Genomic DNA, 54,818 nt, shown 5'->3' on the forward strand with positions numbered 1-54,818 from the left:
CGGCCGACGGGCAACGGCCGTCCTGACCGGCGACCTGAGACGGACGCTGTTTCTGCTGGCCTTGCCGGTGTTGGCCGAGCAGTTCCTCAATTCGTTCGTCGGCTTCGTCGATCTGTTCTTGTCCGGGCATCTCAGCCCCGATCCGACGTCGGAACTCAACCAGCACGCGACGTCGGCGATCGGAATCGCTGCTTACATGGGCTGGCTGGCCACGATGCTGTTCGGTTTTGTCGGCGTAGGCACGACGGCATTGGTGTCGCGTCACTGGGGAGCAAACGAGCACGCCGAGGCGAACCGCATCGCTAACCGATCGATGGCGCTTTCATTGGTGATGGGGGTGGCGGTCTGCCTGCTGTTCTTCCTGTCCGCTCCCTGGCTGGCGTGGTTTCTGGAAATGGAGGGCGCGCGATACAAGATCGCCGTCCGCTATCTGCGAATCGACGCCTTCGGGCACATTTTCAGCAGCTTGAGCCTGATCGGAGCGGCCGCCTTGCGCGGGACCGGCAACACCCGCTCGCCGATGCTCATCCTCGGCATGGTGAGCGTGCTGAACCTAATCATTTCGCCGTTGCTGGTTTTCGGACTCGGTCCCTTGCCGCCATTGGGCATCGACGGCATCGTCTTCGGCACTGTCATTGCGCGGTGTTCCGGCGGGCTGTTGATGGTGATCGCGCTGGCCCGTGGAATCAGCGGCTTGAAGCTGTTGCGGACGGAGTTGACTCTCCGTGGCGAACCGGTACGGCGGATTCTGCGCATCGGCTCTGTCAAAGGGGACAATATCCTGTCCGCAGATAAATACATAATGGTAGTGCTTCTTGTCCCGCTTCCTTTCCACCAGCGCGTCCGCGACCAGTTGGGCAATCGCTGCCCGGCGTTTGGCGTCCATGTCAGATCCTCCTATTGCATTTATCCAGTGTGCAGGGAGCGCCCCTGCGTGCGTGACACCCAGCAGTCAGCAATCCTTGCCGCCGCCATTCCCTGATCTTCTCCGTAAACTGTACGGGCGTAAAGTAGCCCACGAAATTGTGGTCCACATTCTCCATGCCAACACTCCACCCTGACACCGTCTCATCCTGCCAATGAATCAGGTAGGCAGCGCGGGTTTGCAATCTCGTTGTCATCAGCCTCCCCTCCTTCCCAGCAGCCTGGCCATCTCCCCAACGGCCCGCTGAACCTGTTCGCACTCCTGATCGTCCAAGCGCTCCACTGGCGTAATCATGTCTTCATCCATCAGCGAGTCATACCAGCCGGGCAGCCGGGGGTACTGCTTCAGCATCACCTCGTCACAAGCCCCAGCGTCCAACCCACACCGATCCATGAACATAAGCAGCCGCAGTTGCGCGCGGGTGTAGAATCGTTGCTTGTGAACGCCGGGGATCATTTGTCCTCGAATTCAAGTTCCTTTTTGAGATTCTTCGGGTAGTTGAACGTCGTACAGATACAGCCGTCCCTTGACCGGGAATCCCATTTCGAAAATCGTGAGATGCGGAGGGATGCCGCCGACCTTGCGACGCACCGATATGTTGTCCGCTTCGTCGTTCAGGCGTTTGAGTTTTTCTTCGCACTTGAGCTTCATCGCCTCGTCGCGCAAGGCGACGATGTCGTGAATCGCGCGATCGTCGATCTCGAGATTCTTGTAGAGCACAGAAAATCTTCTGCCCAGGGTTTCCGATTCCCGGGAGCGAACCGACTCCTGGCTCGCAACGCCCTTTGACGCGCGCTTTACCGACTTTTCGAGCTCCTGGATCACAGTCTGTCGGGAGGCCAGGTCTTCGCTGGCCTCTTCGAGCAGTTCTTCGAGCGCAGTGATTTCCTGGCCCAGTTCGCTGTTCCGGGAGGCGGTTTCTCGAAGCTCGAGTTCGCGCGTCTCGAGAGCGACGAGCTTTTCTTCGAGGCCCTTTCTCTCATGCCGCAACTGCTTGACTTCAACGAGGTGTTCGGGCTCGCTGGGCTCGATGGCTTGAAATTGTCCGCGCGCTTGATCGAGTTCGGATTGGATCTTGCGGGTTCGATACTCAGATGCTTCACGTTGCTGAATGGACTGCTCGAGGAGATGTCGCTGGCGTCGGGCGAGCACACGATTGCGGATCCAGAGAGCCTGCATGGTCAGCACGGCGTAGAAGATCAAGATCGAGTTGGCGAGCAGGGAATTGTGCGGAATTGAAACGGAGAGGTGCGCAGTTGCGGGCAACAAGCGTTCGGCTTCGGCGAGGATGCTCGCGAGTTCGTATCGCTCGGGCGGGGGGATCGCGGCGCGGCCCGCGACATAGATCAGCGAAGAACCGTCCCGGCCGATCACGGTGGTCGCTACCCGGACGCCCACTAACGACGTCCAAATTGAATTTTGGTTGTACATGTTGATCGTGGAGCTGATCCGCTGCGCGATCGGAACTTCAAGGTCGGTAATGGTGAGCGCCATCGCGGTCAATTCGCCGAAGTAACCGCGGAGGTAGGTCTCGAGCGAGCGGATGGTAAAGATGTAGAGGAGGATGAGCACCGCGATCGCGCCGTAGGTAAAGCGAAACGAGTAGAGCCGCGCGGTCAGCGATTGGCTGTCCCAGGAGCCAGCCGCGTCTCCGACCGGCGGGCCAATATGAGCGGTTCGATCGGGCTCTCTTTGCCCTTCTGCGTCGGAGCTGGGTGTCATGGCTTCACGACAAGGTATCGCGCTGGTGGTTGAAAGCGACTCGAAATTTGGCTCGATCACGGCACGTCGAATGACACCAAAAAATGCGCTGGCAGCCCGCACCTGCGACCGCGAACGGCCGGTAGGGCTGCTATGGTGCGCGCCATGCGAGTAGTGGATCTCGATCGAGACATGAGTGACGTGATTCCCACCGGATTGTCGCGCGATAGTGAGTTCCTGTTTGAACGCATGACATCGGAAACCATCGATGCCGCGCTTCCGGGGCCTGGTCGCCGGGTGCTCGACGTGGCCAGTGGTGTCGGACAAGACACCATCGCGATGGCAGTTCGCGGAGCCGGGGTGGTGGGTGCCGAACCCAGTCGACGGATGATCGGCATGGCGCGAATGTTTGCCGAAGACAAGAAGATCGAGATGCCCGCCTGGGTGCAGTGTTGGTCCGATCAACTTCCCTTCGCGACGGGCGCCTTCGACGCGTGCATCTGCAAGGGAGCCATAGACCACTTCGATCGCTCCGAAGAGGCGATTGCCGAAATGGCGCGAGTCACCGCAACCGACGGGCGGGTCGTCCTGGCCATCGCCAATTTCGAATCCCTTTCCTGTCGCGTCGGTCGCGCGGTCGACGATTTCCGCCAGGATTGGCTCGGCATGTCGGTCATCCGGGAACGGCGCGGATACGACGCGCCAAGCGATCACTTTACGCGCTATGAAATCGATCTGATTCGCGAGCAGGCTGGGCGTCACCTGCTGATCGACGAGTTCCGCGGCATTTCAGTCGCCTGGGGGCTCCCGGGATGGGCCGGGTTGCTCAACAAGCTTCCGGAGCGCGTGGCCACTCACTGCGTTCGCGCACTCGACCGGTTGGCGCGATTTGCTCCGGTGCTCGCCGATGTAATCGTCGTCGTCGGTCGCCCCCGTCGCTCGGCCAACACCTCGGCGTAGACCTCAGCGGTTCGCCCGGCGATTCGCTGCCACGAAAATGTCTCATCGACCCGAGCGCGGCCGCTATCTGCCAGGGTGCGGCGTCTTTGGGGATCGGCCATCAGTTCGGCAATTGCGTTGCCCAACGCCTCGGCGTCGTCGATCGGCACCGTGATGCCACCCTTTGTCTGCAGCATCACTTCGCTCAGCGCTCCGGCCGCGCAGGCGATGACCGGGGTGCCACACGCCATGGCCTCGACGGCTGGCAGGCCAAAGCCCTCATAGCGAGACGGCACCGCGACCAGAGCAGCCGCACGGTAGTGTCCAATCAATTCGTCGATCGGGAGACGGCCGGTGACGCGAAGCCGATCGGCGACCCCCGCCTTGCGCGCCCATTTGAACACTTCGTTGCCCGGGTGGTCGTTGTCGACCAGGGTCAAGGTGATGTGCTCGGGGATCCTTGCCAGCGCCTCGATCAGGGTTCGGATCCCCTTGTTGGGGTCGGATGCCCGGCCCACGCAAAGGACATTGCTCTCGCTCTTGGCGACGGCTGGATCCGGAGAGTAGAGACTGGTGTCGAGGCCGTTCCAGACGTTGGTGATCTTGTGCGGTTCGACGCCGAAGTCGCTTGCGATCTGTCGAGCGCTGCACTCGGATGAGGTCAACACGCGATCGATGCGACGCGCCACGAACGATTGCATGCCGATGGGATAGAACTGCATGCTGCCGACGGCTTCGATGAAGTTCGTGTCGCGAACAAACGAAGCCCTGCGGTCGACCGTCAATGGATGATGCACGGTCGTAACGATGGGAATCCCCATGGCGCGCAGCCCCAGCAGTCCATAACCCAGGCATTGGACGTCGTGGATCAGATCCCAACGCTGGCCCGCCCGCAACCGCGCACTGATGCTTGCAAAGGCTCTAAGGCTAAAGGCAAAGGGTTCCGGTAGAAATCCCATGCGACTGGCCGCCAATTCATAGAGATTCAGCGGCTTGAAGGCGCCGAGAGGATTCTTTGCGGGCAGCATCCCGGCGTAGTCGCGGCTAAACCACTTGGCCCAATGCTCCTGGTTTGCAATCTGATGAACGCGCTCGGCAAAGGGCATCGGGTCGGGGTAGGGCGGGCCGACGAAAACGTCGATCTCGAAACCCAGACGCGCGAGTTCCCGGCTCAGAAACCAGAGGTAAACCCCCTGACCGCCGCAGTTCATGTTGCCGCGGTAGGCCACGAAGCACAGGCGCGTCCTTTCGGGCAACATGCTCAATGACCTCTCAGTGACCGCTAACGCCGGGCGCGCGCGGGTTTTTCGGCGTAGAGGATCAGGCTCTTCGGGCACACGTAGTTGAGCCCCTTTTCCAGCCGATCCATCAGCTTGGATCCCGTCGCTCGAATCAGAAAGTTGCGATAGGCGCGCACCAACACGCTTTCGTCCGCGTCCGGCAGGTGCATGATGGAGCGCAGTATCCAGTAGGGAGTGTGGAAGCCGTGGGCAAAGCCGACCCCCAAGGTGTTGAGTCCGGCCCTGGCCAATGCCCTGGCGAGTTCTTTGGGTTTGAAGATACGGATGTGTCCGCCGGGACTTTCGAAATACTCGTCGCCCAGTCTCAGATACAAATGCTCACTGGTCTCGGTGGGGATCGTGATGGCGAGCAGGCCGCCGGGCTTGGTCACCCGGGCGAGTTCCACGGCGGCGCTTTGATAGCTGTGGACGTGCTCCATCACTTCGGAACAGATCACCCGGTCGTAGGTCCCGTCGGCAAACGGAAGCTGAAATATGTTGCCCTGGGCCATCTCACCGAGGCTCGACACCGCTGCGGCCTCTTTGCGCAGACGCTTCGAAGCGTCGCGCATGGAAGCGTGGTCGAGATCGAACCCCACGACGCGAGCGCCCCGATCGAGCATGCCGAAGCAATGCCGACCTTCGCCGCAGCCGGCGTCGAGGACGAGATCGCCGGGACTGACCTTAAGCCGCTCGAGATCGACGGTGAGTAGCACGAATGGTGTCCTTGAAAACTTCGACCAGACTCGCGGCCGCGTCGTCCCAGCGGAAGACGTGTTCAACCCGTCGCCGTGCGGCTCGGCCCATTTCTTCGGCCCTACCGGGTTCGAGCAGGATCTCTCGGGCTGCCCGGGCCATGGCCTGGGCATCTCGCGAAGGCACCAGTCGTCCGCAGCGGCCATCGGTGCCCACGACCTCGGGTAGCGCGCCGGCGGCATTGGCGATCACCGGCAGGCCACACGCCATGGCCTCGCTGGCCGGAAAGCCAAAGCCTTCGAAGAACGAAGGCACGATCGCTGCGCGACCGCTCGAGTAGGCGCGCACGAGATCGTTCCGGGTGAGCATTTCGTCGATGATGGTGACGCGGTTTTCGAGTCGATACTTGCGAATCAGACGCGGCACCAAACCGTTTTCGGGAATGCGGCCGTCGACGATCTTGAGATTGATGTGCTCGGGCAAAAGCGAAAGGGCTTCGATCATGGTGCCGATGCCCTTCTTGCGATCTTCGGTGCGGCCGACGAAAAGCAAGTCGGCGTCCTTCTCGACATCCGCACAGGGGTGAAAGATCTCGCAGTCCGTCCCGTTGTACACCACCGGGATCTTCTTTTCGGGGATCTTGAAGTAGCGCTCGATCTCTTTACGCGATGCTTCACTCACGGTCACGATGGACGCGAGTCGCGGCGCCACCTGCTGCTGCATGAAGAGCGGAAAGTAGAGCGTGCGTTTAATCTTCTTGACCAGGCGCGGATCAATCGTGAAATCCGCCTCGCGGTCGATGTGCAGGGGATGGTGGATCACCGAAACAACCGGGACCCCCATCGCCTGAATCGCCAGCAATCCCCAACTCAGGGACTGGTTGTCGAAGACGATGTCGAAGTTGTACTTCTCCTGGAAGGTCTTCCAGCGCATCATCAAGCGAAAGCCAAAGGTCTGCATCTCGGGAAACACGCCAAAGCGCGAAGCGCCGAGCTCCCATAAGCTGAGGGGGCGGAGCAGAGAGAAAGGACGCTCGGGATCGAAGTAGTCCGGATGTTCCCGACCGAATACATTGTCGTTGTGGATCTTGTGCAACGGGATGTCGTCTTCGAGTTCGGGGTAGGGCGGCCCGGCAAATACGTGCACGTCGTGCCCCGCCCGCTTCCACTCCTTGGCGAGATAGGCGGCATAAATCCCCTGGCCGCCACAAAACATGTTTCCGCGATATGTAAGTAGAGCGATCCGCACTGAGCCCCTCCGGCATTCACAAACTCGCCCGCTCGGGGCGAACCCCTGCAGCTAGCTGTTCGACGCCGCACCGTCCGTTTCGTCCACGGTGTTGTTGCTGCCCTCGTCTGCGGCCTCAACCTCGGGAACGGGTTCCGCCTCGACCTGAATCGTCGCGATGGTAAACCCGACCCAGGCCGTCAACCCGAGTGCAAACAGGGTGAGGACCGCCACCGGAATCGCCAGAGCGAGATAGCTCCCGTTCAAGACGCCAATGACAAAGAGCAGCGCGACCACCCCAGCCCCAATACAGATGCCCCAACCCTGACTGCGAGAGGTGTCATTCATTCCCGATTTCTCCAATACATTCAACGATGTCCGCGCAGTCCACGCGAATCTGTGGACAGTCGGCGAGCGCGAGAGAGCGAAGAGCCGGAGGGTTTCCCATGGACGCCCGGCCCGCGAATCGCTCACCTGGGGTCAATCTGCTCTCAGGTCGCCCAAGACCGGAGGAGTATTCGGGTGAAGACCGGTTCTGTCAACTGGGTGGGGAAGTGTCTCGACATGATGTCTAGGCACACCCCGCGCGATAAAGCGAAAGCGTCCCAAACATCGTTGCTTCCCGGTGCGTCTCCTCGGAATTTGAAAACCCCGCCTCGTCGATACAAGGAACGAGCCCCTGGGCGACGTTCTCCGCCGTGGTCTCGAACCCATCCAGCAACTGAACCGCGAAGAAAGCCGAGCGCATGAACAGATTCTGGGCCTTACCCCAGTCAGCAATATGGAGTTCGCCCTTCGGACGCAACCATTCCTTGGCCGCCTGCAGCGTTCGGCGTTTATCTCCGGGGCGAAGGTGATGAAGGACCAGGGACGAGAGCACCCGATCGAAGGACTCCGGTGGAAAGTCCGCCTCCCAGGCGAGCGTCTGTTGGAAGTCGATCTCGCAGCCGGCTTGGTCGGCCTTTGCTCGCGCAAGGGCAAGGATGTCCGGGTCGGCGTCTAGCGCCGTGACGTGAGCGGTGGGAAATCGTTGCTTGAGCATGATGGCCAGGGTGCCGGTGCCACAACCGATGTCGAGTATCCGCTGCCCGGGCTCGATGTTCGCCTGGTCGATGAGAAGTGTACGAAAGCGGTCTTCCTTCAAGGTCTTGTCCAGCACCCAGTCGAAGTATCGAGTGAGCGACCGGAAGCGAAGGGCGGGTATGAAGTCTTGCTTTTTTTCAGGCGGCGTCATGGCGAGTTGACTCCTCGACGACAAAGAGACGACATAGAATAGGCCGTCAATACAAATGTGCGATCGGACCCGGCCCGCTATCGTTGTCTCAATGTTGGTCATCGGACTGATGTCGGGAACGTCCGCGGATGGAATCGACGCCGCGTTGGTAGCGTGGCCGGACTCGGGAGAGACCAGTCCCTTCCGCTTGTTGGCCCATGTCGAGGCTCCGTTTTCGGCGCTCCTGCAAAAGCGTATCCACGCTCTCGCGGCCGCGTCGCTGGCGGGGGGGCCAGTGCTGTCAGAATGCGCGGCGCTCGATGTCGAACTCGGGGAGTTGTTCGCAGCGGCCGCCATCGAGGCTGCGAAAGCAGCAAGCGTATCCCTCGACGCAATCGACGCGGTGGCGTCCCACGGTCAGACGGTGGCCCATCATCCGGAGCAGCGAACGACGCTGCAGATCGGTGATCCCTCGGTCATCGCGGAACGCACGGGCTGTACCACGATTGCAGATTTTCGTTCCGGGGACATCGCCCTGGGAGGGGAAGGGGCACCGTTGGCGCCTTTCTTTCATCTCGCGGCTTTCAGTTCATCGAAGGAGAATCGCGTCGTGCTCAATCTCGGTGGGATTGCGAACATCACCTGGCTTCCGAGCAGTCAGGATCCAGACGCAGTCCTGGCCTTTGATACCGGCCCGGCCAACTCTTTGATCGATGGCGTGATCTCTCTCCAGACGCAAGGGCAAGAGCGGATGGATCGCGATGGAGAGAGAGCGCGTCGCGGAACCGTGGATGCAGCCCTGCTCGAGGCACTGCTCGACGACGACTACCTGCAACAAGCTCCGCCCAAGTCGACTGGACGCGAACGCTATGGCTCGGCAGCCGCAGAGGCCCTGGTCAGTGATTCACACGACGCCGGGCGCAATTCCGATGATCTGGTCGCAACCCTGGTTGCTTTTACCGCTCAATCGATCGGGGCGGCATGTCGTGAACTTCTGCCCCGGGAGGATCCCACCGCAAAGTCAATTGATCGCTTGATCGTCGGCGGCGGGGGCGCTGCAAACCCCGCGCTCCTCGATGCCTTGGCTGCGGCGCTGCCCGGAGTCGCGATCGATCGCTTCGACGCCCACGGTGTGCCGGGTCAGGCGGCGGAGGCCATGGCTTTTTCGTTGATGGGAAGGAATGCGCTGCTCGGACTTCCCAACCATTTGCCGCGCTGCACGGGAGCGCGCCGGGCTGGGGTACTCGGCGTGGTTACGCCGGGGAAGGGTCGGGCTAAAGCTTGACCCGCCAACCGTCGTCGGCGATTTCGAAGTTCAGGTCATTGCGTGCCTTCGACATTTCGCTGCCGAGATGGGTGAGGATCATGCGTTCGCACTGGAACAGAGCTTTGTTCTTTTCGAGCAGATCCAGACTCAGGTGCATTTCGAAGCCCGCTGTGCAGTAGGTGCATTCGCAGACGAACAGATCTGCACCGTTTGCATATTCGGGCAATGCATCGAACCATCCTGTGTCTCCCGAATAGACGATGTTTTTCTCTGCAATCGAAATCTGTAGACCGTGGGGACACACGTCCTTGTTGTGAAAAGTCTCGAATGAAGTCACGGTTGCAGGTCCGACCTCGGTTGCGCGACCGGCTGGAAGTTCTTTGTATTGGATCGCGAACGACCAGTTTCGCCCAGGTATGGGATGTCCCATGGCCGCGGCCAACTCGATCACCCGCTTCTCGATCCCCGGCGGTCCTGCAATCACCAACGGGTTCTTGCGCTGATCTTCGTAGAGAGCAGCCAACAGGAAGAGCGGAATGCCGCCAAAGTGGTCGGCGTGAAAGTGACTGATCACGATCGCGTCAATCTCGTCTCGGCGGATTTCTTCCGCGATCAATCCGGTATTGGTCGTGACCCCGCAATCGACCATCAAGGTGCCGTTCGGATCGCGCAGCAGAAACGCCGACTGGCGTCTTCCGCCAGCCCCAAAGGCGTCGCTGGTTCCGATGAAATGAATTTCGCTCACGAGTGCTCTCCGCACGAAATGAATTGCCCCTGGGCGAAGACGCCATCGTTGGCCACGGTTCCGGTCGGCACCTCTTCGCCATCCCAGACGACGCAGCGCGTGAGCTGGACGTCGTCGCCGATCTTGGCTCGTGCTCCGATCACCAACTCGTCGTCAAGCATGACGCCTCGTTCTCTTGCCCGGGCGTCGTAGTCGAAAAACGAAAGTGCTGGCGGGTGCAGATTGACCCGGAGGTATTCCTCGGGGGTTCCGACCGGTTCCCAGGTGCAGCGGTCTTGCGCGAGGAGTTCGCCCGTCACTCCGCCAGTTCCTTCCTCGAGCAGCGGCACCAACCAGTCGCGCAGATCCTCGAAGCAGTCCCGCTCCGGGAGGCTTTCGAGAGCCGCTCGCGAAAACACCCTGGCGCCGGTGAATACGCCTGAGGCGTGTTCCTGCCCCAGATCGAGACTGTTGGCGATGCGCCGCACAGCGCCCCCCTCCGAGATGCCTATCGAACCGAATCGATCGACCCTTGAATCTTCACACAAGACGAGGGTAGCGAGGTCTCCACGCTTCTGATGACGGGAAACCAACCCAGAGAGGTCGATGTCGAGAAGCATGTCGCCCGTCAGCACGAGAGACGGGTCTGAGCCCATCAGGAAATCGCGGGCCCGACGGATTCCGCCCCCAGTTCCCAGGGGTACGGTCTCCTCGCTGAACGTAACTTCGAGGCCGCTCGGCTTGAACGCGTGTACAGCCTCGCGAATGCTCTCTGGACGATGGTGGAGATTGACCACAACCTCGCTCACGCCATGGCTCTTCAATAGCTCCAACAAGAATGCGATCACCGGCGTTCCGCGCACGGGCAGGGCCGGCTTGGCGCATAGATCGCTGAGCCGACGCATGCGCGTGCCCAATCCGGCAGCCAGAATCATGGCCCGGGTCATGAGGGATTCTCGCTGTGCCCGTTTGTCGGTTCCCGCAGCTCGTCTACTAGATCCGCAAAGCGCTGCAGCACAGGGTCCCAACTCGCCGCACGAGACGACGCCTCTCGCAGGCTTTCGCGAGCCGCCGGCAGAAAACCGAGATAGCGCGAATCGTCCTCTGCGGTGAAGGCGCGGATGTAGTGGGCTGCATCCTTTGCGACTCGCGTGAGGGTAAGCAAGGTAAAGCGTTGATTGAAAACATCGGGGTCGGGGGCGTCGGGCAGCGCCGGTCGCGTTGCTTCGAGCTGGGTCATGACGTCCTCGATTGGAAGCTGCACGTGACTGTCGCGCAGCAGACACACGAGATCGTATTCCGGCGGCGCCATGAAGGCGCCCTGAAAATCGATCAAGACCAGACGTTCCCCCTTTGGGGCTTCGGGGCGAAGGTGGATATTGGCAGCCTTGAAGTCTCGGTGGGAAAATCGCATCGGCGCTGGCTCGCAAACGTCCGCAATGTGCGAAAAGGTTGCGTAAACAACTTCGAGTTCGGCTTGACTGGGGTCTCGCCCCAGCCAATACGGCAGCGCCCAGATCGCGACACGACCGGCTTTGCTGTTGAACAGGGGTCGGTCGAGTCGTCGCTCGAACGCGGGCAGTGATGGTTGCGGGGGTTCGAGCCGCTGCAGACGCGGGATCAGCGAACAGGCTTCGCCGTAGAGTTCCAGGCGAAGGGCTCGCGAGGCCGTGCCCACCTCAGCTTCGAGACTGGTAGAACCCACGTCTTCAAGCAGTTCGACGGCCAACTCTGCACTGCCGCCGTAATGTTTGGGAACCGGAATGTCCGCGGTTTCGAGGTATTCGAGCAGAGGGGCTAGCGGGGGTTCGCTGGGGACACCTTCCGCGCGTTTGAAGGGGTCTTCTTTCGCTTCGGCCCGTGCGATCACACTGGCGGGTTGCCCGGCGGTGGTTGTCTCCGCGAGTCGCAGGCGAAAGAAGCGTCGGTTGCCCAGACCCGGCGCGATCGATTCGATCTGTACGATTGCGGTAGAGAGATTGCGCTTTACCAGCCCGTCCAGGGCGTTGTGCTGCTCCTCGCTGCTCAGCTGAAGAAGAGATGACATGCCACTACCGCACCGGCAAAGCCCGCGAAATCCCCGGCCAGACAGGCGAGCAAAGTGTGACGCCCCTGGCGGATCCGCGCCGCGCCAAAGTATACCGCCAGCACGTAGAAGGTGGTTTCGGTGGATCCCTGTAACGTGCTGGTCAGGTAGCCGATGAACGAATCGGGGCCGTGGACCATCAGAGTCTCACTCATGATGCCGAATGCACCTGATCCCGAAAACGGACGCAACAAGGCCATTGGTAGTACTTCGGCTGGGACCCCGAACGGGCTGGTGAACGGGTTGACCAGGCCGATCACAAAATCGAGCGCGCCCGATGCGCGGAACATCGCGACCGCGGTCAAAATCGCCACCAGGTAAGGCACGATACGCGCCGATACGGTGAGCCCTTCCTTCGCGCCTTCGACCATGGATTCGTACACCCGTACGCCCCTTGCAAAACCGAACAACAGCAGGCCGCCGATCAGCAGCGGGAAACTCCAGGCGTTGGCGACCGTAAAGAATACGTCCGCCAAGGACTTGTCTGCGAGTTGTCGATTGACGTCGATTCCCAGCCCCACGGCGGTGAGGATCAACATCCCCAGGACGATCACCGTCCGCAGCGGGCCCATCGGGCCGAACTCCTGCGTCGGGGGGATCTCGACATCGTCTGCATCGAAGCCGCCAAAATCTGCGTTGCCCGGGGATGAAGCGGAATCAGCGTCCGCCGGTCGGTGCCGGAACATCGGGAGCTTGACCAGGAGAAAGTAGAAGGCTACTGCGGCGAGGGTCGAACAAATCGTGGCGAACAGGGTCGGGAGCCAGATCGCAAACGGGTTCATGGATCCCGCGGCAGCCCGCACAAAGATGGTGCCGGTCGGCGGGAACAAGTTGATCGATGAAGTGTTGATGCACAGGAACAGCACCATCGCGTTGCTCGCGGCCCCCGGGTAGCGGTTGATCTTTGCCAACTCGCTCATGGCCTTGATGCCGAAGGGCGTCGCGGCGTTGCCGAGCCCCATCAAATTGCAGGCCATGTTCATCACCATGGCCGCCATGGCGGGGTGGTCAGGGGCGATGTCGGGGAACAGTCTGCGCAGCAGCGGTGCCAAAACCCTTGCAATGATGTCGCGCAGCCCGCCGTCGAATGCCACGCGCATGATGCCGAGCATGAAAACCATGCCGCCGACGAGCCCCAGCACCAGGGTAAACGCATCTTTTGCGCCGTTGCTGATGGCGAGCGAGACTTCGCTCATTTGACCCGTAAAGGCCCCATAAACGATCGATGTCAGAATCAGCCCGAGCCAGACCCAATTGAGCACCGGAACCCCCCAGTCCAGCGCCGCACGGCAGGTGTTGCAAAATTGCCGAGCGACATTCTCCCAGATATCCTTGGAGAGTCGAACCGAGTTGTTCGATCCCCCCAATCAAAGTCGAAGACTACACGTTGTCCGACGCAGCATTCTGGGAGTCTCCGTCACCTGCGGCGCCGGAGATAGCCCGCGAGAATTGTAACCGGTTTTCGGTGAGGTCAAATGCAGAGTCAGAAAATCACGTTTCGAATCTTGTGCGGTGGCGCACTCGCCCTGGTCTTGACCTCGGCATTGGCACTGGCTGCGGTGTTCGTCGTGCCAGCGGCCGGAGGTGTTGCTTTCGCCGGCAGGCCGCAAGCCGCCGTGGGCGATGCCTGGGTCCGAGCACTGGACCGGGTGCTTTCGAGCAAGGGCCTGCAGGGGGCAGAAGTGTCGGCGCTGGTGGTGCGCCAGCGCGACGGAGCCGTGCTCTACGCGCGAACCCCCGACCGGCTGATGATTCCCGCCTCCAACGCCAAAGTCCTCACAGCGCTTGCGGCTCTCGACGCATTTGGGCCGAGCCATCGCTTTGAGACCACAATCTCGAGCGACGTGTCGCCCGGGCCCAAAGGGGAAGTGGGGAAACTCTATCTGCGCGGCGGCGGCGATCCCACCATCACCAGCGAGGACTGGTGGCGGTTCGCCAGCGAATTGCGAGACGCGGGATTACAGCGGGTAAGTGGCGATTTGCTGCTCGACGACGCGCTCTTCGACCGGCTGCGCTGGCACCCCAGCGTCGAAGGGATCTCTTCGCGGGCGTATCACGCCCCGGTTGGCGCCTTGAACGCAAACTATGGGAGCTTTGCAGTGACCGTCCGGCCGGGGGCAAAGATTGGGGATCCGGTCAGCGTGACGGTGAATCCGCCAGTTTCTTATCTCGAGATCTCGAATCACGGCAAGACCCTCGGAAAGCGCGAACGCCCCAGCCTCGTGGTCGATCGGTCGGAGGGCAAGAACAGCGAAATTGTGACGATTCGCGGGGGCGTGCGGGTCGGCGACCCGTCGAAGACCTACTACCGAAGCGTGCTGCATCCCGACCGCTACGCCGGAGCGGTGCTAAAGCTACAACTCGCGGCAGTGGGTGTGGAAGTAGCGGGCAGGGTTCGCGCCGGGGTCGCACCCAAATCAGCCTTTGCGCTGCACCGTTTCAAGGGACGGTCGGTTGGAGAGATCGTTCGGCTCCTCATGAAGTTCAGCAACAATGGAATTGCGGAGTCGATGGTCAAGAATCTCGGCGCCCTGGCAAATGGGGGAGTCGGGACCTGGGAGGCCGGTGTTCCCGAAATGCGTAGACGTTTGATTGCTCGCGGTGTTCCAGCGGCTGGGTTCAAGTTAGTCGACGGTTCGGGGTTGTCCTATCACGATCGCGTATCACCCCGGGCGCTGGTGGCAGCCCTGCGCGTGGGCCTCGATTCGTTTCGCTTTGGCCCCGAATTCGTGACGTCGCTTCCCATCGCCGCCCGGGACGGAACCCTCGAGAAAAGGGCAGAAGGCGCACAAGACTGGGTTCGCGCAAAGACCGGACTCTTGAACGGCGTGACCGGGCTGTCGGGATATGCCGCAATCAAATCCCCAAACCCGCAAGGGCGCCGAGAGCGGGTGGTCTTTTCGGTTCTCGCGAACGGCTGCAAGCACGGGGATTCGGCCGCGATGGACGCGATCGACAATTTTGTGTCGCTGCTGACCGCAGGTCGTGCGAACTAGATTGGGGGAGGGGCCGTTAGCCGCGAGCCGGCGGTGCCTGACGTCGAATCGACGCGAGGTTGAAGGCCTTCATGACGCGCTTGCTGTAGATCGACGGGACGCCGCTGCCTTTGCGAATGCGGCGGTCGATCCGGGTCGGACCCCAGTTGTACGCGGCGAGCGCAGTCGAAACGTCGCCATAGCGATCGGCGAGTTGTTTGATGTACGCGATGCCGAGCTGAACGTTCAGGACGGGATCGAAGAGTGAGTCCGGACCGCGCCAATCCAGCTTGAGATTGACCGCCAACTCTTCTGCCGTGGCCGGGAGCAACTGCATCAGCCCCATGGCGCCCATGTGCGACACGGCGAGGTAATACCCCCCGCTTTCAACCTGGATTACCGCCGAAACCAGCGCCGGATCGAGGCCGTAGCGCCGGGATTCGCGAACGATTGTTCGGGCCACGTTTTCTTCGTCAAGTCGAGACATTCCGGTGTGACGGCTGCGCAAGAAGCTGAGCACCGCACGCTCATCGAGGTCTGTCGGCTGGTCTGATGTCGCCGGTGACTGCGCGACCGGGGCTGCACCCACCGATGGGAGATCTGTCCCCTCGAAGATCTCCGGGCCGGTGGGGCCACCGAACGCGTAAGAGAGTCCCCACAACAAAAGACTGGCCAGAATGAGTCGCTGCACCATCAGCTCAGTCCCAATGGTGAAATGCCCAGAGCCGAGATGGCCTGGAGATTGTTGGCGACGGCGTAGCCGGTGATCAGTGTGATGAAGCCCAAAAATGCTTCCTTGGCGCGCTTTGGGAAGCGCTGCGTATATAGAACGAAGCCCACCGCAAAGACCGTAAAGACACCGTCAATGAGCAATCCGCCCACCAAACCGGTTCCACGGAAGAGTAATTCCACTGCGGGGTTCGCCTCGATGACCTGCCAGCCGGCGATTGGAGCGCGCAGGCACAGGTAGGTCGTCCAATGGTCTGCAACGGTCAGCAGCAATGTTGAAATAGCCAGAGCATGGAGCATGAAACGCTTGAACCTCAAGGTCGGGACATCGCTTGAAATCTGTCCAGTTGATTCCTGGATAGAGCAAGAAGCGTGCCTTCGAGCACTCAGGCGCGGATTCGTCTGTGGTGTCAGATATATGGGGGGCATGGCTGCTTGCAAGTGAAAGGGGGAAAGGGGCGGCCTTTCAGAGGGAGAGAGTAGCCGGTTTCTCAAAACAAGGCAGCGCGTCGACGGTGAATAAAATTGCGGGTCGGCAGCTCACAGGCAGCTGATGGGAAACGACCAGGCAGGCCGAGGCGGCGGTGGGGCGGGGAGGGCCGCAGCGGGCTCGGAGACTCCAGACAGATTGAAGTCTACGAGTCCACTGCGATTCTCCTGATCTCCGGGTGTTACTTCTTTTTCATGCGACCTTTGCCGAGCAGCAGCCAGTCGAGGCTCACCTGCTCTTTTACGGCCAGCGTAATCAGAAAATCGGTGTGAGGAGTCGTTCCGTTCTCGTAGCGATTTACGTTCTGCTGAAATACGCCCAGATCCCGGGCGAACTGTCGTTGTGAGCGATCGCCACGTACTAGCGAAATTCGTTCGGGAAGTTTGCGCTTGAGGCGCGTCACTACGTTGGAGGCCATCGTTACCCCTTTGTTGTTCCTGTTTCTTTTGTTGTTTGTTGTTTGTTGCTTGTTAGATGCTGCTGTTTGTTGCGTAGATGATTGCCGATGCTGAAGTGAAATTGGGTGTCGATCTTGGCCATCAGTATTCGTTTTGACATCGGACTGACACTAATTTGTACTTCTGAACCGCAAGGCTGCATGAGCTGCGCAAACGACACGCACTTCGGGCACGCGCTTTGTGTGGGGCTGGAGTCAGAAGACCGGCGTTGAAACATTAATGTTCAAAGTATGAATACGCAAAACTTCGCCGATACTCGGTGGTGCGACTCTTCTCTTCTCTCGTCTCTCTTCTCTCGTCTGGTCTCTTCGGCGCGATGGTGCGGACCACGATCATGTTTAATTTGTCGGTTCGCTTCGCAGTGTATACACCGGTCACGGACGATTCAACCCCAAAAATGTGTCGCGACACATGCACGTGTCTTATTTTTGCACGTCGTGATCGGATAGGCTGCGCAATTCAGCAACGAGGTTTGGGTTTTGCCCCGGCGGGAATCGCACAGGCCCATTTTCGAGATATCGTTGACTGGGCGAATGGGTATAATTTGGCTTGCAACTAAGGTGAAACCCCCGGTTTTCGATTTTGTGTCGAATTACTTTGTAATTCCAGTTGAGCGCACGGATCCTGATCGATCGCAAAGAAAATATTGTCGCCGGGTTATTTTTTTGGCGCAGGAGGGAATTTTCGTGCGGGTAGTGGCGGGATATCTCGGAAGCCGGGCCCTGGAGTCGCCTTCGAGCGGCGTTCGCCCGACCTCGGACCGAGTCCGCGAGTCGATATTTTCGCGCCTGGGCGATGTGGGTGATTGTCGGGTGCTCGACCTCTTCGCGGGGACCGGTGCCCTGGGAATCGAGGCGATTTCCCGAGGGGCCAGCGCCGTGGTGTTCGTCGAGCGTGCCCGGGCCGCCCAGCGCATTCTGGCCAAGAATCTAGAGAACCTGGAGCTCGGTGCGGTCAGCCAGGTGATCCGAGGCGAGGTGAAGTCAAGCCTCAAGCAAATGGCTGGGCGAGGGGAGCAGTTTGATCTGATCTTCATGGATCCTCCCTACGACTCCACGGAGTTCGGCGACGTGCTCGCGCTGATTGGTCGCGGGGGCTTGCTCGAGAGTCATGGGACGCTGGTGGTCGAGAGCGCAAAACGCCATCCTTTGCCGGCGGTCTCCGATTTCGACCTGGAAATCGTCGACGAACGGGCGACCGGAGATACGAGAATCACGCGGCTGCGCGCCGCTCGGGGAGTAGAGATGGCGAAGCGGCGGGACGGCGACGCGAGTGCAGCCTCAGAGAGTTCCAAGGAAAGCAATGCCCAGAACAACACCGCCGAGCGTCTTGCGACGGTCGCGTTGTTTCCGGCCAGTTTCGATCCACCGACCAACGGTCATATTGATTTGATCGAACGCGCTCGAGAGGTGTTCGACGAAGTCGTGGTCGCAGTTGCGATCAACCTGGGCAAGACGGGCACATTCAGCTTCGAAGAGCGGCTGGAGATGCTCAACACGGTGACGGCGAACATGGACCGAGTACGCGTTGAGGGGTTTTCGGGGCTCGTTGTCGACCACGCCAAAGCCATGGGGGCTACGGTCATCATTCGTGGTCTGCGGGCGATGTCAGATTTTGAATACGAGTTCGAGATGGCATTGATGAACCGTCACATCGAGCCCGATCTCGAGACCATATTCATGATGAGTCGCCAGGAGTACCTCTACGTCAGCTCATCTCGACTCAAGGAACTGGTCCGATTCGGGGCCAGCGTCGACGACTTTGTTCCCCCGTCCATCGCCAAGCGGTTGCAGGAAAAACTGGGCAACTGAGGGGTCTTTGGGCTCGTTGGACCCTTGATCTTCGTTGTGTAAACTCGCGATATTGAAGCGTTTCACTCCGGCCGCGTCCCCGGGTAGACACGCCTTCGCACAGGGAGTCGAGCGATGGATCCGCGACGCATTGTCATCGCTGTGACAGGGGGGATCGCGGCCTACAAGATACCTGAGTTGGTGCGGGCTCTGACCAATGCCGGCCATTCGTGCCGTTGCGTGCTCACCCCGGAAGCCACTCGCTTCGTTTCACCTCTGGTCCTCGAAACACTGAGCCAACATCCTGCAGGTCACGATCTCTTCAACTCCGGCGAGAGCGGAGTCATCGACCACATCGCTCTCGCGGACTGGGCCGAACTCGTGATCGTTGCACCGGCCACGGCCAACGTAATCGCGAAACTGGCGCATGGGATTACCGATGATCTGGTGACCGCGGTGCTGCTCGCCACACAAGTGCCCGTGCTCATCGCCCCTGCAATGAATGTCAACATGTGGGATCACCCCGCAACGCAGTCCAATCTTGCGCAACTGCGGGAACGCGGCGTCGCGACCATTGGGCCCGACACCGGGGAACTGGCGTGTGGTTGGCAGGGGGAAGGACGCATGTCCGATCCCCAGGTGATCGCCGAAGCCGCCCAGAGATTGCTCACGGCACCGAGTCTTGCAGGGCAGGTCGTGTTGGTGACCGCCGGCGGCACGGTAGAACCCATCGATGCCGTGCGCAGCGTGACGAACCGATCTTCGGGCAAGATGGGCTTCGCAATCGTCCGCGAGGCTTTGCGCCGGGGAGCCGAGGTGGTTCTCGTTGCGGGCCAGACCTCGCTCGATACCCCGGCCGGCGCCAGAAGGATCGACGTCGGCAGTGCGCTCGAGATGCACGAAGCGGTGATGCGCGAATTGGCGAGTGCCACGGTGGTGATCAAGGCAGCCGCGGTTGCCGATTTTCGACCGGCGTCGCCGCACAAACGCAAAATCAAAAAAGAAGACCTGGACCCGGATGCTGGAATCCAGATCAACTTGATCCCCAATCCCGACATCCTGGCCGACGTGTGTGCGAAGGTCGCGGAAACCAACGGTAGCCAGGTGGTGATTGGCTTCGCGGCCGAGAGTCACGACGTGATCCCCGCGGCCCAACGCAAATTGGCTCGCAAGGGCTGTGATTTCATCGTCGCCAATGACGTCTCTCGCCGAGATGCCGGGTTCGATGTCGACGAGAACGCAGTGTCATTCGTCTGGCCCGGGGGAGAGATCGAAGAATTGGCGTTGCTCCCGAAAGGGCAGGTCGCCGCAGAGTTGCTCGATCGGGTCGAGAAATTGCTGGGAGAGCGCGTTTGAGATTATCGGTCCGGGGGTTTTCCATACTTTGTTTGTCCATTGGCGCTGCACTGCTGTTGGGTCAGGCGGTGGCGGCGACCGGCGGTAGACACATCAACGTTGCGAGTATCAGGGGCTCGATCAACCCTGCCTCAGCGGACTACCTGATCGAGGCAATCGCGCGCAGTGAGGGCGACGGGGCAGCAATTCTGCTGATCGAACTCGATACCCCCGGCGGACTCGTTTCATCTACCCGGGACATCCTGCAGGCGATGCTGAACGCGCGGGTACCCATCGTGGTGTACGTCACACCCCGGGGCGCGTGGGCGATTTCCGCGGGGACTTTCATCACGGTCGCGGCGAACGTTGCCGCGATGTCGCCGGGAACCAGCATTGGTGCGGCGCATCCCGTGTCCGCCGGAGGGGGTACTGAACGCAAGCCCCAGGGCGAATCCGACAAGGGTGCGGGGGCGGCCGGGTCCGTAGACGTGGGGATGGAAAAGGCAGAGAACGCCCTGGCGGCGATGATGGAATCGATCGCTCAGGAACGGAACCGCAATGTCGAGTGGGTCGTCAAGGCCGTGCGAGAGTCGGTGGCAGTGAGCGAAACCAAGGCCCTCGAACTCGGAGTGATCGACATCATTGCGGAAAACCGCCGCGAGTTGCTCGAAAATATCGATGGGCGTGTCGTGCGCGTCGACGGCAAAGATCAGACACTCGAGTTGGCCGGGTTGCCCGCAGTCAATCTCGAAATGAGCCTGGTTCAGAAGATTTTTAATTTCCTCGGCGATCCAAACGTTGCGATGCTTCTCTTCATGGCGGGAGGTCTCGGACTCTACGCCGAGTTCAACAGCCCCGGTTTGATCGTACCGGGGGTGATGGGCATTGTATGCATGATCCTCGCGGCCATTGCCTTTCAGATCCTGCCCTTCGACTGGATCGGGCTGATCCTGGTGCTGGCCGGGTTTGCGTTATTTGCCGCGGAACTTTACGTCAGTGCATTCGGAGCCCTATTTGCGCTTGGGGTGATGTGCCTGCTGCTAGGGGGGAGCATGATTTTTGATCAGCCCGATCTCAGCGATCTCACCGTGTCATTTTGGAGTGTTTTGGTCCCGGCCGTCGCGGCGATGGCATTGTTTGGGGGCTTGATTGTCTTTTCCGTGGGCAAGGTGATGCTGGTCAATCAAATCGTCGGTGTCGACGAGCTCGTGGGATTGGTTGGCAAGGCGGTGAGCCCCCTCAAGCCGGATGGCAAAGTTTTCGTCCGGGGAGAGTATTGGAACGCTCAAGCGGATGCAGACGTCGAAGAAGGTGAAGCAGTCGAGGTGACCGAGATTCACGGACTGCGTATGACTGTGCGTCGCGCCGGGCAATAATAGAGCGAACCCGTCGCGCCCAAAATACGCCTGCCGTGGCGACGACGAGTCGCCTATGCTGCACCGGACGTTGAATACGTAGAGGGGGGAAATTTCATGGAACTTTTCTTCATGATTCTGCTCGGAAGCCTGGCTGCGGTGGGGCTTCTCGGCGTACGGATCATTACTGAATACGATCGCGGCGTCGTGTTTCGATTCGGGCGCTACGCGGGTATCAAAACTGCGGGGCTGAAATGGATCATTCCCGGTGTAGATAGGATGGTCAGAATCAGTCTTCGCGAAATCGTGATGGACGTTCCCTCGCAAGAAGTGATCACCCGGGACAACGTGTCCATCAAGGTCAATGCCGTGCTCTACTTCCGAGTACTGCATCCAGAAAAGGCAATAATCCAGGTCGAAAACTACCTCTACGGTACTTCGCAATTGGCCCAGACCACCCTGCGCAGCGTCTGCGGCCAGGCCGAACTCGACGAGCTGTTGGCCGACCGCGAGCGAATCAACCGCACGCTGCAGGAGATCATCGATTTGCAGACCGAGCCCTGGGGCATCAAGGTGCGTGCGGTCGAGGTCAAGCAAATTGATCTTCCGACTGACATGCAGCGCGTGATGGCGAAGCAAGCTGAGGCGGAGCGCGAAAAGCGCGCAAAGATCGTACTCGCTGAGGGCGAGTTCCAGGCGGCCCAGCGGTTGGCGGATGCGTCGCGTGTGTTGGCATCGGAGCCGACGGGTTTGCAGCTTCGCTATCTACAAACCCTGGCGGAAATCGCAGGAGGGGAGAATAGTTCGACCACGATTTTCCCGGTGCCGATGGATCTCTTGCGTCCATTCTACGATCAGATGGTGAAGCAAGAGAACGCGGCAAAGACCCCCGCCGAGACTCCGGAAGAAACTTCGTAACGTGTCCGGCGGCGGGGACGACCAGCTCAATACCGATCAGAAGATCCGCCGCTCGGCGGCGCGCAGCCTCTTCAATGGGTTCGTCGTACTATTGGCGCTCGGCGTCATCGGGACTTGGGGTTCAACCGGGTACTACTACACGCAACCGGGCGAAGCAGCGGTGGTACTTTTCCTCGGTCGCTATCACGAGACGGTATACGACGAAGGGATTCACTGGAGATACCCCGTTCCATTGGGCGACCACAAAACGCTCAATGTCACCGAGGTGCGGCGACTCGAGTTCGGCCTTGAACGAGACGATTCTGTTTCCGCAAATTCGGATATCGTTGATCTTCACCAGAACGAGGTCCAGACTTCCGACAGTAACATCGTCATCCCTAGCTACGTCGTCCAGTACCGGGTGAAGGATCCATTTACTTACCTATATAGTTTGAAGGAGCCGGTCCAGACCCTGCACGACGCCGCTCAGGCTGCAATGCGCGAAGTCATCGGGCAACACGGCATCGATGAAGTGCTGTCGAGCAATCGCTCGGGCATTGAGGCCGCTGCCAGAAGCGTCCTGGAGGAGATCCTTTCTCGCTACTCGCGTGGCGAAGGACGCGAGGCCGCCTTCGAGATTCGTTCATTTCAGCTCCAAAGCTCGCAGCCTCCAGCACAAGTCCAGGATGCCTTCGACGACGTCGTTGCGGCGAAACAGGACAAAGATCGATCTCGATCCGTCGCGGAAGGTGATGCCCGGGAAACCCGCGAGCGCGCGAGCGCCGAAGCCGTCGAGTTGAGCGAAAGTGCAATTGCCTACCGGGAGGCCAAGGTGCTCGAGGCCACCGGTGCGGCCGTGCGCTTCGAGTTGCTGTTGGCGGAGTATCAAAACGCCAAAGGGGTCACTCGACAACGGCTCTACTACGAAGCCATGGAGGATTTCATGGGCGGGGTCAACAAGATCGTAGTGGACCCCGATACTGTTCAAATGCTCCCCATGCTGTCGCTGCCCAATCCTTTTAGGCCCGCCGTAAGTGCTCCGGCTGTTGAGGGAGCACGCTAGTGGGGCGCTTCATTCTTTCAGTGCTGATCGTAGTGGCGAGCGGCGTCGGGTTGATCTGGGCCGGAGAGTATGGCTACGGGCCGATCGTGATCACCAAGGAAAATGAGTACAAGGTCATAGTCGGAATTATGGGACCCAGAGCGGAAATCACCAAGCCTGGTTGGGATCCCACCGTCTGGAAGATCCCATTCTTAGATAGGGTTCACACCTTCGACCGGCGTTTGCACTATTTGAATGCTCCGCCGGTTCGGGTCGTCATCGCCAATAACGAAAAGCTGATCATCGACTACTACGCCGTCTGGCGAATCACACATCCTCTGACCTTTTTGCGCAACTATCCAACCGGAGTGGCCGCCGCCGAGGTCCGCATCCAGGAAGCCATCAAGTCGCTGGTGGGGGCGAAGATTGGTGAGTTGAATCTTGCGCAATTGCTCGCGCGTACAGAGGTCTTGAGCACGCTCCACCAGGAGAGTACTGCGCGGCTCGAGGGCACCGGCGTCGAGGTCGTGGACGTACGTCTCAATCGCACCGAACTTCCGCCCAACGCTCTCGATGCGGCGTACGCGCAGATGCGCGAGCAACGCAACGCACTCGCCCGCGAGCATCGAGCCCAGGGTGAGCGCATGGCGCGAGAGATTCGCGCGACTGCAGATCGTCTGGCCATCACGACGTTGGCATATGCGCGCTCAGAGTCAGAGCGGATTCGTGGCGAGGGTGATGCGCGTGCGGCGAGTATCTTTGCGCGCGCGTACAAAAAAGATCCCGAGTTCTACGGTTTCGTTCGGAGCCTCGAGGCCTATCGGAAGACCCTGAGGGAGGGCACAACGATGGTGCTGTCCCCGGACCACGTCTTTCTTCGCAACCTCGAACCGGAACTGGATATCGAGGCCGGGACCCCGCCGCCGGTTTCCACCGGCCCTCCAGAATCACGTTAAGAAAATTCAGTTCGAATTCAACGCTCGATGAATCGCAGATGGAGTGCGCCTGCGAAAGTGAACAACAGCAGCAGGGATCCAGAGGCCATGGCCGCGGAAATGACTCCCTCCCCAGCTAGTGTTGCGCCGATACTCCGCAGCGCAAAGAAGGAGGAGACGATCGCGATCCCCAGCAGCGCCGGAATTCCGAAACTGCGTCGGGTCGCGACCTGAAGGCCCAGAGGTGCGGCGAGCAAGGCGAACAGCACCACCTCAATGGGTTCTACGAATCGCGAATAGAGCACCGTCGTCACGCGGTTGACGGTTTCCCCGGCTGCTTTGCGCAGGGCGATATGGTCGCGTAGCTTGGCCACATTCAGGCTGCGAAAATCTGTGTTGATCAGGGCAATATCGCGGGGATCAGCGACGTCGAGGGTAATGTGATCGAGCCGTTCGATTCGTACCAGCGAGTCTTTTCGATCGGGTTTGAAGTGACGAATGACGGCGTCGTGGAAGCGCCAGCGATGATCGTCTTCGACGTCGACACGCGGAGCATCGACGCTGCGAATCAAGCGGCCCTCTGCATTCAGGTCGAAGAGTCGTACTCCCCGCAGGGTGCGCTGCAGAGGATCGGCCTCAGAAATGTTGTATATGGTTTGGCCGCGGTGATACCAGAACGATCCTGCGCGGTAACTGATCGTGGAGTCGCCCCCGGATTCGCGCTGGTTCCAGTCACGTGTCGAGTTGACGATCCAGGTCTCGCCCAAGGCGAAGCTCGCAACACCGAGGAACACAGCGGTAATCAGGATCGGGGCCACGATGCGGTCCGGCGAAATGCCTCCGGCCTTTGCGGCGGAGACTTCGAACCAATGAGTCGACAGGCCGAGGGTGAAAAAAGTCGCCGCAAACGAAGTGATGGGGATCAGCTCGCGCAGGTAATAGGAAGGGATGCGCAGCATCAAATACTGCAGGGGTGCGACGGGCCCTTGATCGTTCGAGAGCATGTCGTCGAGATTGAGTAGCATCTCGATCGCGACGATAGTCAGGGTTGAGACGATCAGGATCACGGCGAAAAAGCCGAGAAAACGCGTCGCGAAATAGCGCGATAAGATTCGCACGTCCGGGAGTGTAGCATTGGAGACCGTCGCAGGAACGAACAAGCTGACCCGCGCGCTGGTTCGTCCTGTACTCACGATCGGGAATTTCGACGGGATTCACGTCGGGCATCGCGCGATCATGAAAACCGTGATCGAGCGCGCCCGGGCGCTCGGCGGAGAATCGGTCGTACTCACCTTCGATCCTCATCCGCGCAAAGTGTTGCAACCCGATCGCGCGCCGAGTTTGCTCACGACTCGCGAACAGAAGCTCGAGGCGCTCGAAGCCATCGGTATCGATGTCACCATTTTGCAACCGTTTGATCTCGAATTCGCCAAGATCTCGCCCGAAGACTTCGTGCGCAAAATCGTTTTCGAACGCATTCGACCCGTGGAAGTCTTTGTGGGGTATGACTTTCGCTTTGGGCGGGATCGGCAAGGGTCGATGGCGGCGCTCGCCGAGATCGGGGCCGGTCTCGGTATATCGGTCACGGTGATTCCCGAAGTCAGAATTGACGATCTCGATGTCAACTCTACGCGCATTCGAGAACTGCTTGCGGCCGGAGAGGTCGAAGAGGCTGAAGTGCTGCTCGGGCGCCCGTTCAGCGTTCGGAGCCTGGTTCTCGAAGGCGATCATCGGGGGCAAACCCTCGGGTTTCCCACGGCGAATCTCGCACCCGAAAACGAGATTCTGCCCGCTGTCGGAGTGTATGCGGGCGATTTTCGAGTGCTGGCAGGGCATGCTTCGGGTCGGCGAGAGGAGAGCCATCCCGCAGTCATCAACGTGGGTCGGCGGCCGACGTTCTTCGAATCGGGGCTACTGCTGGCCGAAGCACACCTGCTCGACTTCGACGGCGATCTCTACGGCCTGCCCGTGGAATTGAGTTTCCGCCATCGGTTGCGATCAGAACAGAAGTTTCCGGGACCAGAAGAGCTGAAGGTGCAGATTGCCGCTGACATCGTGTTGGCACGTCAAAAGCTCGATTTGTGATGAACCTGCGATGAACTCGAAAGAAGCGCGATTCTCATGACGATGAGGGGTCGGTGGAGTCATTAGAACCGGAACATGAGGCGGTGAGCCCAGATGCGCAATCGGGCCGCGGTTCTCCACGGGCCTGGTACGTCAACTGGAGATTTTGGCTCGGTATTGCGATCGCCGGGTTGAGCATCGGGTACGTCGCGCGCGGAATCCCGCTGAAAGACGTCTTTCAGGCGATGGGCCGCGCGAACCTTCTTCTATTGTTCGCGGTTTCGGTGCCCAGCTACCTGGTTGCCACCTGGGTTCGGGCCCTGCGCTGGCGGCATCTGGTGAACCCCGTTGCCGAGATTCCAAGGGATTCGCTGTTTCGGGCTCAGGCCCTCGGTTTCATGGTCAACAACCTGCTCCCGCTCAGGGTGGGAGAATTCGTGCGCTCGTGGTTTCTGGCGCGCCAAAACAACGTAAGTGCGACCTCAATTCTGGGCACGGTTGTCATTGAGCGCGTAATCGATGTTGTCAGCGTCTTGTTGATCGCCGCAGGGTCGCTGGCCTGGGCCGGACGCGGCGGAGAGAGCCTGCTGGCCCAGGGGGCGATGTTGTTGTTGCCGGTGGCTTGCCTGCCGGTGATGGGGTTGCTGGCCATTCGTCGATTTCCCGACCAGGTTCTTTCTATCGCCCGCTTTTTTGCCCGCCCGCTCCCCGCACGTCTCGGATCAACCTTGGAGCGACTGCTGGGAAGCTTTACCGAGGGACTGCAGTCCCTGACCCTGGGGACTCACCTCGCCTGGATCTTGTTCCATACAGTGGTGATCTGGTTGGTACTTTCGACGATTCCGATCGTGGCGGGGCTCTACGCGTTCGAATTGAACCTGGCCACCCCGGCCGAGACCCTGATGTTGTCCTGGATTCTACTCGCGGCGGTGGGCGTCGCGGTCGCGATCCCCTCCGCTCCCGGCTTCTTCGGGACCTACCAGCTCGCTTTCAGCAGCGTTCTGGAGCGCTTCGACGTGACCCGCGCCGAGGCTTTGGCGGCTGGCCTGCTGATCTGGTTCGTGTTCTGGATCACGCTAGTTGCTCTCGGGATGCTTGTGCTCCGGTCCCAACGGACCTCGCTCGGTGAACTGGCCCTCCACGCCAGTAAAGATCCCGCAACCGAAAGCCGATAATCCGTCGAGATTGCGTCGCTTTTGCGCTCGTCTGAAGCGAGGCCGAGAGCTTCGCGATTGAGTCGATCGCTTGGCGATTGGCTTCGTCGACAATTCATGCCGGCGGGACGCAAGTGGGGGAAACAGGTTGAACGAGCGGATCGGAGAGCTCCTCGTCAAGGAGAATCTGCTTTCAGCAGATCAGCTCAACAAGGCGAGGACGGGTGCGGCCGCCAAAGGCAAACGCCTCGGTGCCGAGATCACCGAGCTTGGCTTCCTCGAGGAATCAGAGCTCACAGATTTTGTCGCCAAGCAATATGGTGTGCCATCGATCAACCTCGATGAATTCCAGGTTGATCCCGAAGTTGTCCAACTCATCCCCGAGGACGTCGCCGTCAAGCACTGCGTCGTTCCGGTAAACCGTGCTGGGTCGACTTTGATTCTCGCCACGGCCGATCCCTCGAACATTTTCGCGCTCGACGACATCAAGTTCCTGACGGGTTACAACATTCAGCCGGTGGTGGCCTCGGAAGAGGCGATCAAGCGGGCGATCGAAAAGCACTACGAACAGGCCGACGTCCTCGATGAGGTGATGGCGGGCTTCGACGACTCCGACATCGACATTGTTCAGGGCGAAGAGGATATTGACGCGGGTGAGCTGGGTCGCGAAGCCGAAGATGCCCCAGTCGTCAAACTCGTAAACTTGATCCTGACTGATGCTGTCAAGCGGGTCGCGTCGGATATTCACATTGAGCCGTACGAGAAATCGTTTCGCGTTCGATATCGCATTGATGGCGTGCTCTACGAAGTCATGAAGCCGCCGCTCAAACTCAAGAACGCGCTGACGAGTCGCATCAAGATCATGTCCGAACTCGACATTGCCGAGCGACGGCTGCCCCAGGACGGGCGCATCAAACTAAAGATGGGCCGTGGCCGCGAGATGGATTTTCGTGTCTCCGTCTTGCCGACCCTGTTTGGCGAAAAGATCGTACTCCGCTTGCTCGACAAATCGAATCTGCAACTCGATATGACCAAACTCGGCTTCGAAGTCGAGCAGCTGGCCGATTTCAAGGAAGCAATCAAACAGCCCTTTGGCATGGTGTTGGTGACGGGTCCCACAGGCTCCGGCAAGACGACCACACTCTACTCTGCTTTGTCCGAACTCAACCAGGTTGGCGAGAACCTTTCGACTGCGGAAGACCCCGTTGAATTCAACCTCACCGGCATCAATCAGGTACAGATGCACGAGGATATCGGTCTCAACTTCGCCGCCGCACTTCGGTCGTTTTTGCGTCAGGACCCCGACATCATCATGGTGGGTGAGATTCGTGACTTCGAAACCGCGGAGATTGCGGTGAAGGCGGCGCTCACTGGCCACATGGTGCTTTCGACCTTGCATACCAATGACGCTCCCTCCACGGTCAATCGCCTGTTGAACATGGGCATCGAGCCCTTTCTGGTGGCTTCGTCGGTCAACTGCATCGTGGCCCAGCGGCTGGCCAGGTGCGTCTGTAGCAATTGCCGGGAGCCAGATCCCGATGTCAAAGTCGAAGATCTGATGAGGGCGGGGATGAGCGAGGACGAGGCCAAGGAGATTTCTCCGGCCAAGGGTGCCGGTTGTGCCAGCTGTTCGGACACGGGTTTCAAGGGACGAATCGCGGTCTACGAAGTCATGGTGATGACCGAAGAACTCAAAGAATTTGTACTCAACGGTGCTTCGGCGACCGAGATCAAGCGCGAGGCCATCCGGGGTGGAATGGTGACTTTGCGTCGCAGCGCATTGAACATGCTGCATAAAGATTCCATCACCCTGAGTGAAGTCTTTCGCGTTTCGACTTCGGATAATGCCTAGTTGGTTGATTGTGGTAGGTCGCAGTAGACCGTAGATAGAGGGAGTTCCAGCTTTATGGCGAACATGCATCAGCTCTTGAAGGCGATGATCGAAAAGGGTGCGAGCGATTTGCATCTCACGACCGGAACACCGCCTCAGTTGCGCATCGATGGCAAGCTCCATGCTCTCAAGATGCCGCCGCTCGCTCCCCAGGATACCAAGCAGCTCTGCTATTCGGTCTTGACCGACGCGCAGAAGCATCGATTCGAAGAGTCAAACGAGCTGGATCTCTCCTTCAGCGTCCAGCGCCTTTCTCGCTTTCGCGGCAACATTTTCGTTCAGCGCGGCAACGTCGCAGGTGCGTTTCGCGCCATCCCATTCAAAATTCTCACCTTTGAACAGTTGAACCTGCCGCCGATCGTCGCGGAATTGGCCAATCGACCTCGGGGACTGATTCTCGTCACCGGGGCCACGGGTTCGGGAAAGTCCACCACACTTGCCAGCATCATCAACAAGATCAACGAAGAGCGACACGAGCATATCATTACGATCGAAGATCCGATCGAATATCTGCACCCGCACAAGGGTTGCATTGTGAATCAGCGCGAGATTGGGGCCGATACCGAAGGTTTCAAACAGGCGCTCAAATACATTCTGCGGCAGGACCCGGACGTGGTTTTGATTGGCGAGCTGCGCGACCTCGAAACCATCGAGGCGGCGCTCACGGTTGCAGAAACCGGTCATCTTTGCTTTGCCACCCTCCACACGAACTCGGCTGTGCAGACGATCAACCGCATCGTCGACGTATTCCCGCCGTATCAGCAATCGCAGATCCGCCAGCAGCTCTCCTTCGTGCTCGAAGGGGTGATCTGTCAGACGTTGCTACCGAGAGCCAATGGTCCCGGCCGAGCGTTGGCGATCGAGGTGATGGTGCCCAATCCGGCCATTCGTCATCTGATTCGCGACGACAAGATTCATCAGATGTACTCCGCGATGCAAGTGGGGCAGGGCAAATACGGGATGCTGACCATGAATCAATCGCTGGCTTCCCTGGTACAACGTCGCTTGATCACGTTGGACACCGCGGTGGGGCGAAGTTCCGACGAGCAGGAACTCAAGCAGTTGGTCTCTCAGGGAGGCAACCCCGGTTCTTGAGAGAGATTTTCGCGTTCGGACTGCAGGATGTTCGCAATACGCACACATGATCGTTTCGTACGCGTCGGAGGAAAGTGAAAGATGCCGGTTTTTACCTGGTCAGGCCGAACACAGCAGGGCGCCAACAAGAAGGGCGTGCTGGAGGCGAGTGACAAAAACGGAGTCATGGCGCAGCTACGCGCTCAGGGCATCCTTCCGGTCAGCGTCAAAGAGAAGGCGAAGGATCTCGAGGAGATCTTTACCTTTCTGCAGCCCAAGGTTGTTACGAAGGACCTGGTGATTTTCACCCGGCAGTTCGCGGTGATGATCGACGCCGGACTTCCTCTCGTGCAGTGTCTTCAGATTCTGGGCGACAACCATGAGAATCCGACCTTCAAGCGAGTGATTGCGGCAGTGAAAATCGACGTCGAGTCGGGCCAAACCTTCGCGGAGGCCCTGGGTCATCATCCGCTAGTCTTCGACGCCCTGTTTGTCAACTTGATTGCGGCCGGCGAGGTCGGCGGCATTCTCGATACGATCATGAACCGCCTCGCAACCCAGCTCGAGAAGGCGGATAAATTGGCCCGTCAGCTGCGGGGAGCCATGGTGTATCCGGCGACGGTGAGTACGATCGCAACGGCCGTGATCGTCCTGCTGCTCGTCAAGGTCATTCCCGTGTTCGAAAAGATGTTCTCCGATTTCGGCGGGGAGCTACCCGCTCCGACAGCCATGGTGATCGCGTTTAGCGATTTTCTGCAGGCGTACATCATGTACTTTATGGCGGCCTTGTTCGTATTCGTGAGTCTATTCAAACAGGCATATCGGCGGAGCCCGGCGTTCAAGTATCAAGTCCATCGATTCAATCTGATGCTGCCGATCTTCGGTTCTATCATCAAGAAGGTGGCCGTTGCACGCTTTACCCGCACCCTGGGCACGATGATTTCGAGTGGTGTGCCGATCCTCGACGCCCTCGACATTACGGCACGAACCGCAGGCAACATGCTCATTGAAGAAGAGCTGCAAACCTGTCGCGCGTCCATTACCGAGGGAAAGACCTTGGCGGAGCCGCTTTCGGAGTCGACGATCTTTCCGTCCATGATGGTGCAGATGATGGCTGTTGGCGAAGAGACCGGTTCCATGGAGATCATGTTGACCAAGATCGCCGACTTTTATGACGACGAAGTCGACGTGGCGGTAGGTGCGCTCACATCGATGCTCGAACCCGTCATGATGGTCTTCATGGGCGGTTCAATCGGGACGATCCTCATCGCCATGTACCTCCCGATCTTCAAGATCGCAGATTCGATCAACTAGTCGCACACGTGGAAATCGCGGTGAAGCAGAGTGGCTCGGGTCTGGATCAACAGACCGAGCGGCGGCTAGTCTGGCTGATGGCGGGGCGGCTCTTTCTCGCCCTGACCAGTCTGGTGATTGCGGCCGGTCTCGATGGTATCGGCAGAGAACTCTCCAACGAAGCTCGCAACGGCATCTACTGGACCGTGACGTTCGCGTTCTTTGCGGCCGTCATTTCGGGCACTTCGTTCGAGCGAATTCGCAATCCGATTCGCTTTGCCACAACACAGATTGCCATGGATGTCGCGATCGTCAGTTTGCTCGTCCACTTCGACGGCGGGCGGGAGTCGGTTTTTACTTTTCTCTATGTGCTGGTGATCTTGTACGCTGCTTTGCTGTTCAAGAGCCTCGTCGCGATTGGCGCTGCAGGCCTGAGCGTCGTCGCCTACGGAGTGGCGCTGATTACTGCGAATGAAGGCTGGGGCCTCGGTTCGGAAGCGGCGAACAGTCAGATTCAACTGCTGCGACTCTTTGCCGTATGGGTTGTGCAGGGGGGTGCGCTTTTCGCCGTTGGTGCACTCGCGAGCCTGCTCAGCCGAGAACTGCAGCGCACGGGTGCCGCCCTCGACCAAAGCATCGGGGATCTGCGAATGCTCCGCGATATTCACCGATCGACGGTGGAGAGCATCATGAGCGGGCTGCTGACCACCGATTCTGAGGGGAAAATCAGCTCGTTCAATCCCGAAGCCGAGCGCATCACGGGATTGCGGGTCGACGAAGTTCTCGGTCGAGACCTCGAAGCGGTAATTCCGGGCGCCGCCTCGGTACTGAAGAGCTTCGGGGGAGAGTCGCCGGGGGCCCAGGCGCGCACCCGGCTGAGCTACCAGAACCGCTATGGCGAGAAGCTCCACCTCGGCCTGGCCGACAGCATCTTGCGAGGGGAAGACGGCACTGCCCAGGGGCATGTGGTGATCTTTCAGGACGTCACCGATGTCGTTGCGATGGAAGCCGATCTGACGCGATCGGAACGGCTTGCCGCAGTGGGGGAACTTTCCGCAAATATTGCCCATGAAATACGAAATCCGCTGGCATCGATTTCCGGGTCGATCCAGATCTTGATGAGTGAGAGCAACGTCGATGGCGAGTCTGCGCGGCTGATGGGCATTGTCGTGCGGGAGACCGACCGACTGGACCATCTGATTACCGACTTTCTGAGCTATGCGCGGCCCGCTCCCACCGTGAGACGGCCGGTCGAAGTCGATCGACTCTTTTCCGACCTGATCGACATGATCGAATTGACGCTCCCCGACAACATCAAGCTCAAAATAGACATCAAGCCCGGACACTGGCTCGATGCCGACGCCAATCAGTTGAGCCAGATGCTCTGGAACCTGTGTCTCAACGCACTCCAGGCGATGCCCGAAGGCGGGCAGCTCGGAATATCCGTGGGTACGTGGTACGAGGACTCGACTCAAGCGGCTCCAGCTTCTTTCCGAAAGGAATCCACGGAGGTTTCTGCTGCCGATTCAGGGGAATCGAACCAGCAGGCCGGGGCTATGGACGCGAGGGTCGGCTGGCTCGAGATCAAGATTTCGGACACCGGTTGTGGCATTTCAGACGAGATCTTGGCCGATATCTTCGAGCCCTTTTTTACCACCAAGCAGCAGGGCACCGGGTTGGGACTGTCCACCGTACATCGAATCGTAGAGAACCACGGAGGTGAGTTGCAGTTGGAGAGTCGACTGGGCGAGGGGACGGTATTCCAAATCCGATTCCCGGGAGTCGAGGTAGCTTCATGACCGCGAACGCCCGTATTCTCATCGCTGACGACGAACGCAGTATGCAGGAGTTCCTCGAGATCTTCTTTCGTCGCGAGGGATACGACGTAACTACTGCGAGTGACGTGGCCAGTGCAACCTTGTGCCTGGAGAGCGACGACTACGACGTGCTGATCAGCGACATGCAGATGCCCGACGGTTCGGGTCTGGATCTGTTGAAAGTCGTTCGTGCCTGCGGCCAGGACACGGTGACGATCATGATCACCGCTTTTGCGACAACCGACAGCGCCATTACCGCGATGAAAGAGGGCGCCTACGACTACATCACCAAGCCCTTCAAACTCGACGAAGTGCGACTGATCGTTGAAAAGGCGCTGGAGAAGAAGCTGCTCTCGACTGAGAATCAGCGATTGCGGAGCGAACTACGCGAAAGAAATAGCAAGCGCACCATCATTGGTACCAGCCCAGTGATGCAGAAGATCTTCGATTTTATCGAACAGGTCGCCAATACTCGGATCAATGTGCTGGTCAGCGGCGCCAGTGGGACCGGCAAGGAACTGGTGGCTCGGGCCATTCACGACCAAAGCGATCGATGTGACGGGCCTTTCGTTGCGATCAATTGTGGTGCGATCCCGGAGAATCTGCTCGAGAGCGAATTGTTTGGACACGTCAAGGGAGCGTTCACCGGGGCGGTGAGCAATAAAGAAGGCCTCTTCGAGACGGCGAATTCCGGCTCGTTGTTTCTCGACGAAATTGGCGAACTCTCGCCTCAACTGCAGGTCAAACTGCTTCGGGTAATTCAGGAAAAGTCGATTCGGCGGGTTGGGGGCACGAGTGATCGCAATATCAACGTGCGCGTGATCTCCGCAACGAATCGGCGACTCGATGAAGAGGTGAGCGCTGGGCGCTTTCGTGAAGATCTCTACTACCGCCTCAATGTAATGGAAATTCCGCTGCCGGGGCTGGTCGAGCGCCCAGAAGACATCCCGTTGCTCGTAGATCACTTCATTAAAAAGTTCTCCGAAGAACTCGGCCGAGAGATTCTTTCGATTGACTCGGATGCACTCGACAAACTCAAGCACTACGAGTACCCCGGCAATGTGCGAGAACTCGAGAACATCATCGAACGCGCGGTGGCGCTGAGCCGCAGCAGTACGATTACCTTGGCGTCGCTACCCGAAACCCTGCTTCGCCCAGCCGAAATCAGTTATTCCTGTCAGATTCCCACCGAGGGCGTCAACCTCGAGGACCTCGTCGACAACTACGAGCGAGCCCTGCTCACCGAAGCCATGCGCAACGCGAACGGGATCAAGAAACGTGCGGCAAAGCTTCTTGGTATCTCGTTTCGCTCGTTCCGCTATCGCTTCGAAAAGTTGGGCCTGGACCAGAACGACCGCGAGCGATCGTAGCTATCGTGTGGCCCGGTCGCCGAGTGCTGTCCGATTTCCTGGCGAGCTTGAGCCTGGTGCTGATCCTCGTTACCGGCTTGTTCGTAGTCTCCACTGGGGATATCGCCTTGGCGTGGATCACGTCGGTGATGTCCGGAAACGCTCTGGTCGCACTTCTGCTCACAGCCGGTGCGGCCTTTGCAGCGGTGGGCGGATTCTTGTTGCGCCGGCGTATCGTCGCCCCCCTGCGGAAGCTTGCGGTTGCCGCCCGCGAGATTGGAAATGGCACGCGGGGAACGCGAGTGCGAGTCGAAGGCGACGGAGAAGTCGCTGAGGTCGCGTTGGCAATCAACGAAATGACCGACGCCCTCGAGCAGCGCAGCGTCGAACTGGAAAAGGTCGTCTTCGAACTTCGAGACACCAATCGCAGCCTGCGACGCGCTCGCGACGGATTGGACCGCGCGGAACGTCTCGCGTCCGTGGGCAGCCTGGCCGCCGGTGTGGCGCACGAAGTGGGCAACCCCATGGGTGCCTTGTTGGCTTTCCTGGATCTAGCCAAGCGCGACTCAGAGCTGAGTGTCAAGACCCGCGAACATCTGAATCGGGCGAGCGAACAAGGCTCTCGGGTGCGCGAGATTCTCCGCCAGTTGCTGGATTTTTCCAGACCTCCACGCTCGGTTCCGATGCCCGTAGATCTCGCTGCGGTCGCACGTCAGACCCTGGGATTGGTTCGCGCCCAGAGTCGCTACGAAGAAGTCGAAATCGAGATGGATGATGGGGACTGCTTTGTAAAGGCAGTGGGCGACGAAAGCGTTGTGGCCCAGATCCTGTTGAACCTGATGCTCAATGCCTGCGACGCCGCCCTCGACTCGGCCCCCCCAGCCCGGGTAGTCGTCACGCTGCGCCTGGCGCCCTTCGTCGTTCGCCTAGGGGATGTCGGGGACCAGGGCGCAGCCCGAAAATCCATGGACGGTATTGAATGCGAGGTGGCTGACAGTGGTCCCGGTGTTCTCGAGGAGGATCGCGAGCGAGTCTTCGATCCGTTCTTTACTACGAAGGATCCAGGGGTGGGGACGGGTCTGGGGCTAGCCAATGCACAGAAACTTGCTGAGGAACTCGGTGGAGTGGTCGAACTCAAGCGTACCGGGCCGCTTGCGGGTGCTGCGTTCGCCTTGAGATTGCCGATCGAGTTCGCGTTGGATACCGGTGTTCGGGGTGTGGACTGAGCGGGGTGCTTGTCCGCTCGATCAGTCCCGGATCCCATAATCTTTCAACTTATACAATAAAGCGCGGTGGCTAATTTCCAGCAGCTTCGCGGCGTGAGTTCGATTGCCGTCGGTTTCGCGAAGTGCGCGTCGAATCAATTCGATCTCGAACATTCGGCGCGCTCGCCGCAGGGCATAGGACTTCGAATCTGGCTGCGTTCCCCCTGATTCGGCTTCGACGACGTTGGTTGGAAGGTGCGGGAGTCCAATGCGGTCTCCGTCAGCGAGGATTACTGAGCGCTCGATTACGTTTTGCAGTTCGCGGACGTTTCCGGGCCAACCGTAGTTGATCAGGCGCTCGAGGGCGTCGTCCGCGATGCTTCGTACTGGTTTGCCGAGGCGTTCTCGGTAGTGTGCGAGATAGTGATCGCAGAGCAGCGAAATATCTTCCTTGCGGTCGCGCAGAGCCGGGATTTCAAGTTGCATGACGTTGAGCCGGTAGTAGAGATCTTCGCGGAACGATCCCTGTTCGATGGCTGCGTTGAGATCTCGAGAAGTTGCGGCAATGACTCGCACATCGATCGAGAATGATTTGCTGTCTCCTACGGGTCGGACTTCTTCTTCTTGCAGGACGCGTAGAAGTTTTGCCTGTAGCGACTGCGGGAGCTTGGCGATTTCGTCGAGGAAGAGCGTGCCCCCTTCAGCTTCGGAGAATAGTCCGCGTCGTGCACGATTCGCTCCGGCGAAGGCCCCCTTGGTGTGGCCAAAGAGTGCGCTTTCGAGCAAATGCTCCGGAATGTCGCCGCAGCCGACGGTCACGAAGGGTGCGTCGCGACGGGAGGACTGACTGTGGATGGCCCGGGCGATGACCTCTTTTCCGGTTCCGCTTTCGCCCACCAGCAAGGCGGCGGTCTTGAAGGCCGCGGTGCGTTCAACCACCTCGAGCAATTCGATCATGACCGAGGACGCGGCGATGATGGGGCGTTCTCCCAAAGCGCGGTTGACGTCTCGTTTGAGTTGTTCTTTGTCGCGGCGCAGCCGCTCGCGTTCCCGGGCGTTGCGCAGGGTGAGGAGGACTTCTGAGGGCTGGATGGGTTTTGCGACGTAGTCGTAGGCGCCGAGTTGCATCGCCTGGGTCGCAAGATCTGCGGTTCCGCTGGTGGACATCATGACGATCGGTACGCCGGGCAGTTTGCGGGCGAGCTGGGGCAGCAAGTCGAAGCCGTCGAGCCCCGGCACGCGTACATCGCATAGAACGACGTCGATCGGGAACTCGTCGACCCGCGCGAGGGCGGCCTCTGCATGTGTTGCCGTCGCGATCAGATACCCCTCCGAAGCCAGAGTCAGCTCCAAGCTCTCGTGCAGGGCATCGTCGTTGTCGACGATCAAGATCCGATCAGGCATTGGACTCCGTTCCGCCCCGGTGAAATCTGCTCAGGAACTAGCGCGCGATGCGCTCGACGGTTCGGCCGCACAGGGGGACTGCTCCCCATTTATCGGGATGCCGAACGGGAGCCATGAGGGGAAAGCGCCGCATTCAAATTGCATGGCAATTCATCGATGTGATCTGTGACACAGATTTGCAGGCTGATGGTCAAATTCCGCTCACGAACTGCCACGGGCTTAGCCTCCACCCGCGACTCTATGCGCTTGAGCTTGCAGGACTCAAGTCGTTGAAACATGGGGCCGATACCACCGACTGTCTCGATGCGCCGGACGCAAACACGTCCTGGATGCGGTTTTGTGGAGGATCAGTGGTGCCCAGAAATAATGTACAGCGTTATCGCGAGAGCTTGATGATGAGCAAAGCCGAACTGGCTCGTAAGGCCGGACTTTCCTCATTGACGATCGATCGCATCGAAGCAGGTCGTCCCTGTCGACTGGATACGAAACGCAAAATCCTCCTCGCGCTGGGTCTTCGTGTATCGGACAAGGATCAGGTCTTTGGAATGCTGGCGATCGCCCGTGAAGAGCGAAGCGTCGAGTCGGCACCAGAGACAACTGTAACTGTAGATGACGGCCGCCCACTTCAGTAACGGACCGCGGAATCAGAGGAGCGTTTGATGGATCTGTCGATGTTCGGAATTGGGATGCCCTCGCTGATCGGCCTGGATATAGGGTCGTCAACGGTGAAGGCCATCGAGCTGAATCTAAAAGGCAAGGACACGGGATTTGAACTCATGGGTCTCGGCGTTGCGAACCTGCCGGCTGAAGCCATTGTGCAGGGCGCATTTCTGAACTCCGGCGAAATCGTCGACACCATCCGCGAGGCGATCGACATGGGTGGGTTCAAGACCCGGGACGTTGCGGTCGCGGTTTCGGGCCACTCGGTCATCGTGAAAAAGGTGAGCCTTCCGGCGATGAACCGCGAGGAGCTCGAAGACCAGATTCAATGGGAAGCTGAACAATACATTCCCTTCGACGTCAACGAAGTTCACCTCGACTTTCAGATCCTCGAAACCAGTGAAGGCGAGGGACAGATGGACGTGCTGCTCGTCGCCGCCAAGAAGGATCTGGTGGACGACTACTATCAGGTCATCGCCGAAGCCGGACTCAACCCGGTCGTGATCGATGTCGCAGCGTTCGCCGTCGAAAACGCCTTCGAACACAACTATGAAGAGCCGGGTGACGACGTAGTCGCGCTGGTGAATATTGGCGCGCAGGTGGTGAACATCAACGTGGTGGAGCAGGGGGTTCCCGCATTTACCCGTGACATTACGACCGGCGGCAATCAGTACACCGAAGAAATCCAGAAGGCCCTAGGGGTCAGCTTTGAAGAAGCCGAACGTCTCAAGCTGGGGGGACAGGGTCCGGACGCGGAACAAGATGTCGTGCCCCAGGAAGTCGAGCACGCCTTGCGGTCCGTGACTGACATCGTGATCGGTGAAATTGCGCGCTCTCTCGACTTCTATACCGCCACCGCTGCGGACAGCCGGATCTCCCAGGTTCTGCTCTCGGGTGGAGGCGCGAAGATCGTAGGACTGAGCGATGCCTTCGCCAAGCGAACGGGTCTATCGGTTGGAATCCTGGATCCCCTGGCCCGCATGCTGCCAAGCAAGGGATTCGAGCCCGAGACGTTGGCCGAATTGGCGCCGTCTCTGGGCGTCGGAGTGGGTCTCGCTACTCGGAGGATCGCGATCTAATGATCGAAATCAATCTACTACCGCATCGAGAATCGCGCCGCATCGCAGACCTGCGTCAGACCGTGGCAATTTTGTTCCTCGGCCTGGTGGTCGCCGGAGGTGCCATCTTCTTTGTGGCGCGCGATGTGAACAACGACCTCGCTCGGGCGCAAACCAACGTTCGCCAACTGGAGGCTGCGATCGAACAGTTCAAGCCCCAGCAGGCGCAGGTGGCCAAATTCAAAAAGCAGCGAAAACGGCTCGAAGACAAGATCGATGTCATCAAGGGTCTCGAGAAAGCGCGCACGGGTCCGGTCCGGTTGTTCGACGAACTGTCGAACCTGACTCCAGAGCGGCTCTGGCTGAGTTCGCTCAAGACGAAGGGTCACGAACTCACCATCGAGGGTTCGAGCCTGGACACCGGAATCGTGGCTGACTTTCTGCGCAGCATGAATCAATCCGATTATTTCACCGAAGTTGATCTGAAGAAGACCGCGGGCGGCAAGAACGTCGGTGGCGTGAAACTCGTAAAATTCAAGATCAGCGCTGACTTCATGAATTTGAAGGCGAGTGCGAGCAAGAAGGGTAAGGGGTGATTCTCCGTGGCAATTGATGCGAATTTCGATTTTGATGAAGTCGTAGAGAAACTTGCGAAAGTACCGAAGCAGATTCGCCTGGGCGTTGTGGTCGCGATTATTGTCGGGGTCATGACTGGCTACTACTTCATGATCTATCAGGACAAGAGCATCGAACTGCTCAACCTTCAGGGACAGGCCGAAGAACTGCAGCGAAAGCTGAACAAGGTTCGGGTTATCGCCTCAAATCTGGATGAGTTCGAGCAGGAAGTGGCGAAACTCGAGCGCGACCTGTCGCTCGTGATAAAGCAGCTCCCGAGCCGCAAAGAGTTCGAAACCCTGTTGCGTGACATCTCGACTGCTGGAAAGAAGGTGGGGGTCGCGATCAAATCAATCGAGCGGAAAGATGAGGTTTCTCACAGCTTCTATGCAGAAGTGCCCTTCAAGCTGGAGCTCGAGGGTGAGTATCACAATATTGCGCGGTTCTTTGAACAAATGGCCGCCTTGCGACGAATCGTGAATATGGGTTCGATGGACATCAAGATTGTCAGTGAATCGGATGCCGGGACCACGCTCAATGTGAAGGGTATGGCGACGACATTCCGTTTCATTGAGAAGAAAGGTTGATTGGGGTTGAGTCAGTGACTGATCGGACTCGGACAGTGTTGGCGGTTAGGAGGAGTGGCGTGAAGACACTTGCGACAGTGTTGGCAATTGCGCTTGCGGCGACGACCCTGGTGGGCTGCAGTGACGAAGCCGGAGATGACGGCGCGCCCAAGATTTCTGACATGGCTGCCGAACGCGCACGCGTTTCGGCAGACATCAAGAAGCGCAAGGGGCGGAAGTCGGAGGCCGCGAAGATTGCGAAGGCCCCCGTGCCCAAAAAGCCCAGGGGAAAAGACGCGGGCATCGTCGAAACTGCTCAAGGCCCGGTCGAAATCGACTTTGTCTACGACGTTCGGGGCAAGAGAGATCCATTTCGATCGGTGTTCTGGGTAGTCGAAACTGCTCACGCGCCTCGCGGCCCGCTCGAGCAGTATGAATTGGGTCAACTGGCGGTGGCAGCCATTGTCTGGGAAACGGATCGACCCCGGGCACTGATTCAGGATCCGTCGGGATCGGCGTACGTGGTCAAAGAAGGTTCGAAGATCGGAAAGAACGAAGGTTTGGTCATCCACATTGGTGACAACCTCGTTTTGGTGAAAGAGACATACATCGACTTTGCCGGGGAGCAATCCACGCAAGATGTCGAAATGCGGATACGTACGAGCCAGGGAGGGTGAAGTCGATGGTCGCTCCGAAAAGCGGAAGCGTGAGAACTTTTGTAGCAGCGGTAGCCACGAGTGTAGTGCTTGGATTCGTTCTGGCCTGTGCTTCTACTGTGGTCGATAAGGGGAATCCCCCGGCCGCATGGTTGACCGAGATCCAGGTGGATTCGGGAACTGAGAGCTCTGCCGTGACATTGGTGGGTCTTTCAGACTCGATTTACACGGCGTCCTATGACGCTGATCTTCAGGCGATCGTCATTGAACTCGCCTCGGTCGATGCCGCAGATGCGGCAGATCGAGTTGAGATCTACGACGGGATCATTGACCACGTCACCACCAGCACCTACTGGGAAGAGGGTGGCGAGGCGGTTACCCGGGTCGAGATCGCACTCGGGACCGATGCCAGCTATACGATCGAAGCCACCGAAGAAGGTCTGAGAATTGACCTGGTCGAGGGCGGAGATCCACTGGCGTGGAACAACGCTGCCGATGATGACGGTACTGATCCCTGGGCGGCAGCCGAGGGCGAAGAACTCGCCGTCGCCGATCCGGCCATCGAAGATGCACCGGAAGCCCCAGCCGTAGCGGCAACGCCGCCACCGGTTGCGACGACGCTGTCAGCCGTCCGGGTCGAAAGCCTGGAAAGTGGTGTGCTCGTGCATCTCACGGCGAACGGCAGCATCTGGGCAGTGGAGAGCTTCGTACTCGATAGTCCCGACCGCCTCGTGGTGGACCTCCCCGGGATGGCACTCGAGACTGCAATTGCAACCGTGCCGGTCGACCATGCTCTGGTCTCGCGCGTCCGAATCGGCGCTCACGCCGACAAGGTGCGAATCGTGATCGATGGTGGCGAGCAGCCACTGGGTCTTGCCGGCCGCAGCATCAAGCCGAGCGCCGATGGTCTCTATCTCGCAGTAGGTTCAGGAGAGGAAATCGATCAGGCGTTGACCGCTGGTTTGGATGCCGCCCAGGCGACCTGGAACGAGCAGGCTCTGGCGCAGGTTGAACCGTCTGATGCGATGGAGGGCGACGACCAGCCGGACCAATGGCCGGCCGACCCAGCGATCGCCGATGAGGCCGCAGTCGAAGAACTCGCCGAAGCTGGAAATGAGGGTGATGGCGAAGCTTGGGACACCGGCGAAGCGACGGATCTAGCAGACGCCGCGCCCGTCGATGACGACTGGGAAGTGGCCGACGCCGACGTGATCGACGAAGAAACGGAAGTGACTGAGGTCGCGCCCATCATCGATGACGACTGGGAAGTGGCCGACGCCGACGTGATCGACGAAGAGACGGAAGTGGCTGAGGTTACGCCGCTCGAAGAGACGGAAGTGGCGGAAGTCACCCCCATCGATGAGCCAGCGGCAGAGACTTCCTGGGTCGCGATTCACGGGGTCCACTATACCCCGATGGAGAACCTGGATCGTATTGCGGTCCTCAGCGAAGCGGTCGTCGACTACAGCGTTCACTCGCCGAACGCGGACACCCTGATCGTGAGTCTCTTTGGCGCCACCATAGCGCCCGAGGCAGCGGGTCGGATCCGCGGCAAGTCGGGTGGCCCGGTTTCGCTGATCACGATCTTCGAGCAACCCGACGTCGACGGAAGTGAAGTTCGACTGGTGGTGACTCGTGCTTCCGGTCAGGAGCCCTTGATCAGTCGACGTGGATCTTTGCTCTTCATTGACTTCGAGCACCTCGGAGCGGTTGCAGCGCAGCCGCCGGCGTTCCCGGTGCAGGAGGAGATTGGCTTGACGCTCGCGTCGAGCGACGACACTGGCGACGCGCCCGCACCGGCAGCCGCTAGTGAAGAAGAGTCCAACTGGGAAGACGGAACTGCTGACGCGGCCGAAGCTACGCCCGCGGCCCCGATGGGCGACACGGGTGAAGAACTCGTCGCCCAGGCTGCATCCTTCGACGATCTGCCGGAGTTTTCGGAAAACCCCGGACTCGCCGGTCCCGCCGAAATGGATCAAGCCTTTGCGGATGACGATCTCGATCCACTCGCTGGAGACGACGAGTTTGCGAGCCTCACACCGCTGGCCGACGAATTCGATGATTTCGACGAATTCGATGAGGTTGCTGGATCCGACTTCGAAGAGTCCGGCCCGGCGTCCCTCGAACCGCCTGCAGCAGTAGAAGTGTTGCAGGAAGGGGGATTGGTCGACGGCAAGAAGTATAGGGGACGACGCATCTCACTCGATTTCAACGACGTTCCGATTTCGGATGTGCTGCGCTTGATTGCAGAGGTCAGTGATCTCAACCTGATCGCCGGTGACGAGGTCAAGGGAAGCGTGACAATTCGCCTGGTCGACGTGCCGTGGGATCAGGCGCTGGACGTAGTCCTGCTGACCAAGGGCCTGGGCTTTGTTCGTGTCGGCAATATCTTGAGGGTGGCGCCGGCCGATATCATCGCGGCGGAAGAAGAACTGCGACTCCAGGAACGACGCAACAAGGAGAAGCTCGAGGATCTCATGGTCAAGCTGCTGCCGGTGAACTACGCATCGGTCAAGGACATGCAGAAGCTCGCAAAGCGACTGCTTTCGTCTCGCGGTACGGTCAACATTGATGAGAGAACCAATACGCTCATCCTGAAGGACATCGCTTCGGTGATCGATGAAACCGTGGCACTCGTCAAGGCCGTTGATACAGAGACTCCGCAGGTGATGATCGAGGCCAAGATCGTCGAGGCCAACCTCAACTTCTCTCGTGAGTTGGGCAGCACCTGGGGAATCGTGACCCAGCCCTTCGTCGATCCGTTCTCTGGATCGGCGCTCCGGAGTGATCTAGGGACAAGTGACTTCCGCTTCCACGGAAGCAATGGTGTCGCGTTCTCGAATCCGATTACCTCGACCCCGACGGCCCTGGCCGACCTGGGCGCATTCCTGCTGGACGAGAAGCTCGACCTCAATCTCCAGTTGCGCGCTGCAGAGAGCATGGGTGAAGGCAAGGTAATCTCGAGTCCGCGGATCGTTACCTTGGACAACGGCTTGGCCACGATCGAACAAGGTGTTTCAATTCCCTTCCAGACCTTCGAAGGTGGGGACGCGAAACTCGAGTTCATCGATGCCGTGCTGAGCTTGAAGGTGAGACCGCACATTACCTCCGATCGAAGCATCATCATGGAAATCGAAGTCACGCGAAATGCACCGGACGATTCGGTGCCGACGCCGACCGGTTCACCCGCCATCGCGAAGGCGGAGGCCAAAACCGAGACCCTGGTGAAGGATGGTCAGACCCTGGTGATTGGTGGCATCTACACGATCAACAAGTCCGAGCGTGAGTCGCGCGTTCCCTACCTGCACCGCTTGCCCATCATCGGGACGGCGTTCCGCAGCAAGGAACTCACAGACATTCGCAAGGAACTGCTGATCTTCGTGACACCGCGCATCATCCAGTCTCCTTCGCTGGCGACGGGGACTTAGTACTCTCCGGGACGAGCTCTTGAAGACCGAACGCCCGAGACGGGGAAGAGCCTAGGCTCTTCCCCGTTTTGCGTATACTCGGGCGCGTGAGCGCAAGCGGAACAGTCTGGCTCGTGGGGATGATGGGTTCGGGCAAGAGCGCGGTTGGGCGCGGGCTGGCCCGGCGCCTCTGTCTGAAGTTCGCCGACAGCGACCTCGAGATCGAGAAGAACGCCGGTTGCAGCGTCGTGGAGATCTTCGCCAGAGAAGGAGAAGAGGGCTTCAGGCGACTCGAGGCCCTGGTGATTCGGCAGATGGGAAAGAAGAACCCCTGGTTGTGGCGACGGGGGGAGGAGCGCCGGCCCAGCCCGGTATGATCGACTTCATGACGGAACAGGGAACCGTGGTGTATCTGCGTGCCCGGCCCGAAACGCTGCTGGGCAGGATCGGCAATGCAAAGACCCGCCCCATGTTGAGCGACTTGACGCGCGAGGGGCGCATCGATCGCCTGAAGACCCTGCAGCGGGAACGAGAGCCGAGCTACAGTCGGGCCCAGGTCACAATCGATACCGACGAGGCCCTGGTGACCGAAATCGTGGAAGAGATTGCCGGGAAGCTCAACCAGTTGGGCGCGGGCTGAGGCGCAAGACCGGTTCGACGCTTTCGCCTGAGACGGCGATTTGTAGGCCGATCGCAGTCGTGCATCACGCGATGAATGTCGTGGCATGGGGGGAGGTCCGAAAGCGGATGGCAAAGGTCAACGGGCGCAGCCCGTCCCCGCGACGCAATTTGCGCGTCGATCTGGGTGAGCGCAGCTACCCAATTCATATTGGTACCGACAACCTCGACCAAGCCGGTCCAGCGATCGCAAAGGCCACTGGGGCTTCCCAGGTTGCCCTGGTAACGGTTCCCGGTGTGGGACGGCGCTATGCCGCGCGTCTTTCTCGATCGCTTCGAGAGGCGGGACTGCGGGTGCGCAAAATCGAAGTGCCGGACGGGGATGCGAGCAAGAACCTGCGAGAACTCGGCCGCCTCTACGACGAGTTTCTGCGCATCGGATTGGATCGAAGTTCTGCGGTTGTCGCGCTCGGCGGAGGGATGGTCGGGGATCTGGCGGGTTATGCCGCCGCGACCTACCTGCGCGGCATCCCCTACGTTCAGGTTCCCACCACGATCCTCGCCATGGTCGATGCGAGTATCGGGGGAAAGACCGCAGTCAATTTGAAGCAGGGCAAGAATCTTGTCGGTGCATTCCACCAGCCGAGGCTCGTGTGGATCGACACCGCGACCCTGCAGAGTCTTCCCCGTCGACAGCGGGCAGCGGGCATGGCAGAAGTGATCAAGGCGGGCGCCATCTGGGATGCCCGGCTCTTTTCCCGACTGGAACGCGACATGTCCAAGGCCCTCGACCTCGACGCAAAGGTCCTGGTCCCCATTCTCGAGCGGGCCTGCGCGATCAAGGTCAAGGTCGTGAGCCTCGACGAACGCGAATCGGGGGTGCGCATGCTCTTGAACTTTGGCCATACCATGGGACACGCGGTCGAAAAGAAACTCGGCTATCGCAAGGTTCTCCACGGTGAGGCCGTTGCGATGGGCATGGTCTACGCCGCGCGACGATCGGAACAGTTGGGGATCGCCCCCGATGGCACCCGAGAACGTCTGCAAAATCTGCTTGTGGCCACCAAGCTCCCGGTTCAACTTCCCCCTTTTCCGAGGAGGGCTTATCTATCCGGGCTGCAGGTCGATAAGAAGAAGCAGGATCGCCGCATCCAGTTTGTCGTGCTGCGCAAAATCGGAAAGGCCGAAACGGTCCCGCTCACTCCTGCTGAGATTTATCCGGCGGCCGAGTCGCGGCGCGTCGAACGGACCTGAGTGGGTTGATGGGGGAAAGCAGATGAATGACGAGACGCTCGACGACACTTCGGAGAGTCTGGCCGGAGCAGGCGAAGCCTCGGAGTTTGAACGGCTGGCGCAAGAGATCGAAGAGAATCCGGGCAGCCCATCATTCCCACGGCTGGCGGAAGCGTATCGCCGCGCCGGTCATGTAGAGCGCGCGGAGTCGATCGCAAAGGGTGGCCTGGCGGAAGCCCCCGAGCGCATGGGAGGCCGCGTTGCCCTCGCGTTGGCCATGATCGACAAGGGCGAAATAACCATGGCTTCGAAAGAGCTTGCGAGCATTCTAGAGAATGTCCCTGAGCTTCCCTCGGATTCGACTGCACCCGAATCCGTGTCTCTGGAGCATCGGCTGTATTCCACTCCGCTGGCGACACCCTCCGAAGCACTCCCGCAATTTGACGAGGATCGCGGAAACAATGCTTCCGAGGATGCCCTGCGTCAGGAGGAAATTGACCACGCATTCGACTCTGCTCGGACCGACGCCGACCAGATGATCAGCGCCAATCAATTGGCTGAATCGGCCATGCTCGATGTCAGCGACGATGTGGATTCAGACGATGCCTGCCCTGATGTCATCACCACAGACACTGCCGGCAATGATGACGTAGCCAGTTGCGACCATGGCGAGGGCTATTCCGCGAGCGGCCGCAAGGTATTTGCCACCGAGACGATGGCGAACTTGCTCGAAGGGCAGGGAGATCTCGAGGGCGCTGAGCGAGTCCGCGCGTCTATGCCCGACGAGGGGCCCGACGAGGCGCCCGACGAGGCGGAAGATGTCGAAAGCGCAACCGAACCCGAGGCTGACGCGACGACAGATCCAGACGTATCGGCTGACGCTGCGGCCACCGCACCCCTGATGGACCTGGTTGGCGCCCCTCTCGCGGAGAGCCCCGATCCCGTACCCGCCGCAGCGGAGTTGGATCTTCATCCCGACCTTCGCTCTGAGCTTCACCTGGACCCGGACTCGGCACGTGACGAGCGCGCGACTCGAATCATCCATCAACTCGAAGGCTGGCTTGCGAACATCCGGAGGGATGTCGCGTGAGTTTCGAAAGCATTCTCCAGAAGATTCTCGAAGGCAATGACGACGCAATCGGCATTGCACTGATGGGCAATGACGGCATTCCGATCGTGCACGTAAGTGGCAACCATTCAATCGAGAGCCCGCTCGGCGAAGATCTCGGCTCAGCCGGCGCGGAGTTCGGCCGCATCCTCGGTGACATTCACAAAGCCTCGGATGCCCTGGGCGGTGGACTCGTCAACGAAGTCGTGATCAGCCTGAGTCGCTTTACGTTGCTGTTTCGCGAGATCGCCGACGACGTAGTCCTGGTGTTGGCCCTCGGCCCCGAGGGCAATCTCGGCAAGTCGCGCTACCGCATGCGGCGCTATGAGCGAGAGATTCGCGACGAACTGTAAGCGGTTCATCACCCCAGCGTGCCAATTCTCGTATTGATGACCCCTGCGGGTGGGTTGTTGCTATACCTGTACCTCGACATCAGCCGCGGAAGACTGATCTCGCACAAGGAGGATCCGGCGTGGTCGACTCACTTCGTATTCTCGTAATACACGGTCCAAACCTGAATATGCTCGGAACCCGCGAGCCCGACATCTACGGGTCCACGAATCTTGCCGAAATTGACGGCTTGCTCTCCAGCCAGGCCAAGGAAAGCGGTTGTGAGCTCGATTCATTTCAGTCCAATCACGAGGGGCTGCTGATTGACCGGATTCAGGAAGCGAGAAGCAACGCCGACGGCATCTTGATCAACCCGGCGGGGCTCACGCACTCGAGCGTGAGCCTGCGAGACGCCTTGCTCGGGAGCGAACTCCCGGTCGTCGAGATCCACCTTTCGAATGTCCACGCGCGGGAGGAGTTTCGTCAGCACTCCTATATTTCGGGGATCGCGATTGGTGTCATTACCGGGTTCGGCCCCCAGAGTTATCGCCTCGGGCTCGAAGCGCTGATCAACCATTTGCGCGGGGCCTCGCCCAGCACTTCATGAACCATGGCTGGAACTCCCTGGCGTCTGATTCAGAGCGGCGATGCAGCGGGCCCATTCAATATGGGCCTCGACGAAGCGCTGCTCCGCAGTGCCTCTGAAAAGGGCATCGCGAGCCTGCGACTCTATACCTGGGCTGGTCCCTGGGTTTCCCTCGGCTACGCCCAGCGCCAACTCGACCCCGAGTACGTTCGCGCGTGTGAGCGCGAAGGCGTTGGGATCGTGCGTCGAACAACCGGCGGGCGAGCCGTGTTACACGGTCAGGACCTGACTTACAGCATCACGGCTCCCGAAGAAATGCTGTGTCCGGGTCTGCGCAACTCCTACGACCAGGTCGCGACCGCACTGGTGGACGCGATCCAGTCGTTGGGGGCGAGCACCGCGCGCCGTGTACCGGTGCGGCGGGGTGCACAGTCCTCCAGGAACTTCGACTGCTTCGCAGCTCCCGCCGGCGACGAAATTGTGGTGGGCACGGAAAAACTAGTCGGCAGTGCGCAGCGCCGCCGCGGGGGCGCAGTTCTCCAGCACGGTTCAATTCGCATCTCTGCGGATCTTCCCGCTGCGGCTGCAGCCGCGGGAATCGACCCGCGTGCCTCGGTCAGTCTGGCCGAACTGGGTATTGAGGCGAGCGAGGAAGCGCTGCGCGAGGCGCTCGTGGCCAGCTTTGCCAAGATCCTCAATGTGCAGTTTGAAGCAGCAGAGCCCGAAGCAGCGGAGCGTGCGCAGGCGGGCGAAAGAGTCGAATTGCATCGCGGTGATATTCTGGCCGCACCCAGCTCAAAATCAGTCTAGGGGCATTGCCGGCCCCTCATTTCCTCGCAGATCACCTGCGCTTGCAAGCCTCAAGGGCGCTCGTCGCTGGCCGATATGGACTCTGAGGAGGGGCATTTCCCCCCCCGTTTGCGGATTCCATTTTGGGAAGCTGAGGGCGCACGAATTGGCGTTGAATAAGCGAAAGGTCCTGGAAACTGCGCGGAAATTCGCGCAGAAGGGAGCCAAGGAGAAGGCGCTGAAAGAGTACGCCAAGCTCCTCAAGGCGGACTCCCGGGATGCAAAGCTGTTGTTGGAAGTTGGCGACGCCCATCGTCGCTGGGGCCAGAACGAAGAGGCCATCTCCCACTACATCCGCGTGGCGGAGCAATACAAGCAGGGCGGTTTCGACGCCCGGGCCGTCGCGGTCTTCAAGCAGATCCTGAACCTCGACAGCAAGCGCTATCCGGCGTACGTGTCTCTGGCCGAGCTGTATCAGCGAATGGGTCTAGACGCAGAAGCGGTCGGCGCACTCCAGACCGCGGCCGACGGCTACCACGCAGACGGCCAGAAGCCAGAAGCACTCGAACTGCTTCGCAAAATGGCGACCCTGGATCCGAGTAACACCACGAGTCGTATGAAGGTTGCGGAGTTGCTTCGCCAGGAAGAATTGCTCGACGAAGCCATCTCTGAGTACGAAGCCATTGTGGAAGAGATGGTGCGCCAAGGTGCAACCGATGCGCTGATCCCGGTCTACGAGCGCATTCTCGAAATACGACCCGAGCGCTGCGACATTGAATTCGCTTTGGCGCGCAACCTGGTTCAGCTCAGTCAGCCCGGCCGGGCGGAGCCTTTTGCCAGAAGCGCTTTCGACCAGCAAGCAGATGGTGACGGCCACTTCGATCTGCTCGTCGGGATCTACACCGAACTCGACAGAACGGATGAACTCACGGTCGTTACCAAGGCCATGGCGAAGCACCATCGAGATCGCGGCGAAGAGGACCAGGCTCGTGAGCTGATGCAGCGCTTGCCCAGCAACAATGCCTTCGAGCTGTCCGATAGCGGCACAGATGCAGCTGCTTCCACCGACGCTGTCGCGGACGACGACAGCGCGCTCGAAGACGATGGGTTTCTCGACGACGATTTCCTGGTCGTAGAAGACGAGTCGGACGACGGTGACGACTCATTCATCGACCTCGATGGCGATGGCGATGGCGATGGCGACGACGATTTCGAACTCGACATGGATGACGAATTCGACAGCTCGAGTTCGGCTGATCTGAGCTCGCCCGTCGGCGATCCAGACCAGCTGTTTGCGGAAGCCAGTGTCTACCTGCGCTACGGCAAGCGCGACCAGGCGATCGCGAGTCTCGAAGCACTGTTAGAGCAGGAGCCCAATCACCGCGGTGCAATCGAGAAGATTGGCGAGTTTTACGCGGATGGGGGAGATACGCCCAAGGCCGTCGAGTACTGGGTCACGGCAGCCAACCTCGCGGCCAGTGCCGGTGACGCCTCAGCCGTCGAGAACCTGCGCGAGAGAATCGCGGTACTCGACCCGGGTGCCGCACAAGCGCTGGCCCCGGATATTGCGGAAGTTGCATCGGATGAAGCCGGCGCCACGATTGTCGATCCGATCCGCTCCGACGTGGAAGTCGATCTCGTCGATGTGGCTGTCGCCGACAATGTCGAAGTCGATGTCGACGACATCGATGTAGATGCCTTTCCCAGTACCGAGCCCGAAGTCCAGGAAGAAGTCGATCTCGAGTTCGATTTGGAAATCGACTCCGACGAGGATTCCGCCGCCAGTTCGAGCGTCGCAGTAGATTCGGCAGAAGACAAGCTGAACGAATCGCTCGACGGAGTGGTCTTCGATACCTCGGCGGGGATTGAAGCTGGGGGCGCCTCGGCACAAGCCAGCCTTACGGCGAGCAGCCTCCAACACGTCAGCGAAGACCTGGAGGAAGCCGAGTTCTACATGGAGCAGTCGCTCTATGACGAGGCGGAGGCGATCTTCAACCGGGTTCTCGAGGTCGCTCCAAATCATCCCAGCGCCATGCTGCGCCTGGGTGAAATCCGTGCGGCACGCGGCGAAGATCCATCGGCAGCCGCTACCAACGCCGCGTCTCCGAGCGACGTAACCCTGGATCCGGCTGATCTTCCTTTCGAAAAAATCGCAGACGACTCGGCCGATGGCCTGGATGCGGCCGCAAGTGACGAGGACGCTTCGGTTGCTCTGGGAGAAAACAGCGAGCTCGAAATTGCGATTGAAGTCGAGGTCGATGAGGACGAGACATCCGAAGAAGCCGAAGAAGCAGCGGAAGTCGAGCTTGAATTTAATGTTGACGATGTTGAAGTCGAGGTTGACGTCGACGAGGGAGAAGAGATCGACGTCGAAGTCCAAATCGATGCCGACGATGCCGACGATGCCGACGATGCCGACGAAGACGATGTCGACGAAAAAGAAGATGAGCAAGCTACCGATGCGTCGGTCGCCGATCAAACGATGCCCCTGCCTGCAGATGAAGACAGCGTTAGCGACGTAGCCGCGTCCGCCCCGGATTCCGATGGCAGCGACACCCTGGACGCCTCGGGATCGAACGACGTCGCAGCCGCAGCAGAAGTCGCGCAGGAGGACGAAGACGATTCCTTCGATTTGGCCGCGGAGTTGCGCGAGACGATCGAAGAAGAAGACAGCCGCGCGGCCGAGGAGGATTCCGCCAGCAGCAGCAGCGAAGCGACTTCGGAAGAAGAGGGCTTTGCATCCATCTTCAAGGACTTCAAGTCGGGGGTAGAAAAAACCCTGGCCGAAGACGATTATGATACGCGCTTCGATCTCGGCATCGCATACCGGGGCATGGAGCTGTACGACGACGCCATCGGCGAATTCCAGATTTGCCTCGACAGTCCGGGGCACCAAGTCGAGAGTCTGTACATGATGGGTTTGTGTGCGATCGACCTGGGTCGCTTCCTGGACGCTTCGAATCATTTCGAACAGGCGCTCGCGCGCGATGATTTGACGCCGCAGAAAGAAGCGGGTCTTCGCTTTGACTTGGCTCGCAGTTTGGAATCCCAGGGCGACTTGACTCGAGCCCTTGAAGCGCTCGAAGCCGCGCAGGCGGCCGACCCCACGATTCCCGGTATCGATGACTACAAAACGAAATTGACGGAACTCGTGGCGAGCACGAGTGGCCCGGTCGAACTCGCAGACACTGAATCCAGCGACGAGGGTTTCGAAAACTTCGATGATCTGGTGGCCGAGATCGAGGCGGATGACGCGGAGGAAGAAACCTTCGAGTCTTTTGACGACGTGATCGCCGAAGCCGAGGCGAGCCAGATTGCCGCGGAGAACGCCAATTCGACGAGCGCCACAGAAGCGCCCGCACAGGCGGAAACAGTCGAAGCCATCGAGGTTGAAGAAGATCCCGATCCAGACGCGTCGGGAAGCAAAACCGGCAAGCGAAAGAAAAAGAAGAAAAAGAGGATTTCGTTCGTCTAGTCGCTCGGTGCGAATCTAGACGATGATCTAGCGGAGTCGCGAGCGTTGTGCGCCGGCTCTGCACGTAAGGGAGAGAATCCGTGGAACATCTGCATCACTTTGGTCTGAGACAGGATCCGTTTCAGAACGAACCGGACCTTCGGTTCTACTTCGATAGCGTTTCACACATCGAACCCAGTCGCCGAATAGAGCGAGGTCTGCGCCAAAACAAAGGCCTGTGCGTGCTGACGGGGGAGGGCGGTACGGGCAAGTCTCTGCTCGCGCGTCGCCTGCTCGAGACTCTCGAGGAAGAAATCTTCGACGCACAGTTCATGTTGATGATGCCGGGCGCTACGGACGCGACATCGGTACTCAATCGCTACGCGCGAATGATCGACATTGAAGACGCGAGTTCCGATCGACCCGGTCTGCTCGGTCAGATCTACGAGCAGTTGGCGATCGTGCGGGAAGAAGGACGACATTCGGTCTTGATGATCGACGACGCACATCTGCTGACCCGGGAAGCGCTCGGCGAAATTGGCGGCCTGCTGAACCTCGAGTACGAGGACAGGCGGTTACTTTCATTGTTCCTGATCGGCCTGCCCCAACTCGATGTCACCCTTTGCCACGAAGCTTCGCTCGGGCAACGGGTCGATATTCGTATGCTTCTCGGGCCTCTCGACTACCAAAACACCAACGACTATCTGATGCATCGCCTGAACATCAGCGGAGGAGATCCGGAGACCTTCCCCGCGGAGGCCGTGAGTGCTCTGTACAAGCTCGGTCGCGGTCGCCCGCGGTTGCTCAACACCCTGGCAGACAATGCGCTGTTCGAAGCGTATTTGGCCAACCGAAAACAACTGACGGCAGCAGACATCGAGCGAGCCGCCGCTGATCTCGGGGTTGGAAGTCAGCCGGGCAGTACCTACACAGCCATCCCGAGCGCAGCAGCACCGATGGCCCCGAGCGGTGGTTCGATGGACGCCAACGAAGTCTCGGCACTGGAACTCGACCAGATGGCCGATTCCCAGGTCGGGGTATCGTCGTTCACTTCCGGCAGCGAAAGTGCTTCCGCAATCGATCTCGGTGAACTCGTCGCACCCGGCGCCGAGCCCATGATGGAAATCTCGCCCGAGGGTCTCCCGGCGGCGGGAGCCGACGAACTCGATAGCGCCGTGCAAGAAATGTTGGACGAGAACGAAAGCGCTAGCGAACTGCCAGTCTTCGAAGGTCACAACGCCGCCGAACCCGCCGGCGCAGAAGCGACCCGCATTGCACTCCCGGACGAAATCAGTGCAGAGCCCATCCTCGACGCGGAGCCAGAGCCCGATGACGAGATGGAAGATCTATTCGTAGAGTTGATCGACGAATAAGCCTGGCGCTTCGATACTAGCTGGACTGTCTACGTTACCCGCTGAAGTTGGGCGCGTTGGACCTCGATCGTGAGGTCCTTCAGTTCTTGCGCGAGGTTCGCGTCGTCCTTGTCCGGCAGGGCGCGAAAGCCAAAGCGAACGTGGCCCTTGCGAAGTTTTCGGATACTGTGGACGCACGCGCGGCCCTCATAGCGCTCATCCTCTCCGCGCTCAACGACAACCGAGAGGGTCTGCCCCAGCTGATAACTTTCAGAAGTCACGAGTCCAAACCCAATGACGCTGATATCTCGCAGCGAGCGTCGATCAGTCCCCCCGGGCAACACCTCGATTCCCGACGTAAGGGTCGTCACCCGGAACGTCTCGCGCGCTTCGGCCGAAATCGGATCGCTCTGGCGCTCGAGCTCGAGCTGAAGTTTCACCCCCTCGATCGTGGCACGTGTGATGCGAACCGCCAACTGGAGAAACTGCGACCTGTCGGTGAAGTAGAGAAGAATGTCCTGCCCCGCCTCCAGGCCGAATTCACGATCGCTGATCGAAACGACAGCCGTATCGGCATTCCATTCCAAGCAGAGACCAAGGTGGAGAATTCGCTCTTCCTGCTCGTCCGGCAAGCGGACATAGATTTCTTGACAGGATTTCAGCATTTGAAACCTCCCGGGTTTGCTCTCGCGGCTTCTCTTCGTCGCGATGTTGAATGAACATTACGCGAGGGATGTTTTGGCAAGCGAAGCCCGGGGAACTGTCGAGGCGTGCTTGCGAGTTTGGCCCGATATCGGTTTTGCCGTTCGGAATCGCGCGCGGGATGGAGGATCCTGGCAAGCGGTTGGCAAATTGCTGTGAATTCGCGCCGTCGGTTGGCGAAGTAACCGCCCCTGCTCTAGTTTCCGCCCGGCGCGCGAGTAGCTCAGTTGGTAGAGCATCAGCTTCCCAAGCTGAGGGTCGCCGGTTCGAACCCGGTCTCGCGCTCCATGAATCTCCCGCCTTTCCGACCACTTGCACCGANTGCTTTTCTCTGTCGAGTTGACGCAGAAGTGTTGGTGCCGCGGGGGT

At 59.5% G+C, this 54,818-nt stretch carries 50 protein-coding genes and 1 tRNA gene; 34 read left to right on the plus strand and 17 right to left on the minus strand.

All coding sequences use genetic code 11. The features are described from left to right. The coding region (locus IH881_10800; protein ID MCH7868174.1) for a polysaccharide biosynthesis C-terminal domain-containing protein at window positions 1–982 on the plus strand (982 nt) is incomplete at its 5' end. A gap of 138 nt (window positions 983–1,120) precedes the next feature. Here the strand turns inward: IH881_10800 and IH881_10805 are convergent. Continuing rightward, a complete protein-coding gene (locus IH881_10805) occupies window positions 1,121–1,381 on the minus strand; it encodes a hypothetical protein (GenBank protein ID MCH7868175.1) in 261 nt (86 codons plus the stop codon). A gap of 12 nt (window positions 1,382–1,393) precedes the next feature. Next, a complete protein-coding gene (locus IH881_10810; protein MCH7868176.1) occupies window positions 1,394–2,647 on the minus strand; it encodes a hypothetical protein in 1,254 nt (417 codons plus the stop codon). Window positions 2,648–2,779: 132 nt separating this feature from the next. Between IH881_10810 and IH881_10815 the strand changes: the two genes are divergently transcribed. Then, window positions 2,780–3,586 carry a methyltransferase domain-containing protein gene (locus IH881_10815; GenBank protein MCH7868177.1) on the plus strand — a complete coding sequence of 269 codons (807 nt, stop codon included), beginning with the start codon at window positions 2,780–2,782 and terminating at the stop codon, window positions 3,584–3,586. Here the strand turns inward: IH881_10815 and IH881_10820 are convergent. The 5 genes from IH881_10820 to IH881_10840 all read right to left on the minus strand — a co-directional run bounded on the left by IH881_10820 (window position 3,481) and on the right by IH881_10840 (window position 8,002). Continuing rightward, window positions 3,481–4,824, minus strand: coding sequence for a glycosyltransferase family 4 protein (locus tag IH881_10820; protein ID MCH7868178.1), 1,344 nt, complete (start codon window positions 4,822–4,824; stop codon window positions 3,481–3,483). The genes IH881_10815 and IH881_10820 overlap by 106 nt on opposite strands. Before the next feature lie 23 nt (window positions 4,825–4,847). After that, on the minus strand, window positions 4,848–5,561 hold the full coding sequence (locus IH881_10825; protein MCH7868179.1) for a class I SAM-dependent methyltransferase: 714 nt from the start codon (window positions 5,559–5,561) through the stop codon (window positions 4,848–4,850). Continuing rightward, entirely contained in the window at window positions 5,530–6,789 is a 1,260-nt protein-coding gene (locus IH881_10830; GenBank protein ID MCH7868180.1) for a glycosyltransferase family 4 protein, read from the minus strand. Before IH881_10830 ends, IH881_10825 begins: the two co-directional genes overlap by 32 nt. Window positions 6,790–6,840: 51 nt before the next feature. After that, complete coding sequence (locus IH881_10835; GenBank protein ID MCH7868181.1) at window positions 6,841–7,116, minus strand: hypothetical protein; 276 nt, start codon at window positions 7,114–7,116, stop codon at window positions 6,841–6,843. A gap of 223 nt (window positions 7,117–7,339) precedes the next feature. After that, window positions 7,340–8,002 carry a class I SAM-dependent methyltransferase gene (locus IH881_10840; protein ID MCH7868182.1) on the minus strand — a complete coding sequence of 221 codons (663 nt, stop codon included), beginning with the start codon at window positions 8,000–8,002 and terminating at the stop codon, window positions 7,340–7,342. Between the two features lie 109 nt (window positions 8,003–8,111). On the opposite strand from IH881_10840, the gene IH881_10845 reads away from it, so the two are divergent. Further along, window positions 8,112–9,266, plus strand: coding sequence for an anhydro-N-acetylmuramic acid kinase (locus tag IH881_10845; GenBank protein MCH7868183.1), 1,155 nt, complete (start codon window positions 8,112–8,114; stop codon window positions 9,264–9,266). On the opposite strand, the gene IH881_10850 is transcribed toward IH881_10845, so the two are convergent. From IH881_10850 to IH881_10865, 4 genes are read right to left on the minus strand one after another with little or no spacing between them, the layout of a single operon-like run. After that, window positions 9,256–9,993: an MBL fold metallo-hydrolase gene (locus IH881_10850; GenBank protein ID MCH7868184.1), complete on the minus strand. Its 738-nt coding sequence runs from the start codon at window positions 9,991–9,993 to the stop codon at window positions 9,256–9,258. The two genes, IH881_10845 and IH881_10850, sit on opposite strands and share 11 nt — an antisense overlap. Next, window positions 9,990–10,919, minus strand: coding sequence for an NTP transferase domain-containing protein (locus tag IH881_10855; protein ID MCH7868185.1), 930 nt, complete (start codon window positions 10,917–10,919; stop codon window positions 9,990–9,992). Before IH881_10855 ends, IH881_10850 begins: the two co-directional genes overlap by 4 nt. Continuing rightward, window positions 10,916–12,019, minus strand: coding sequence for a phosphotransferase (locus tag IH881_10860; protein MCH7868186.1), 1,104 nt, complete (start codon window positions 12,017–12,019; stop codon window positions 10,916–10,918). The genes IH881_10855 and IH881_10860 overlap by 4 nt, the downstream gene beginning before the upstream one ends. Then, window positions 11,998–13,254, minus strand: coding sequence for a spore maturation protein (locus tag IH881_10865; protein MCH7868187.1), 1,257 nt, complete (start codon window positions 13,252–13,254; stop codon window positions 11,998–12,000). Before IH881_10865 ends, IH881_10860 begins: the two co-directional genes overlap by 22 nt. Before the next feature lie 279 nt (window positions 13,255–13,533). Here IH881_10865 and dacB point away from each other — a divergent pair, with 279 nt between their 5' ends. Further along, on the plus strand, window positions 13,534–15,054 hold the full coding sequence (gene dacB / locus IH881_10870) for a D-alanyl-D-alanine carboxypeptidase/D-alanyl-D-alanine-endopeptidase (GenBank protein ID MCH7868188.1): 1,521 nt from the start codon (window positions 13,534–13,536) through the stop codon (window positions 15,052–15,054). A gap of 16 nt (window positions 15,055–15,070) precedes the next feature. On the opposite strand, the gene IH881_10875 is transcribed toward dacB, so the two are convergent. The 3 genes from IH881_10875 to IH881_10885 all read right to left on the minus strand — a co-directional run bounded on the left by IH881_10875 (window position 15,071) and on the right by IH881_10885 (window position 16,670). After that, on the minus strand, window positions 15,071–15,727 hold the full coding sequence (locus IH881_10875) for a lytic transglycosylase domain-containing protein (GenBank protein MCH7868189.1): 657 nt from the start codon (window positions 15,725–15,727) through the stop codon (window positions 15,071–15,073). Then, a complete protein-coding gene (locus IH881_10880; protein MCH7868190.1) occupies window positions 15,727–16,080 on the minus strand; it encodes a hypothetical protein in 354 nt (117 codons plus the stop codon). The genes IH881_10875 and IH881_10880 overlap by 1 nt, the downstream gene beginning before the upstream one ends. Window positions 16,081–16,433: 353 nt before the next feature. Further along, on the minus strand, window positions 16,434–16,670 hold the full coding sequence (locus tag IH881_10885) for a helix-turn-helix domain-containing protein (GenBank protein ID MCH7868191.1): 237 nt from the start codon (window positions 16,668–16,670) through the stop codon (window positions 16,434–16,436). A gap of 726 nt (window positions 16,671–17,396) precedes the next feature. On the opposite strand from IH881_10885, the gene coaD reads away from it, so the two are divergent. From coaD to IH881_10915, 6 genes are all read left to right on the plus strand, one after another. Continuing rightward, window positions 17,397–18,521, plus strand: coding sequence for a pantetheine-phosphate adenylyltransferase (coaD, locus tag IH881_10890; GenBank protein ID MCH7868192.1), 1,125 nt, complete (start codon window positions 17,397–17,399; stop codon window positions 18,519–18,521). Window positions 18,522–18,635: 114 nt separating this feature from the next. Continuing rightward, window positions 18,636–19,856 (plus strand): bifunctional phosphopantothenoylcysteine decarboxylase/phosphopantothenate--cysteine ligase CoaBC, encoded by a 1,221-nt coding sequence (gene coaBC / locus IH881_10895; GenBank protein MCH7868193.1) that lies wholly within the window; start codon window positions 18,636–18,638, stop codon window positions 19,854–19,856. Continuing rightward, window positions 19,853–21,211 carry a nodulation protein NfeD gene (locus IH881_10900; protein MCH7868194.1) on the plus strand — a complete coding sequence of 453 codons (1,359 nt, stop codon included), beginning with the start codon at window positions 19,853–19,855 and terminating at the stop codon, window positions 21,209–21,211. Before coaBC ends, IH881_10900 begins: the two co-directional genes overlap by 4 nt. A gap of 96 nt (window positions 21,212–21,307) precedes the next feature. Then, the gene (locus IH881_10905; protein MCH7868195.1) at window positions 21,308–22,108 is read left to right on the plus strand and encodes a slipin family protein; all 801 of its coding nucleotides are present in this window, start codon (window positions 21,308–21,310) and stop codon (window positions 22,106–22,108) included. A gap of 1 nt (window position 22,109) precedes the next feature. Next, window positions 22,110–23,150, plus strand: a complete 1,041-nt coding sequence (hflK, locus tag IH881_10910; protein MCH7868196.1) for an FtsH protease activity modulator HflK — start codon at window positions 22,110–22,112, stop codon at window positions 23,148–23,150. Next, a complete protein-coding gene (locus IH881_10915) occupies window positions 23,150–24,085 on the plus strand; it encodes a protease modulator HflC (protein ID MCH7868197.1) in 936 nt (311 codons plus the stop codon). The genes hflK and IH881_10915 overlap by 1 nt, the downstream gene beginning before the upstream one ends. 17 nt (window positions 24,086–24,102) lie before the next feature. On the opposite strand, the gene IH881_10920 is transcribed toward IH881_10915, so the two are convergent. After that, window positions 24,103–25,182, minus strand: a complete 1,080-nt coding sequence (locus IH881_10920) for an LptF/LptG family permease (protein ID MCH7868198.1) — start codon at window positions 25,180–25,182, stop codon at window positions 24,103–24,105. A 16-nt stretch (window positions 25,183–25,198) separates the two neighbouring features. Here IH881_10920 and IH881_10925 point away from each other — a divergent pair, with 16 nt between their 5' ends. From IH881_10925 to IH881_10960, 8 genes are all read left to right on the plus strand, one after another. Then, window positions 25,199–26,149, plus strand: a complete 951-nt coding sequence (locus tag IH881_10925; GenBank protein ID MCH7868199.1) for a bifunctional riboflavin kinase/FAD synthetase — start codon at window positions 25,199–25,201, stop codon at window positions 26,147–26,149. A gap of 83 nt (window positions 26,150–26,232) precedes the next feature. Then, window positions 26,233–27,303, plus strand: coding sequence for a flippase-like domain-containing protein (locus tag IH881_10930; GenBank protein MCH7868200.1), 1,071 nt, complete (start codon window positions 26,233–26,235; stop codon window positions 27,301–27,303). Window positions 27,304–27,430: 127 nt separating this feature from the next. Further along, window positions 27,431–29,134: a type IV-A pilus assembly ATPase PilB gene (gene pilB, locus IH881_10935; GenBank protein MCH7868201.1), complete on the plus strand. Its 1,704-nt coding sequence runs from the start codon at window positions 27,431–27,433 to the stop codon at window positions 29,132–29,134. A 54-nt stretch (window positions 29,135–29,188) separates the two neighbouring features. After that, window positions 29,189–30,268 carry a type IV pilus twitching motility protein PilT gene (locus IH881_10940; protein MCH7868202.1) on the plus strand — a complete coding sequence of 360 codons (1,080 nt, stop codon included), beginning with the start codon at window positions 29,189–29,191 and terminating at the stop codon, window positions 30,266–30,268. 81 nt (window positions 30,269–30,349) lie between these two features. After that, a complete protein-coding gene (locus IH881_10945) occupies window positions 30,350–31,561 on the plus strand; it encodes a type II secretion system F family protein (protein MCH7868203.1) in 1,212 nt (403 codons plus the stop codon). A gap of 20 nt (window positions 31,562–31,581) precedes the next feature. After that, a complete protein-coding gene (locus IH881_10950; protein ID MCH7868204.1) occupies window positions 31,582–33,339 on the plus strand; it encodes a PAS domain S-box protein in 1,758 nt (585 codons plus the stop codon). After that, window positions 33,336–34,727 carry a sigma-54-dependent Fis family transcriptional regulator gene (locus IH881_10955; protein MCH7868205.1) on the plus strand — a complete coding sequence of 464 codons (1,392 nt, stop codon included), beginning with the start codon at window positions 33,336–33,338 and terminating at the stop codon, window positions 34,725–34,727. The genes IH881_10950 and IH881_10955 overlap by 4 nt, the downstream gene beginning before the upstream one ends. Window positions 34,728–34,732: 5 nt before the next feature. Beyond that, window positions 34,733–35,932, plus strand: coding sequence for a HAMP domain-containing protein (locus IH881_10960; GenBank protein ID MCH7868206.1), 1,200 nt, complete (start codon window positions 34,733–34,735; stop codon window positions 35,930–35,932). A 21-nt stretch (window positions 35,933–35,953) separates the two neighbouring features. Here the strand turns inward: IH881_10960 and IH881_10965 are convergent, their stop codons facing one another. After that, window positions 35,954–37,315, minus strand: coding sequence for a sigma-54-dependent Fis family transcriptional regulator (locus IH881_10965; protein MCH7868207.1), 1,362 nt, complete (start codon window positions 37,313–37,315; stop codon window positions 35,954–35,956). A 329-nt stretch (window positions 37,316–37,644) separates the two neighbouring features. Here IH881_10965 and IH881_10970 point away from each other — a divergent pair, with 329 nt between their 5' ends. The 15 genes from IH881_10970 to IH881_11040 all read left to right on the plus strand — a co-directional run bounded on the left by IH881_10970 (window position 37,645) and on the right by IH881_11040 (window position 53,768). Next, on the plus strand, window positions 37,645–37,947 hold the full coding sequence (locus tag IH881_10970) for a helix-turn-helix domain-containing protein (protein ID MCH7868208.1): 303 nt from the start codon (window positions 37,645–37,647) through the stop codon (window positions 37,945–37,947). Between the two features lie 54 nt (window positions 37,948–38,001). Next, the gene (pilM, locus tag IH881_10975; protein ID MCH7868209.1) at window positions 38,002–39,054 is read left to right on the plus strand and encodes a type IV pilus assembly protein PilM; all 1,053 of its coding nucleotides are present in this window, start codon (window positions 38,002–38,004) and stop codon (window positions 39,052–39,054) included. Beyond that, window positions 39,054–39,629, plus strand: coding sequence for a PilN domain-containing protein (locus IH881_10980; GenBank protein ID MCH7868210.1), 576 nt, complete (start codon window positions 39,054–39,056; stop codon window positions 39,627–39,629). Before pilM ends, IH881_10980 begins: the two co-directional genes overlap by 1 nt. Before the next feature lie 6 nt (window positions 39,630–39,635). Beyond that, the gene (gene pilO, locus IH881_10985) at window positions 39,636–40,235 is read left to right on the plus strand and encodes a type 4a pilus biogenesis protein PilO (GenBank protein ID MCH7868211.1); all 600 of its coding nucleotides are present in this window, start codon (window positions 39,636–39,638) and stop codon (window positions 40,233–40,235) included. A gap of 59 nt (window positions 40,236–40,294) precedes the next feature. Beyond that, window positions 40,295–40,891 (plus strand): pilus assembly protein PilP, encoded by a 597-nt coding sequence (locus IH881_10990; protein ID MCH7868212.1) that lies wholly within the window; start codon window positions 40,295–40,297, stop codon window positions 40,889–40,891. A 146-nt stretch (window positions 40,892–41,037) separates the two neighbouring features. Continuing rightward, complete coding sequence (gene pilQ, locus IH881_10995) at window positions 41,038–44,298, plus strand: type IV pilus secretin PilQ (protein MCH7868213.1); 3,261 nt, start codon at window positions 41,038–41,040, stop codon at window positions 44,296–44,298. Between the two features lie 86 nt (window positions 44,299–44,384). Then, window positions 44,385–44,654 carry a hypothetical protein gene (locus IH881_11000; protein MCH7868214.1) on the plus strand — a complete coding sequence of 90 codons (270 nt, stop codon included), beginning with the start codon at window positions 44,385–44,387 and terminating at the stop codon, window positions 44,652–44,654. Next, window positions 44,615–44,917 (plus strand): hypothetical protein, encoded by a 303-nt coding sequence (locus tag IH881_11005; protein ID MCH7868215.1) that lies wholly within the window; start codon window positions 44,615–44,617, stop codon window positions 44,915–44,917. The genes IH881_11000 and IH881_11005 overlap by 40 nt, the downstream gene beginning before the upstream one ends. 107 nt (window positions 44,918–45,024) lie before the next feature. After that, the gene (locus IH881_11010; GenBank protein ID MCH7868216.1) at window positions 45,025–46,149 is read left to right on the plus strand and encodes a 3-dehydroquinate synthase; all 1,125 of its coding nucleotides are present in this window, start codon (window positions 45,025–45,027) and stop codon (window positions 46,147–46,149) included. Window positions 46,150–46,171: 22 nt separating this feature from the next. Beyond that, window positions 46,172–47,218: a hypothetical protein gene (locus IH881_11015; protein MCH7868217.1), complete on the plus strand. Its 1,047-nt coding sequence runs from the start codon at window positions 46,172–46,174 to the stop codon at window positions 47,216–47,218. After that, on the plus strand, window positions 47,215–47,589 hold the full coding sequence (locus IH881_11020; GenBank protein MCH7868218.1) for a hypothetical protein: 375 nt from the start codon (window positions 47,215–47,217) through the stop codon (window positions 47,587–47,589). Before IH881_11015 ends, IH881_11020 begins: the two co-directional genes overlap by 4 nt. A 167-nt stretch (window positions 47,590–47,756) precedes the next feature. Further along, complete coding sequence (gene aroQ / locus IH881_11025; GenBank protein MCH7868219.1) at window positions 47,757–48,173, plus strand: type II 3-dehydroquinate dehydratase; 417 nt, start codon at window positions 47,757–47,759, stop codon at window positions 48,171–48,173. 3 nt (window positions 48,174–48,176) lie between these two features. Continuing rightward, window positions 48,177–48,962 carry a lipoate--protein ligase family protein gene (locus IH881_11030; protein MCH7868220.1) on the plus strand — a complete coding sequence of 262 codons (786 nt, stop codon included), beginning with the start codon at window positions 48,177–48,179 and terminating at the stop codon, window positions 48,960–48,962. 151 nt (window positions 48,963–49,113) lie between these two features. Next, a complete protein-coding gene (locus IH881_11035; protein ID MCH7868221.1) occupies window positions 49,114–52,416 on the plus strand; it encodes a tetratricopeptide repeat protein in 3,303 nt (1,100 codons plus the stop codon). 80 nt (window positions 52,417–52,496) lie between these two features. Further along, on the plus strand, window positions 52,497–53,768 hold the full coding sequence (locus IH881_11040) for an AAA family ATPase (GenBank protein ID MCH7868222.1): 1,272 nt from the start codon (window positions 52,497–52,499) through the stop codon (window positions 53,766–53,768). A gap of 29 nt (window positions 53,769–53,797) precedes the next feature. On the opposite strand, the gene IH881_11045 is transcribed toward IH881_11040, so the two are convergent. Next, entirely contained in the window at window positions 53,798–54,412 is a 615-nt protein-coding gene (locus IH881_11045) for a hypothetical protein (protein ID MCH7868223.1), read from the minus strand. Between the two features lie 249 nt (window positions 54,413–54,661). On the opposite strand from IH881_11045, the gene IH881_11050 reads away from it, so the two are divergent. Then, window positions 54,662–54,737 (plus strand) — tRNA-Gly (locus tag IH881_11050). The last annotated feature ends 81 nt before the right edge of the window (window positions 54,738–54,818 follow it).

This window comes from Myxococcales bacterium (genome assembly GCA_022563535.1).
In the GTDB taxonomy this organism is placed as follows: Bacteria; Myxococcota_A; UBA9160; order UBA9160; family UBA4427; genus DUBZ01.

Excerpts from the sequence above, each read along its gene's own strand:
- IH881_10805 (MCH7868175.1), bottom strand. The coding sequence starts at position 1,381 with ATGATCCCCGGCGTTCACAAGCAACGATTCTACACCCGCGCGCAACTG.
- IH881_10810 (MCH7868176.1), bottom strand. The coding sequence starts at position 2,647 with ATGACACCCAGCTCCGACGCAGAAGGGCAAAGAGAGCCCGATCGAACC.
- IH881_10815 (MCH7868177.1), top strand. The coding sequence starts at position 2,780 with ATGGTGCGCGCCATGCGAGTAGTGGATCTCGATCGAGACATGAGTGAC.
- IH881_10820 (MCH7868178.1), bottom strand. The coding sequence starts at position 4,824 with ATGTTGCCCGAAAGGACGCGCCTGTGCTTCGTGGCCTACCGCGGCAAC.
- IH881_10835 (MCH7868181.1), bottom strand. The coding sequence starts at position 7,116 with ATGAATGACACCTCTCGCAGTCAGGGTTGGGGCATCTGTATTGGGGCT.
- IH881_10840 (MCH7868182.1), bottom strand. The coding sequence starts at position 8,002 with ATGACGCCGCCTGAAAAAAAGCAAGACTTCATACCCGCCCTTCGCTTC.
- IH881_10845 (MCH7868183.1), top strand. The coding sequence starts at position 8,112 with ATGTCGGGAACGTCCGCGGATGGAATCGACGCCGCGTTGGTAGCGTGG.
- IH881_10855 (MCH7868185.1), bottom strand. The coding sequence starts at position 10,919 with ATGACCCGGGCCATGATTCTGGCTGCCGGATTGGGCACGCGCATGCGT.
- IH881_10860 (MCH7868186.1), bottom strand. The coding sequence starts at position 12,019 with ATGTCATCTCTTCTTCAGCTGAGCAGCGAGGAGCAGCACAACGCCCTG.
- IH881_10865 (MCH7868187.1), bottom strand. The coding sequence starts at position 13,254 with ATGAGCGAAGTCTCGCTCGCCATCAGCAACGGCGCAAAAGATGCGTTT.
- dacB (MCH7868188.1), top strand. The coding sequence starts at position 13,534 with ATGCAGAGTCAGAAAATCACGTTTCGAATCTTGTGCGGTGGCGCACTC.
- IH881_10875 (MCH7868189.1), bottom strand. The coding sequence starts at position 15,727 with ATGGTGCAGCGACTCATTCTGGCCAGTCTTTTGTTGTGGGGACTCTCT.
- IH881_10885 (MCH7868191.1), bottom strand. The coding sequence starts at position 16,670 with ATGGCCTCCAACGTAGTGACGCGCCTCAAGCGCAAACTTCCCGAACGA.
- coaBC (MCH7868193.1), top strand. The coding sequence starts at position 18,636 with ATGGATCCGCGACGCATTGTCATCGCTGTGACAGGGGGGATCGCGGCC.
- IH881_10905 (MCH7868195.1), top strand. The coding sequence starts at position 21,308 with ATGGAACTTTTCTTCATGATTCTGCTCGGAAGCCTGGCTGCGGTGGGG.
- IH881_10940 (MCH7868202.1), top strand. The coding sequence starts at position 29,189 with ATGGCGAACATGCATCAGCTCTTGAAGGCGATGATCGAAAAGGGTGCG.
- IH881_10945 (MCH7868203.1), top strand. The coding sequence starts at position 30,350 with ATGCCGGTTTTTACCTGGTCAGGCCGAACACAGCAGGGCGCCAACAAG.
- IH881_10955 (MCH7868205.1), top strand. The coding sequence starts at position 33,336 with ATGACCGCGAACGCCCGTATTCTCATCGCTGACGACGAACGCAGTATG.
- IH881_10965 (MCH7868207.1), bottom strand. The coding sequence starts at position 37,315 with ATGCCTGATCGGATCTTGATCGTCGACAACGACGATGCCCTGCACGAG.
- IH881_10970 (MCH7868208.1), top strand. The coding sequence starts at position 37,645 with ATGCGGTTTTGTGGAGGATCAGTGGTGCCCAGAAATAATGTACAGCGT.
- pilM (MCH7868209.1), top strand. The coding sequence starts at position 38,002 with ATGCCCTCGCTGATCGGCCTGGATATAGGGTCGTCAACGGTGAAGGCC.
- IH881_10980 (MCH7868210.1), top strand. The coding sequence starts at position 39,054 with ATGATCGAAATCAATCTACTACCGCATCGAGAATCGCGCCGCATCGCA.
- IH881_11010 (MCH7868216.1), top strand. The coding sequence starts at position 45,025 with ATGGCAAAGGTCAACGGGCGCAGCCCGTCCCCGCGACGCAATTTGCGC.
- IH881_11015 (MCH7868217.1), top strand. The coding sequence starts at position 46,172 with ATGAATGACGAGACGCTCGACGACACTTCGGAGAGTCTGGCCGGAGCA.
- aroQ (MCH7868219.1), top strand. The coding sequence starts at position 47,757 with ATGCTCGGAACCCGCGAGCCCGACATCTACGGGTCCACGAATCTTGCC.
- IH881_11030 (MCH7868220.1), top strand. The coding sequence starts at position 48,177 with ATGGCTGGAACTCCCTGGCGTCTGATTCAGAGCGGCGATGCAGCGGGC.
- IH881_11045 (MCH7868223.1), bottom strand. The coding sequence starts at position 54,412 with ATGCTGAAATCCTGTCAAGAAATCTATGTCCGCTTGCCGGACGAGCAG.